Annotated in this window: 51 protein-coding genes and 1 tRNA gene (1 of these 52 cut by a window edge); 18 read left to right on the top strand and 34 right to left on the bottom strand. The window is 59.4% G+C overall.

Annotated features, from left to right (window positions below; translation table 11 throughout):
- Positions 1-357: 357 nt before the first annotated feature.
- Positions 358-663: a hypothetical protein gene (locus tag DUT91_RS08320; RefSeq protein WP_114439911.1), complete on the top strand. Its 306-nt coding sequence runs from the start codon at positions 358-360 to the stop codon at positions 661-663.
- A 153-nt stretch (positions 664-816) separates the two neighbouring features.
- Positions 817-1,059, top strand: coding sequence for a hypothetical protein (locus DUT91_RS08315; protein WP_147272167.1), 243 nt, complete (start codon positions 817-819; stop codon positions 1,057-1,059).
- Here DUT91_RS08315 and ugpC read toward each other — a convergent pair.
- From ugpC to ugpB, 4 genes are all read right to left on the bottom strand, one after another.
- On the bottom strand, positions 1,056-2,126 hold the full coding sequence (gene ugpC, locus DUT91_RS08310) for a sn-glycerol-3-phosphate ABC transporter ATP-binding protein UgpC (RefSeq protein WP_114439909.1): 1,071 nt from the start codon (positions 2,124-2,126) through the stop codon (positions 1,056-1,058). The two genes, DUT91_RS08315 and ugpC, sit on opposite strands and share 4 nt — an antisense overlap.
- Positions 2,126-2,974 carry a sn-glycerol-3-phosphate ABC transporter permease UgpE gene (gene ugpE / locus DUT91_RS08305; protein WP_114439908.1) on the bottom strand — a complete coding sequence of 283 codons (849 nt, stop codon included), beginning with the start codon at positions 2,972-2,974 and terminating at the stop codon, positions 2,126-2,128. The genes ugpC and ugpE overlap by 1 nt, the downstream gene beginning before the upstream one ends.
- 10 nt (positions 2,975-2,984) lie before the next feature.
- Positions 2,985-3,869: a sn-glycerol-3-phosphate ABC transporter permease UgpA gene (ugpA, locus tag DUT91_RS08300; protein WP_114439907.1), complete on the bottom strand. Its 885-nt coding sequence runs from the start codon at positions 3,867-3,869 to the stop codon at positions 2,985-2,987.
- Between the two features lie 71 nt (positions 3,870-3,940).
- Positions 3,941-5,251 carry a sn-glycerol-3-phosphate ABC transporter substrate-binding protein UgpB gene (ugpB, locus tag DUT91_RS08295; protein WP_114439906.1) on the bottom strand — a complete coding sequence of 437 codons (1,311 nt, stop codon included), beginning with the start codon at positions 5,249-5,251 and terminating at the stop codon, positions 3,941-3,943.
- A 277-nt stretch (positions 5,252-5,528) separates the two neighbouring features.
- Between ugpB and rirA the strand changes: the two genes are divergently transcribed.
- Positions 5,529-5,990, top strand: coding sequence for an iron-responsive transcriptional regulator RirA (rirA, locus tag DUT91_RS08290; protein ID WP_114439905.1), 462 nt, complete (start codon positions 5,529-5,531; stop codon positions 5,988-5,990).
- A gap of 45 nt (positions 5,991-6,035) precedes the next feature.
- Here the strand turns inward: rirA and DUT91_RS08285 are convergent, their stop codons facing one another.
- From DUT91_RS08285 to DUT91_RS08260, 6 genes are all read right to left on the bottom strand, one after another.
- Entirely contained in the window at positions 6,036-6,827 is a 792-nt protein-coding gene (locus tag DUT91_RS08285) for a heme ABC transporter ATP-binding protein (protein ID WP_114439904.1), read from the bottom strand.
- Positions 6,828-6,838: 11 nt separating this feature from the next.
- Positions 6,839-7,942 carry a FecCD family ABC transporter permease gene (locus DUT91_RS08280; RefSeq protein ID WP_245419636.1) on the bottom strand — a complete coding sequence of 368 codons (1,104 nt, stop codon included), beginning with the start codon at positions 7,940-7,942 and terminating at the stop codon, positions 6,839-6,841.
- 11 nt (positions 7,943-7,953) lie between these two features.
- Positions 7,954-8,880, bottom strand: a complete 927-nt coding sequence (locus DUT91_RS08275) for a heme/hemin ABC transporter substrate-binding protein (protein WP_245419635.1) — start codon at positions 8,878-8,880, stop codon at positions 7,954-7,956.
- Positions 8,881-8,904: 24 nt separating this feature from the next.
- Positions 8,905-9,963: a hemin-degrading factor gene (locus tag DUT91_RS08270; protein ID WP_114439903.1), complete on the bottom strand. Its 1,059-nt coding sequence runs from the start codon at positions 9,961-9,963 to the stop codon at positions 8,905-8,907.
- A gap of 22 nt (positions 9,964-9,985) precedes the next feature.
- Positions 9,986-10,225 carry a hemin uptake protein HemP gene (gene hemP, locus DUT91_RS08265; protein ID WP_114439902.1) on the bottom strand — a complete coding sequence of 80 codons (240 nt, stop codon included), beginning with the start codon at positions 10,223-10,225 and terminating at the stop codon, positions 9,986-9,988.
- A gap of 145 nt (positions 10,226-10,370) precedes the next feature.
- Entirely contained in the window at positions 10,371-12,590 is a 2,220-nt protein-coding gene (locus tag DUT91_RS08260) for a TonB-dependent hemoglobin/transferrin/lactoferrin family receptor (RefSeq protein ID WP_114439901.1), read from the bottom strand.
- Positions 12,591-12,824: 234 nt separating this feature from the next.
- On the opposite strand from DUT91_RS08260, the gene DUT91_RS08255 reads away from it, so the two are divergent.
- The 6 genes from DUT91_RS08255 (at position 12,825) to DUT91_RS08230 (ending at position 16,889) form a co-directional block, all read left to right on the top strand.
- Complete coding sequence (locus DUT91_RS08255; protein WP_114439900.1) at positions 12,825-13,283, top strand: hypothetical protein; 459 nt, start codon at positions 12,825-12,827, stop codon at positions 13,281-13,283.
- 29 nt (positions 13,284-13,312) lie between these two features.
- Complete coding sequence (gene hmuQ, locus DUT91_RS08250; RefSeq protein WP_114439899.1) at positions 13,313-13,627, top strand: heme-degrading protein HmuQ; 315 nt, start codon at positions 13,313-13,315, stop codon at positions 13,625-13,627.
- Positions 13,628-14,117: 490 nt separating this feature from the next.
- Entirely contained in the window at positions 14,118-14,429 is a 312-nt protein-coding gene (locus tag DUT91_RS08245; RefSeq protein ID WP_114439898.1) for a (2Fe-2S)-binding protein, read from the top strand.
- The gene (bfr, locus tag DUT91_RS08240; protein ID WP_114439897.1) at positions 14,395-14,880 is read left to right on the top strand and encodes a bacterioferritin; all 486 of its coding nucleotides are present in this window, start codon (positions 14,395-14,397) and stop codon (positions 14,878-14,880) included. Before DUT91_RS08245 ends, bfr begins: the two co-directional genes overlap by 35 nt.
- A 225-nt stretch (positions 14,881-15,105) precedes the next feature.
- Entirely contained in the window at positions 15,106-16,419 is a 1,314-nt protein-coding gene (rimO, locus tag DUT91_RS08235) for a 30S ribosomal protein S12 methylthiotransferase RimO (protein WP_114439896.1), read from the top strand.
- Positions 16,419-16,889, top strand: coding sequence for a GNAT family N-acetyltransferase (locus DUT91_RS08230; protein ID WP_114439895.1), 471 nt, complete (start codon positions 16,419-16,421; stop codon positions 16,887-16,889). The genes rimO and DUT91_RS08230 overlap by 1 nt, the downstream gene beginning before the upstream one ends.
- A gap of 58 nt (positions 16,890-16,947) precedes the next feature.
- Here DUT91_RS08230 and DUT91_RS08225 read toward each other — a convergent pair whose 3' ends face one another.
- From DUT91_RS08225 to pcsA, 6 genes are all read right to left on the bottom strand, one after another.
- A complete protein-coding gene (locus DUT91_RS08225) occupies positions 16,948-18,015 on the bottom strand; it encodes a BMP family ABC transporter substrate-binding protein (protein WP_114439894.1) in 1,068 nt (355 codons plus the stop codon).
- A gap of 63 nt (positions 18,016-18,078) precedes the next feature.
- Entirely contained in the window at positions 18,079-18,999 is a 921-nt protein-coding gene (locus DUT91_RS08220) for an ABC transporter permease (RefSeq protein ID WP_114440171.1), read from the bottom strand.
- Between the two features lie 2 nt (positions 19,000-19,001).
- Positions 19,002-20,117 carry an ABC transporter permease gene (locus DUT91_RS08215; protein ID WP_114439893.1) on the bottom strand — a complete coding sequence of 372 codons (1,116 nt, stop codon included), beginning with the start codon at positions 20,115-20,117 and terminating at the stop codon, positions 19,002-19,004.
- Positions 20,117-21,697 (bottom strand): ABC transporter ATP-binding protein, encoded by a 1,581-nt coding sequence (locus DUT91_RS08210; protein ID WP_114439892.1) that lies wholly within the window; start codon positions 21,695-21,697, stop codon positions 20,117-20,119. The genes DUT91_RS08215 and DUT91_RS08210 overlap by 1 nt, the downstream gene beginning before the upstream one ends.
- Before the next feature lie 115 nt (positions 21,698-21,812).
- On the bottom strand, positions 21,813-22,787 hold the full coding sequence (locus DUT91_RS08205) for a quinone oxidoreductase family protein (protein WP_114439891.1): 975 nt from the start codon (positions 22,785-22,787) through the stop codon (positions 21,813-21,815).
- Positions 22,784-23,542, bottom strand: coding sequence for a phosphatidylcholine synthase (gene pcsA, locus DUT91_RS08200; RefSeq protein WP_114439890.1), 759 nt, complete (start codon positions 23,540-23,542; stop codon positions 22,784-22,786). The genes DUT91_RS08205 and pcsA overlap by 4 nt, the downstream gene beginning before the upstream one ends.
- Positions 23,543-23,798: 256 nt before the next feature.
- On the opposite strand from pcsA, the gene DUT91_RS08195 reads away from it, so the two are divergent.
- Both DUT91_RS08195 and hspQ read left to right on the top strand, forming a co-directional pair.
- Positions 23,799-25,007 (top strand): UbiH/UbiF family hydroxylase, encoded by a 1,209-nt coding sequence (locus tag DUT91_RS08195; RefSeq protein ID WP_245419633.1) that lies wholly within the window; start codon positions 23,799-23,801, stop codon positions 25,005-25,007.
- Between the two features lie 199 nt (positions 25,008-25,206).
- Positions 25,207-25,545, top strand: coding sequence for a heat shock protein HspQ (gene hspQ / locus DUT91_RS08190; protein WP_114439889.1), 339 nt, complete (start codon positions 25,207-25,209; stop codon positions 25,543-25,545).
- An 82-nt stretch (positions 25,546-25,627) separates the two neighbouring features.
- Here the strand turns inward: hspQ and DUT91_RS08185 are convergent, their stop codons facing one another.
- A complete protein-coding gene (locus tag DUT91_RS08185) occupies positions 25,628-26,242 on the bottom strand; it encodes an invasion associated locus B family protein (RefSeq protein WP_114440169.1) in 615 nt (204 codons plus the stop codon).
- 332 nt (positions 26,243-26,574) lie between these two features.
- Here DUT91_RS08185 and DUT91_RS08180 point away from each other — a divergent pair, with 332 nt between their 5' ends.
- On the top strand, positions 26,575-28,398 hold the full coding sequence (locus DUT91_RS08180) for an extracellular solute-binding protein (RefSeq protein WP_114439888.1): 1,824 nt from the start codon (positions 26,575-26,577) through the stop codon (positions 28,396-28,398).
- A 48-nt stretch (positions 28,399-28,446) separates the two neighbouring features.
- Positions 28,447-29,118, top strand: coding sequence for a DsbA family oxidoreductase (locus DUT91_RS08175; RefSeq protein WP_114439887.1), 672 nt, complete (start codon positions 28,447-28,449; stop codon positions 29,116-29,118).
- A gap of 4 nt (positions 29,119-29,122) precedes the next feature.
- Here the strand turns inward: DUT91_RS08175 and mfd are convergent, their stop codons facing one another.
- Positions 29,123-32,623, bottom strand: a complete 3,501-nt coding sequence (gene mfd / locus DUT91_RS08170; protein ID WP_114439886.1) for a transcription-repair coupling factor — start codon at positions 32,621-32,623, stop codon at positions 29,123-29,125.
- A 64-nt stretch (positions 32,624-32,687) separates the two neighbouring features.
- Positions 32,688-32,975: an FAD assembly factor SdhE gene (locus tag DUT91_RS08165; protein ID WP_114439885.1), complete on the bottom strand. Its 288-nt coding sequence runs from the start codon at positions 32,973-32,975 to the stop codon at positions 32,688-32,690.
- A 123-nt stretch (positions 32,976-33,098) separates the two neighbouring features.
- Between DUT91_RS08165 and recG the strand changes: the two genes are divergently transcribed.
- Positions 33,099-35,207, top strand: a complete 2,109-nt coding sequence (gene recG, locus DUT91_RS08160; protein ID WP_114440168.1) for an ATP-dependent DNA helicase RecG — start codon at positions 33,099-33,101, stop codon at positions 35,205-35,207.
- Positions 35,208-35,249: 42 nt separating this feature from the next.
- Here recG and DUT91_RS08155 read toward each other — a convergent pair whose 3' ends face one another.
- The 4 genes from DUT91_RS08155 to DUT91_RS08140 all read right to left on the bottom strand — a co-directional run bounded on the left by DUT91_RS08155 (position 35,250) and on the right by DUT91_RS08140 (position 40,208).
- Complete coding sequence (locus DUT91_RS08155) at positions 35,250-35,921, bottom strand: DUF502 domain-containing protein (RefSeq protein WP_114439884.1); 672 nt, start codon at positions 35,919-35,921, stop codon at positions 35,250-35,252.
- Between the two features lie 94 nt (positions 35,922-36,015).
- Entirely contained in the window at positions 36,016-37,839 is a 1,824-nt protein-coding gene (gene glmS / locus DUT91_RS08150) for a glutamine--fructose-6-phosphate transaminase (isomerizing) (RefSeq protein ID WP_114439883.1), read from the bottom strand.
- Positions 37,840-37,994: 155 nt separating this feature from the next.
- A complete protein-coding gene (gene glmU, locus DUT91_RS08145) occupies positions 37,995-39,359 on the bottom strand; it encodes a bifunctional UDP-N-acetylglucosamine diphosphorylase/glucosamine-1-phosphate N-acetyltransferase GlmU (RefSeq protein ID WP_114439882.1) in 1,365 nt (454 codons plus the stop codon).
- A 96-nt stretch (positions 39,360-39,455) separates the two neighbouring features.
- On the bottom strand, positions 39,456-40,208 hold the full coding sequence (locus tag DUT91_RS08140) for a cytochrome c biogenesis CcdA family protein (RefSeq protein ID WP_114439881.1): 753 nt from the start codon (positions 40,206-40,208) through the stop codon (positions 39,456-39,458).
- A gap of 234 nt (positions 40,209-40,442) precedes the next feature.
- Between DUT91_RS08140 and mprF the strand changes: the two genes are divergently transcribed.
- Complete coding sequence (gene mprF / locus DUT91_RS08135) at positions 40,443-43,091, top strand: bifunctional lysylphosphatidylglycerol flippase/synthetase MprF (RefSeq protein ID WP_114439880.1); 2,649 nt, start codon at positions 40,443-40,445, stop codon at positions 43,089-43,091.
- A 10-nt stretch (positions 43,092-43,101) separates the two neighbouring features.
- Entirely contained in the window at positions 43,102-44,526 is a 1,425-nt protein-coding gene (locus tag DUT91_RS08130) for a virulence factor family protein (protein ID WP_114439879.1), read from the top strand.
- Between the two features lie 80 nt (positions 44,527-44,606).
- On the opposite strand, the gene DUT91_RS08125 is transcribed toward DUT91_RS08130, so the two are convergent.
- From DUT91_RS08125 to DUT91_RS08110, 4 genes are all read right to left on the bottom strand, one after another.
- A tRNA-Lys gene (locus DUT91_RS08125) sits at positions 44,607-44,682 on the bottom strand.
- Positions 44,683-44,829: 147 nt separating this feature from the next.
- On the bottom strand, positions 44,830-45,816 hold the full coding sequence (locus DUT91_RS08120) for an LLM class flavin-dependent oxidoreductase (RefSeq protein ID WP_114440167.1): 987 nt from the start codon (positions 45,814-45,816) through the stop codon (positions 44,830-44,832).
- A gap of 149 nt (positions 45,817-45,965) precedes the next feature.
- Positions 45,966-49,058: an efflux RND transporter permease subunit gene (locus DUT91_RS08115; protein WP_114439878.1), complete on the bottom strand. Its 3,093-nt coding sequence runs from the start codon at positions 49,056-49,058 to the stop codon at positions 45,966-45,968.
- A 9-nt stretch (positions 49,059-49,067) separates the two neighbouring features.
- Positions 49,068-50,270: an efflux RND transporter periplasmic adaptor subunit gene (locus tag DUT91_RS08110; protein WP_114439877.1), complete on the bottom strand. Its 1,203-nt coding sequence runs from the start codon at positions 50,268-50,270 to the stop codon at positions 49,068-49,070.
- A 156-nt stretch (positions 50,271-50,426) separates the two neighbouring features.
- On the opposite strand from DUT91_RS08110, the gene DUT91_RS08105 reads away from it, so the two are divergent.
- Entirely contained in the window at positions 50,427-50,999 is a 573-nt protein-coding gene (locus DUT91_RS08105) for a TetR/AcrR family transcriptional regulator (protein WP_114439876.1), read from the top strand.
- Between the two features lie 14 nt (positions 51,000-51,013).
- Here the strand turns inward: DUT91_RS08105 and DUT91_RS08100 are convergent, their stop codons facing one another.
- The 6 genes from DUT91_RS08100 to coaD all read right to left on the bottom strand — a co-directional run bounded on the left by DUT91_RS08100 (position 51,014) and on the right by coaD (position 56,133).
- Positions 51,014-52,033: a LacI family DNA-binding transcriptional regulator gene (locus tag DUT91_RS08100; protein WP_114439875.1), complete on the bottom strand. Its 1,020-nt coding sequence runs from the start codon at positions 52,031-52,033 to the stop codon at positions 51,014-51,016.
- A 133-nt stretch (positions 52,034-52,166) separates the two neighbouring features.
- On the bottom strand, positions 52,167-53,300 hold the full coding sequence (gene tgt / locus DUT91_RS08095; protein ID WP_114440166.1) for a tRNA guanosine(34) transglycosylase Tgt: 1,134 nt from the start codon (positions 53,298-53,300) through the stop codon (positions 52,167-52,169).
- Positions 53,301-53,357: 57 nt separating this feature from the next.
- Positions 53,358-54,455 carry a tRNA preQ1(34) S-adenosylmethionine ribosyltransferase-isomerase QueA gene (queA, locus tag DUT91_RS08090; RefSeq protein ID WP_114439874.1) on the bottom strand — a complete coding sequence of 366 codons (1,098 nt, stop codon included), beginning with the start codon at positions 54,453-54,455 and terminating at the stop codon, positions 53,358-53,360.
- Positions 54,456-54,472: 17 nt separating this feature from the next.
- Positions 54,473-54,979, bottom strand: a complete 507-nt coding sequence (locus tag DUT91_RS08085) for a peptidylprolyl isomerase (protein WP_114439873.1) — start codon at positions 54,977-54,979, stop codon at positions 54,473-54,475.
- A gap of 50 nt (positions 54,980-55,029) precedes the next feature.
- Complete coding sequence (locus DUT91_RS08080) at positions 55,030-55,620, bottom strand: peptidylprolyl isomerase (protein ID WP_114439872.1); 591 nt, start codon at positions 55,618-55,620, stop codon at positions 55,030-55,032.
- Between the two features lie 18 nt (positions 55,621-55,638).
- Positions 55,639-56,133, bottom strand: a complete 495-nt coding sequence (gene coaD, locus DUT91_RS08075) for a pantetheine-phosphate adenylyltransferase (protein WP_114439871.1) — start codon at positions 56,131-56,133, stop codon at positions 55,639-55,641.
- A gap of 197 nt (positions 56,134-56,330) precedes the next feature.
- Here coaD and DUT91_RS26145 point away from each other — a divergent pair, with 197 nt between their 5' ends.
- Positions 56,331-56,477, top strand: a complete 147-nt coding sequence (locus tag DUT91_RS26145) for a hypothetical protein (protein WP_200834924.1) — start codon at positions 56,331-56,333, stop codon at positions 56,475-56,477.
- Positions 56,478-56,541: 64 nt separating this feature from the next.
- Here the strand turns inward: DUT91_RS26145 and gyrA are convergent, their stop codons facing one another.
- Positions 56,542-56,646: the final stretch of a DNA gyrase subunit A gene (gene gyrA / locus DUT91_RS08070; protein ID WP_114439870.1), read on the bottom strand. 2,694 nt of this gene lie beyond the right edge of the window; only the last 105 of its 2,799 coding nucleotides appear in the window; its start codon lies off the right edge, out of view — the gene reads right to left on this strand; its stop codon occupies positions 56,542-56,544.

Genomic DNA, 56,646 nt, shown 5'->3' with positions numbered 1-56,646 from the left:
GGCAGAAAACATTACTGGATGTCTTAAACAGTGATCCGCAAGGCCGTGCCTCGGCCAATATTATATGGAACAAAGATGAAGGGCAGGCGTTAAAAACCGCATTCAACAGTCCGGAGGTTCATATGACCAGTCAGACGATTCCCGCTGATGTCTATCAACGCCATGAGAGAGAGTGGCAGATACTACGGAAATCACTCGCCGGTTCGCAGCCGCCATCCCCGCAACCGCAAGACACCCAAAAGAAATAATCCTCCTGGTAGCCGGAAGGGCATATGCACTTCCGGTCTTTCGTCTTTGGGCGGAGAGCGCTCATTTGTGGTAGGTTGACCAGACGATTTACCAAGAGAGGAATTCGTCATGAATACAGCCAATCTCCAGTTGGAGGGGCTTTGCCTTGCCGTAGCCGCCGTCAACCGTTTGCTGGTCGCCAAGGGCATACTCTCGCAAGACGAAATTGACATCGCATTGCGCAAGTCGGAGGCCGCGATTGTGGGAGACGAACGCATTACCGAACAATTGTCGCCGGCCAATCGGGATGCAGTGTGCTTTCCCATCCGCCTGTTGCAAATCGCAAACAGCGCAGGAGCCGAGGATCCCTGGTCGTTCTCACATCTGGCAAAACTGGTTGGCGAGACGAAGCGTCCTTACAATGATCAGCGCTAGACCATTGATATCACAGCAGCTTTAGCCGCTTTTCATCCGATTCATAAATTGGATTTTTCTGTTCTCATTTTCGGAACCTTCTGGATCTCAGCGCGTTGATATTCATTCGGTCATCCGAGTCAGGAAGAGATTATGCAGCCGCGTGGAAATCATGTGCGGGATGCCGTTTCAGCACTTGCCCGCGCCGAACGCGAGGCAAGTGAAGAAATCCGGGAGGCATTCTGCTATAAATGCCTTCCTGATAACGTTTTAGGCGGGCTGACGGGCTACAAGATGCCTGATCCCACGCTCGATGATTTTTCGGCTTCCGAAGAATTCATTCAGCCGATCCCGCCGAAGCGCAAAAGCTTCAGCCTGTTCCGGCGAAGAATCCATAAATTCCCCACGTCCCTCTAAATCCGAATTCCTGCGTCGTCGAAGACGTGCAGATCGGCGACTTTTGCGCCGACATGTATTTTCGCCCCTGGCTCCATCGCTGTCTTTCCCGCGACACGCACAACGAGGCGAGTCTTTCCGACGTCGCCGTAGATGAAGCTTTCCGCGCCGACTGGCTCGATGGCTCGTATGACGATCTCGAAGATGGCATTCCCGCCAATTTCGTCATTGTTTGTCACGAGAAACAGGTTTTCCGGGCGGATGCCGAGTGTAGTCGCCTCGCCTGATAGCGACAGTCCGCTGCCGCCGATTTCGGTGCCATCGGCGAGTGCCGCCCGCCCTTCCCCATGCCTCAATGGCAGGAGGTTCATCGGCGGGGCGCCGATGAAGCTTGCCACGAATAATGTGGCCGGCTTTTCGTAAATATCGAGCGGCGCGCCGATCTGTTCGACGTTGCCGGCATTCATGACGACGAGAACATCGGCCAGCGTCATGGCTTCGAGCTGGTCATGCGTGACATAGACGCTGGTGACTCCGAGCGAGCGCTGCAGATTCTTGATCTCGACGCGCATTTGCCCGCGCAATTTGGCGTCCAGGTTGGAGAGCGGTTCGTCGAACAGGAACAGCTTCGGATTGCGAACGATGGCGCGGCCCATGGCGACACGCTGGCGCTGACCGCCTGAAAGCTCGCGCGGACGGCGCGTCAGGAGATGGTCGAGTTCCAGCGTCGCGGCGACTTCACGGACGCGTTTGTCGATCTCCGGCTTGGGCATACGACGATTGCGCAAGCCGTATGCCATGTTGTCATAGACACTCATATGCGGATAGAGCGCATAATTCTGGAATACCATGGCGATGTCGCGCTCGGCCGGTCCCAGTTCGTTGACCATTCGCCCGTCTATCGCGATCTCACCTTCGGTGATCGATTCGAGCCCGGCGATCATGCGCAGAAGCGTCGATTTTCCGCAGCCCGAAGGCCCCACCAGTACACAGAGTGCGCCGTCCCTGATCGCCAGATTGACCTTTTTCACGGCTTCGAAGCCGCCGGGATAGATTTTGCGGATGTTCTTGAGATCGACGGTTGCCATTATTTCTCCGTTTCTACGAGGCCGCGGACGAACCAGCGCTGCATGAAGACCACAACCAGAATGGGCGGCAGGATGGCAAGGATGCATGTCACCATTACCAGATGCCATTGGGTGTCGGCATCGGCGAAGGAGATCATCTTGCGCAGCGCGATGACGATCGTGCCCATGTCGTTGCGGTTGGTGACGAGCAGCGGCCAGAGATATTGCGTCCAGCCATAAATGAACTGGATGACGAAAAGTGCTGCGATATTGGTTTTCGAGAGCGGCAGGAGGATATCCCAGAAGAAGCGCCAGGGCCCTGCCCCGTCGACGCGCGCAGCTTCCAGGAGTTCGCCGGGGATGGTCATGAAGAACTGACGAAAAAGGAGCGTCGCGGTCGCAGACGCCATCAGCGGCAGGGTCAGCCCGGCATAGGTGTCGATCAACCCGAAATCGACCATCACCTTGTAGGTCGGCAGGATGCGAACCTCGACGGGCAGCATCAGGGTGATGAAAATCAGCCAGAAGAAGGTCATGCGCAGGGGGAAGCGGAAGAAAACCACCGCATAGGCCGAAATGATGGAAATGAGGATCTTGCCGACAGCTATCAGGACGGCAACCACAGTGCTGTTCCAGAGCAACCGTCCGACGCTGACGCCGCCGATCTGCCCGATCCCGCCGAAGAGCGCCGTGGCATAGTTTTCGAGAAAGCGGTCTCCGGGGATGAGCGGCAGCGGCGGCCTGAGAATCGTCTGCAGTGAGTGCGTCGAGGCGACGAAGGTGTAGTAGATCGGAAAGGCGACGATGAAAACGCCGACCAGGAGAGTGGCGTGGGCGATGATGCGGCGCGAGGGTCTGTTGTCGATCATGCTGTCCCCATCACCCGTAATGCACACGGCGTTCGACATAGCGGAACTGAACCGCCGTCAGCGCGACCACGATCACCATGAGGATTACCGATTGCGCGGCCGATTCCCCCAGCAGCAGATTGACGAATCCGTCATTATAGACCTTGTAGACGAGCGTCTCCGTCGCCTTGCCAGGCCCGCCGCCGGTCACGGCATGGATGATGCCGAACGTGTCGAAGAAGGCGTAGACGGTGTTGATCACCAGAAGGAAAAAGGTCGTGGGCGCCAACAGCGGAAAGATGATGGTCCAGAAGCGCTTCGTCTCGCCTGCCCCGTCGATCGCGGCCGCCTCCACCAATGATTTCGGTATCGCCTGCAAGCCCGCGACAAAGAACAGGAAATTGTAGCTAATCTGCTTCCAGGCTGCCGCCGCGACGACGAGGATGACGGCTTGCGGACCATTGAGCAGCGGATCCCAATAAACCCCCAGCGACCTGAGCATGACGGCGATTGAACCGATCGATGGGTTGAACAGGAACAGCCACAGCATGCCCGCAATGGCGGGAGCAATCGCATAGGGCCAGATCAGCAACGTGCGGTAGATGCCGCGTCCGCGCACCACCTTGTCGGCCATGACTGCCAGAAAAAGAGCCGGCACCATGGCGAGCAGTGCAGTGGCGACGGAAAAGACGATCGTGACCTGGAAGGAATGGAGGTAGTTGGGATCGTTCAGTACGTGCCTGAAATTCGCCAATCCCACGAATTGCGTCGAAAGACCGAACGGATCTTCACGCAGCATGGATTGGTAGAGCGCCTGCGACGCGGGCCAATAGAAGAATATTGCCGTGATCGCGAGTTGCGGCGCCAGAAGCAGATAAGGCAGGAACTTGTTGGGAAAGATTGCGCGGGGTGTCACTATACGTCCCTTCGACGGGCTGCCCCGTCCGCAATGCAATGCGGGCGGGGCAGCGTCTGGACTGTCAAGGATTACTGGCCGATGGCCTGCTTGATAGCGGCATTGCCACGGGTGACCGCATTGTCGAGCGCCTGCTGCGCCGTCTGTTGGCCGTCCATCATCTTTTCAAGCTCTTCATTCTCGATGTCGCGAACCTGCGGCAGGTTCACAAGACGCACGCCTCGGGAGTTTTCCGTAGGCGCCTTGCCCATCATCTGCGTAATTGGCGTTTCGCGGCCTGGATTCTTCTCATAGAAGCCGGATGCCTTCGTTTCCTCATAGGCCTTAAGCGTGACCGGCAGATAACCCGATACCTGATGGAGCCGCGCCTGGATTTCGGGGCTGGAGAGGAAATTGAAGAAGGCTGCGATGCCTTTGTACTTCTCATCCGACTTTCCGCCGAATACCCACAGGCTCGCACCGCCTGGAATGGTGTTCTGCGGCGCGCCTTCTGCTTCGGGCTCGTAGGGCAATTGGCCGATGCCATAGTTCATGCCCGATTTGACGATATCGCCGAGGCCGCCGGAGGATTCGGTGAGAATGCCGCATTCGCCGGCGAGGAATATCTGTTTGGCTTCAGACGTACGTCCGCCATAGCGGAACACGCCATCCTTGGTGAGATCGGCGATTTCCTGGAAATGCTTGACGAAGAGCGGTGCGTTGATCTCAAGCTCGACATCCAGTCCCGCAAGGCCGTTTTCCTTGGTGCCGTAGGAAAGATTGTTCCAGGCGGCGAAATTCTCCAAATGAATCCATGTCAGCCAGGTCGAGGTATAGCCACAGGGTGCGGCGCCGCTGGTCTTGATCTTCTTGGCGGCTTCCCATACCTCGGGCCAGGTCTTCGGCGGGTTGTCGACGTCGAGCCCGGCCTTTTCGAAGATATCCTTGTTATAATAGAGAATGGGCGACGAGCTGTTATACGGGAACGACAGCATGGTGCCATCAGGCTTCGAATAATAAGCGACGATTCCGGGCAGATACTGGCTCTTGTCGAAAGTCACGCCGCCTTCGGACAATATCTCCGCGACCGGCTTGATCGCACCTTCAGCCGCCATCATCACGCCGGTTCCGACATCGAAAACCTGGATTATATCGGGCGCCTGCTTGGCGCGGAAAGCGGCGATGCCGGCGTTCAGCGTTTCCGGATAGGTCCCCTTGAAAACCGGAACGACCTTGTACTCGCTCTGGCTCTCGTTGAATTCCTTTGAAAGTGTATTGACGACTTCGTTGTTGGCGCCGGACATGGCGTGCCACCAGCTGATTTCCGTGACGGCGAAAGAGGATGTCGACGACATCAACGTCAAGGCGGCAGCGAGGCCAATGGAAATACCGCTCGTCTTCATAATGCTCTCCCTTATTGCTGGCGTCATGAGCGCGCCGCTTGAGGGCAGTATCGGTTCTATGTGACAGATGAACAACAGTTTATTTGCAGTTTTGTGACGTTAAGCCAGATCCCATGATGCGCGGCCATTCATCGAGCCCCTCTGGCTAGCGATCTGCAAAAAGACGCCATTAATCGACTTTAAAGATGAGAAAAGACTTCATATATTTTCAGAAGAGTTCTAAACTGAGCTCAGTTTGGCGCCCCTTCGGGAGGCTCCGAGAGAAAAGGATCATCCCATGCGGCTTACCCGCCAGACCAATTATGCAATCCGGATGTTGATGTATTGCGCCGCCAATGAAGGCCGTCTCAGCCGCGTGCCCGACATCGCAAAGGCATATGCCGTTTCTGAGCTGTTTCTCTTCAAGATCCTTCAGCCGCTCGTGGAACATGGGTTGGTCCAGACGGTGCGCGGCCGCAATGGCGGGGTGCGGCTCGGCAAGGCCGCCACGGCCATTACGATTTTCGACGTGGTCCGCGTGACGGAGGAAAGCTTCGCCATGGCGGAATGTTTCGACAACGATGCGGCGGAATGCCCGCTGATCGACAGCTGCGCCCTCAACTCGGCGCTGCGTGAAGCGCTCGGCGCTTTCTTCGAGGTTCTGGCGAAATACAGCATCGCCGATCTGGTCAAGGCGCGCCCGAACGTCCGAATGCTCCTCGGCCTCGACGAACTCCAGCCGCAACTGGCCGCAGGCTAAGGGGTTGCATCCAGAGGGGTAGCGTTAGCCTTCCCGTTGGCTACGCTAAACCGCTGCAGATTGCGGCAGGATAAAAGGCGTGCCGCCGTGAGGCAGAACGCCGACCTTCAAGGCGCATTCATAAACGCGCAGGATGCGATCATCCGATAGCATATCCCGCGGATTTCCCGCCGCATCGACCCGGCCGCGGTGCATCATGACGACATTGTCCGCAAACATTGCCGTGAGATTGAGATCGTGGAGGATGGCGATCACGCCCCCGCCGCTTTCAGCAAAGCTCCTGGCGATGCGCATGATGATCAACTGGTGCTTGATGTCGAGACTCGATACCGGCTCGTCGAGAAAGAGATAGCGCGGCTCGCCATCCAGAACCGGATGCCAGACCTGGCAGAGCACCCGGGCCAGTTGGACGCGCTGCTGCTCGCCGCCTGACAACTCCTGGTAAAACCGTCCACCAAAGCCTGCGAGATCGACCATCGACAGCGCGCGGTCCGGCAGAGATTCGATCTCCCCGGAACCGGCACCGGAATAACCGCTGGTAAGGCCGAGCCGGACGATTTCGCGCACGGTGTAGGGAAACGCGAGCGATGTCGATTGGGGAAGCACCGCGCGTAGCGCCGCCATCTGCCACGGTTTCAGTGCTTCAAACTGCTTTCCATTGATCGAGATACGGCCAGCAGAGGGTAGCTCGCCCGAAAGAGCACGTAGCAGCGTCGTCTTGCCGGACCCGTTCGGACCGACAATTGCCGTCAGTTCGCCCGGCCTGGCCGTGAAATCGACATTCTCGATAATCGGCTTTTTACCAATGGCGACGGACAGATTTTCGGCTTTGATCATGTCGATTGGCCTCAGAGATCGAGGATTCCGCGCCGACGCAGCAAAACCCACAGGAAGAACGGAGCGCCGACTGCGGCGGTAACGATGCCGATGGGCAGTTCGGCGGGCGCGACGATGGTCCGGCTGACCACATCGGCCAGCAGCAACAGCGTGGCGCCGAGAAGTGCCGACGCCGGGAGGAGATAGCGATGGTCCGGACCGATCATCAGGCGCAGGAGATGTGGCACGACGATGCCGACAAAGCCGATGCCGCCGCTCACCGCCACGGACGCGCCAACCGCCGCAGCAACCGTGACAATCGCGACGTTCTTCAACCGCTGAACGGGAATGCCCAGATGATTGGCCGATGCCTCGCCAAGCGATAGGCCGTTGAGACCGCGCGCCAGAAATGGCGCCGCTGCGAGTGCCAGCAGGATGATCGATCCCGAGGCCCCGATCTTGGCCCAAGTGGCGCCCGCAAGCGAGCCCAGCGACCAGAATGTCAGGTCGCGCAATTGCTGGTCATCTGCCATGTAGATCAGAGCGCCCGTCAGCGCTGCCGCCAATGCAGCAATTGCTATCCCCGCCAAAAGCATGGTTGCAACGGATGTCTGGCCGCGTCTCGTGGCAATGCCATAAAGCAGGAACGTGGTCAGCAGACTGCCAAGAAATGCCATGATCGGCAGAGTATAGATGTTTAAAAGCGCGGCTACAGGCGCGAGGATGGTTCCACCCAGAACGATGGTGCCGACCGCACCAAGGCTTGCCCCGGCCGATACGCCGACAAGACCTGGATCAGCCAGCGGGTTGCGGAAAAGCCCCTGCAGGACGGCACCCGAGACTGCAAGCGCCGAACCGATCAGCGCGCCGAGAATGATGCGCGGGAGGCGAATTTCCAGAACGATGATGCGGTCGCGCTGTGACAGTTCCTCCGGCGAAACCGCTGAGAAAAGCCAATGCTTGACCACCATCCACGCCGACGCATCGGATGCGCCGGCGGTGAGGCTGAAGAGCATAACCGTGAGGAGCAGTACCGCGAGGAGGCCGATCGCTGCGCGGGCGACACCTGAGCGGTCGCCGCGCACCTGCCCCCCTCCATCGGCGAACGAACCGGCGAACTCCATTCTCTTGAGCATGGCGAAGCGGCTCAATGCTCTGCGGCGTCGCCGTAGAGCGCCACCGAGAGATCATGCGCCGCCTTGGCCGTGCGCGGACCGAAGCCCAGGAGATAGAGCGCATCCATCCGCACCAGCTTCTTCGTCCTGGCCACAGGCGTGCCGGCGAAGGCCGGATTGCCGAATATCTGCTCGGGGCTGACCGCATGATTGCCGCCGCGGTCCATCATCAGGATCACATCGGGCGCAGCCTTGCCGATCGCTTCGTCGGTCAATTGCTTGTAGCCCTCGTAGCCATCGATGGCATTCACGCCGCCGGCAAGCTCGATAATGCCGTTCGCGGCGGTGTTCTTGCCCGAGGCCATGATGCGATCGCCCTGCATGGACAAGATGAACAGGATGCGTTTGCGCTCCTTGACCGAGGACGCAGCCTTCTCGGCGGCGGCCAGATCAGCGCCCACGGACGCGGCGAGCTTGTCCGCCTTGTCCTGGATGCCGAGCGCCTTGCCGACGCCGTGGATCTTGTCGAGCACGCCCTGGCCGGTAAAGCGCTCCGGCACGACGACCATGGGAACGCTGGCCTTCTTCAGGACATCGAGCGCTTCGCGCGGCCCGCTGCCCTCCAGAAGGAGAATTCCCGATGGATTGACGGAAAGGACGCCCTCCGGCGACAGGGCTCGCATATAGCCGACATCGGGAAGTTTGCCTGCTTCGGGTGGATAGAGGCTCGTGGAATCACGCGCCACGAGACGCTTCTCTTCGCCGAGCGCGTAGACGATTTCCGTCAGCGATCCGCCGATGGAAATCAATCTCGAACTATCCTCGATACGGGTGGTCTCCTCCGCCAGCGCTGACGTGGTAGTGGCAGAGGAAACGGCCATGGCAAGCATCGAGAACAGCAGCGCGGCCCGCCCTGCCCTCATGGATATGCCAGCCAGGCGGTGCAATCCCTTGTCCATCAGTCTGTTCCTTCCAGGTGCCATTCAGGCGGCCGTCGATTGGCGCACGCGCGGCAGGTTCTCGATCAGGAAACGCCAGTCTTCCCGCTCACCCTGCCCTTCATGCCTCTTGCCGAAGAACTGGATGATCATCTCGTGGTTTGCATCATAGGCTTCCAGCGACGTCACATGGCCGTCCTTGGTCGGCTTGCGGACAGCCCAGACCTCGTGGATATGATCGGCGCGCAGGTGAAGATGGAATGTCGGGTCGAGCACGTTGAGCCACGGTCCCATCGTCTTCAGTTCGCTGATCGGTCCGGAATGGATCTGGATACAGCCGCGATTTCCGACAAAGCACATGATCGGAAGCGCGGTTTGCGCTGCATGACTCATCATAGCGCCGACCGCCTGCGTATCGAGGTGCCAGGCATATTCCTCGCCGATCACATTGAGCGCCTGTTGTCTGTCCAGCTTGAAATCGCGCAGGAGGCCGGCGAACTGGTGCACATCGGTCATCTGGCTCCAGCGATGGCGGAAATCGTCGCGATCGAGTTGCTCGATGCCGTCCAGCACCTCCCTGGCGCCCGGCGCAACCGTCTCGATCGTTCGCGACTGGTCGTCGGAGCGCATCGTCTCGACCAAAGTTCGATATGCATCGAGATCGGATTGCGTGCGCAAGTGGATCTTGTGGACGGCCTCACCCGCTTCATCAAAGAACTGCAGGCTGCGGCGCACATCGTCGCCGTCGCGTTTTTCAACCGCAAAACCATGCTTCCATGCATTCGGGAAAATGCGCAGGTCGATCTGTGCGCCAAGCACCATCGCCGCGCGGTTGCCCTGCACGATCTTGTCATAGACGCCGATTTTCTCGTGCACGGCACTTTCATTGCGGGTCAGCGCCATCACTTCACCGACCGCGCCAATGCCGCCCAGCAGCGCATCGACGTCAGGCCGGATGCGCATAACGGCGTCACCGCATTGGGCGGCGACATAGTCGGCTTCGGATATGTTCAGGAGCTGGGCGAACTCGCGTTCACGCAGTTTCGGATTTTCGGCGCGCGCGCGCAGAATTTCCTGGGGGGAAGGCTTGGAAATACCAGTCATGTCATGTCGCCTGTCTATTCAGCTATTTATTCAGAATGAGTTTGCCCTGACGGGTGATCTTGAGACGGTAAAGCGCCCCGGCATGCTCGATGCCCACTTCGGTGGAACCGTCGAAGAGCTCGCCGCTGCCATAGGTTTTCATCGGGTGCTGCACCCGGTTGTGCGGTTCTGCATATGGCGCTGACGCGGCGATCGAGCCGGAGGATGATCCGGCCCCGCGCGGCAACTGAACCTTCATATCGATGAAACTGCGTCTGTTCATTGCGCACCCCTTTCCGTCTGAGACGGGCGCACCGGCTGCACCGGGCGCCCGACCCTATTGTTGAGTAAAATTATCACCTTTTCACGCCTGCGCAATAGAAGAGTTTTTTCAACTTTTATGGATGCGCGTGCGGCCGGTTACGGGTCTAGAACCGCTGCGTCATGGAGATTTTGAATGTGCGGCCCGGCTCGGTGAAATAGTCCTTGGGTACCGAGCCGCTGTCTGGGATATCGAGTGCGTTCCAATATTTCCTGTCGAAGATATTGTAGACGCCCGCCTGGATGCGCATGCCCTTCAACTGTTCCGGTTCCCACCAGCCCGTGACATCGAAAAGCGTGTAGCCGGGTGTCTTGTTATAATCGGAGCTCGGGTTCTCGACCTTGTTGCGTGCCGCCGCCGCGGTCATCGAGAAATCCGTTCCCCAGGTCTCGGTCGCATAGCCGACGCCTACAATGCCCTTCAGCGCCGGGATGGAGTTCAGATATACGTCCGCGTCCGTATCCTTGCCCTGTGCGAAGGCAATCCCACCCCAGGTCTTCCAACCGTTCGAGAAGGCGTAATGCGCCTTGGCTTCCGCGCCATAGATCTGCACATGGGCGCGGTTGACATATCGGGTGATGCCCATCGGGAACATGCCGGGCGGCACACCGGCTTCGGCGGCGGTCACGCTGACATTGTCGATGAAGTTCTTATAATAATTGTTGTAAATGCTGACCGATCCGCCGAACCGGTCGTCGCCGAATTTCGCGCCGATATCGAATCCATTGCTGGTTTCTGGCTTCAGATCCGGATTGCCGATATTGAGATAGGTTCCAGGGCCGCCATAGGTCATGTAGAGTTCCGTCGAACTCGGCGCGCGGAAGGCTTGTGCCCATTGCGCATAGAGCACGACATTTTCGGTGGCGTCCCATTCGGCTCGCAGCTTGGGCGAGAAGCGTGAATCGCTGGAATCAGCGGGATAGCCCCGGAAGTTGGGGTTCTCTTCAAAAAGCGGTGTTTTCTGAGGATTGCGCTCATACCAATCGAAACGCAGTCCCGGCGTGATGCGCAGGCGGTCGTCATAAAGGGCGATCTGGTCCTCCACGAACAGGCCCAGAGTCCCACCCTCAACCTCAGGCATTTCAGCCTGGTTGGTATGCAGGAAGGCGCAACGGGGATCGTTTGGACCAATGCAGTTGTCCTCGCCCAGCGCCTTCTGCTTCACCGTGCTGAGATATCCGTCGATTCCAAATTTGAAGGTATGGCTATAGGCACCTAGCTCGACCGCCTTCAGGCCCGTAGCGTTGATGCCGACATCTGTCTCCTCCATCGTATTGTCGCGGCGATAGTTGCCCACGGGATATGTGCGGCGTATCGCGCTTATATCGTCGCCCTGCGTCAGACGCTGCCAATAGAGAATCGCGGAAGCCTGATCGAGCCAGGCGTCGCCTGTGCCGTCGTAATCATAGGTCGCCGAGATCCGCTCACGCTTGCGCGTTTTCGTTTCCCAGTACGTTCCAGGCCAGTATGTCGCTCTTGGACCATCCATAGGAAAAGAAGAGGCATCGAGCTTGTGGATGTCCCGATCGAGGTCGAACCGCTCCGCCGTAAATCCGAAGCGGTGTCCGCCGTCGACATGCTGATGCAGTTTGAACAACAGATTGTTCTGGTCGTATTCGGCCAGGTTCTTTTCGGTGCGGGTGACGCCGAAGCCGCCGATGTCGCCCATGTTCTCGCGTTCCTTGCCGGCGCGATAGCCACCCTGGAAAAGGACATAGGTGTTGTTCGCCCGAGCGGCGAGTGCCTGATTGATGTTCCAACTTCTGTCGGCGCTGTCATAGGAGCCCTTGGTCAAGCTGCCCCAGTTTTTGCCCTCCGTCAGCAAATCCTCAGGGTTGAGCGTGCGCAATGAGATTACGCCGCCGAGCGCGCCCGAGCCGAACAGGCTGGAATCTGCTCCCTGGATGATGTCGAGCGTCGACAGCGTATCGAAATCGATGCTGGAGATGCCGCCTTTCACACCGCGCGCGCCATCGTCGAGCCATGGCACCCTGATTCCGTCGATGGTCGTCAGGACACGGTTGTCACCAAGGCCGCGGATATTGATGCTGTCGCTGGTACGGTTGTAGTTGATGCCGGGATCGAGACGCCCGATATCCTCGATGCGATCGACCTGCCGCTCCTGCAAATCCGCACGGGTTACCCTCTCCGTCAGCACGGTGGGCGTGTCGATACCGGTTTTCTTCGCCCCTTCGACGACAATCGGCTTGAGCTCGATCGGCGCCTGCTGGTCCGCCTCCTGTGCTGCAGCGCTTGTCATCATGGATGCGTTCAACGCGCCGACTGCCGCGCAGCCTAACCAGAATCTTTTTGAAATGTTGCTCATGGCCCCACCTAACCCGCTTCAAATTTTAGAAAACGACGTTGGCTGGCGAAGGGCTGGAGCCCGGCTGGCTATGCTTGTTTCGGACCGGTTGAGATTTTGAACCGTCATCCCCGACGAGCAGACCGGAATTACGAAATATGATATTTTTAGTCAAGATAATAGTTGCGAGCCATTTCGCTTTGAAATAACCTTTTTGGAACAATGACTGGGCCGTATCGAAACAGGGGAGAAGAGATGCTGCACCCGATGAAGACATGCCGAGTTCTGACCGCGGCTTTGGCTTTTTCGCTGGGTGCGGCCGGGCGGGCGCCTGGCCAGGAATCCCCTCAGGGAACCAGCCAGGCGCCTGCCTTAAGTCTTGAGCTGAACGCGCTCGACACGTCTGAAAAGGGATGTCGCCTGACCTTCGTCGCCGCAAACGAAATGAACGTCCAGCTAGACAAGGTGACGTTCGAGATGGTTCTCTTCAATGCCGAACAACGGGTGGAGCGTCTGGCACTGCTCGATTTCAAGACGTTGCCCGCGGGAAAGACCAAGGTGCGCCGCTTCGATCTTGCCAATATCGCATGCGACAGCATCAGCCGCATATTGATCAATGACGCGACGGAATGCTCGGGGGAAGGTCTTGCTGAAGGCGCCTGCATTCGCCAGTTGAAGACGAGCTCCAAGTCGTCCGTCCGCTTCGGCATCTGACTGTTGCCGCCTCTGAAAGGAATGCATGAATGTATATCGCCATGAACAGGTTCAAGGTTCAGGATGGCTCCGAGGACGCATTCGAAGCCGTGTGGAAGAACCGCGATTCGACCCTGAAGGAGTTGCCTGGTTTCGTGGAGTTCCATCTCCTGCGCGGCTCGCGCAATGCCGATGAGAACTACACGCTCTATGCCTCGCATACCATCTGGCGCAGCCAGGAGGATTTCGTCGCCTGGACCAAATCCGAGCATTTTCGCAATGCGCACAAGAATGCAGGCGCCAACAAGGTCCTCTATCTCGGATCGCCGAAGTTTGAAGGTTTCAACGTCGTCGAAGGTGCCTGATTCCGCGCCTTCGTCTTTATCCAATGCCCAAACGGGTCCTTCGGGATGAAAAATCCCGGGGGGAAGCGCCCCATGAGGCGATTTGACACACTGCCCGAATTCAACCGCGCAGACCGCATTTTTCGGCGCCCGAGAGCAAATTTCCTACTTAAAGCTGGCACTTCCACTCAAGTTTAGAATTATTCTAAGCTCTTGATATCTAGAACTATTCCAGAAGATAGAATTTGACATACCTGCTCGCTCTCCCCCATATAAGCGGGTACTCATTGAGTGTAACCCTTTGATGTTAGGGCCTTTAACCCTTGCGATTGGAGGAACCTGTGGTCGGTTCAGCATGGCCGTTAAATAAAACGGCCGCACCTCTCTGGAATAAACAAAGACATCCCTCGCTAGAAGCACGCCTATATTCTGGCGCTTGCGCGACGAATACTTATTCTCCGGGCATCGTATCTTTGCGCGTCTCCCATTCTGACTGGAGCAGTGCATCCTGATGCTTGTATGTCACTGCAACATTATTACCCAAAAAGAGATCGAGGACACGATAATTGCCCTCCTCGATGAAGATTGCTGGCAACTGATTGTTCCGGCAAAGGTCTACCATGCCATGCAGAAGCGCGGGCGCTGCTGTGGATGCTTCCCAAACGTTGTCGAAACGATCATAAAAGTGACCGAAGAATATCATCTTCGGCACGACCAGAACGATAGCGATGTCATATCGTTCATCGATCGTGTTCGTTCGCTACGCCAGCAATACGGGAGCATTCAGCATGAAGGGCGACATAAAGGTCATCGAGCGGCTTAACGAGGCTCTGTTCCTCGAACTGGGCGCGGTCAACCAATATTGGCTGCACTACAGGCTTCTCGACGATTGGGGCTACACGCGCCTTGCCAACAAGGAGCGGGCGGAATCCATCGAAGAGATGCATCACGCCGACCGCATCATCACACGTATCATCTTCCTCGAAGGCCATCCGAATTTGCAGACCGTCGCGCCGCTGCGCATCGGCCAGAACGTCAGGGAAGTGCTGGAGTCGGATCTCAAGGGCGAATATGACGCCCGCACCTCCTACAAGAAGTCCCGCGAAATCTGCGACGAACTCGGCGATTACGTCACCAAGCAGCTTTTCGACGAACTCCTGAAGGACGAGGAAGGCCATATCGATTTCCTCGAGACGCAGCTCGACCTGCTCTCCAAGATCGGTGAAGAGCGTTATGGATTGCTGAACGCCGCACCTGCGGATTCCGCCGAATAATACCCTTCGCATCATCGCGAAATAGCAATATGAACGACCGGGCTGAGAAGCTCGGTCGTTCGGCTTTATGGCTGCGTCTGCGAATGTTATGCCGAGCGGCATAGGCGCAGGCATTTACGAAATGGCCGGCTTCGTGCTATTGCGCGCCGGATTTCACTTATCTAGCTGCATTGTGCGACGCCGAGCTTCACTTGGCTGCAAATGCTCCAAGCAGGACCGGTATTCATGAACGCTCCGCGCGTCAGCTTCGTCTCTCTCGGCTGCCCCAAGGCACTTGTCGATTCAGAACGCATCATCACCAGCCTCCGGTCGGAAGGCTATGAGATATCGCGCAAGCATGACGGCGCGGATCTGGTGATCGTCAACACATGCGGCTTCCTGGATTCCGCGCGCGATGAATCGCTGGAGGCCATCGGCCTGGCGCTCAATGAGAACGGCAAGGTCATCGTCACCGGCTGCCTCGGCGCTGAGCCCGATGTCATCAGGGAACGGCATCCCAACGTTCTGGCGATCACGGGTCCGCAGGCCTATGAGAGCGTCATGACGGCAGTCCACGAGGCCGTTCCGCCCGCGCACGATCCCTATCTCGATCTTGTACCGCCACAGGGCGTCAAGCTGACGCCGCGCCATTACGCCTATCTCAAGATTTCGGAAGGCTGCTCCAACCGCTGTTCCTTCTGCATCATCCCTGCGCTGCGCGGCGATCTGGTTTCCAGGCCCGCGGGCGATGTCCTGCGTGAAGCTGAAAAGCTGGTGAAGGCCGGGGTGAAGGAAATCCTGGTCATCTCGCAGGATACCAGCGCCTATGGCGTCGATATCAAATACCAGGAAAGCGTCTGGCAGGACCGGCAGGTTCGCGCCAAGTTCATCGACCTGGCGCGCGAATTGGGCGAAATGGGCGCCTGGGTGCGTATGCATTACGTCTACCCCTACCCGCATGTCGACGAAGTCATTCCGCTAATGGCGGAAGGCAAGATCCTGCCCTATCTCGACATCCCCTTCCAGCACGCCTCGCCCGCGGTGCTGAAATCCATGCGTCGCCCTGCCCATCAGGAAAAGACCTCGCGCCGCATTCAAGCTTGGCGCGAGACTTGCCCCGACCTCGCCGTGCGCTCCACCTTCATCGTCGGCTTCCCCGGCGAGACGGAGGAAGATTTCCAGATGTTGCTAGATTGGCTCGACGAAGCGAAGATCGATCGCGCAGGCTGCTTCAAATATGAAGCGGTGAAAGGCGCGAAAGCCAATGATCTGGGCCTCGAAATGGTGCCGGAGGAGGTCAAGGAAAGCCGCTGGCACCGTTTCATGGCCAAGCAGCAGCAGATTTCGGCCAATCTATTGAAGAAAAAAGTGGGCAAGCGCCTGCCCGTCATCATCGATGAGGCGAACGGCACAGTTGCCAAGGGCCGCACGCGCTATGACGCGCCCGAGATCGACGGTTCGGTTCATATCCAGTCCCGGCGTCCGCTACGCGCCGGCGATATCGTCACGGTCAAGATCGAGCAAAGCGACGCTTACGACCTGCACGGAATCGCGGTGTGATGCAGGAGAAGGAAGGCGCGCTGGTATTCAGGAAGGCCGTCTTTGACGATCTGCCCATGATCGTCGCGATGCTGGCGGATGACGAACTCGGAGCCCGGCGGGAGGATACGACCCTCCCCCTGCGCAACGAATATCTTTGTGCTTTCGAGGCGATCGACAGCGATCCCAACCAGTTGCTCGCCGTCGCAGAGGCTGAAGACAAGATCGTCGGCTGCCTGCAGATATCCTTCATTCCGGGCCTATCGCGTATCGGCCTCTGGCGCGGCCAGATCGAAAGCGTGAGGATCGCGCGCGATTTCCGCGGCGACGGTTTCGGCCGCAAGATGATCGGTTGGGCGATCGAGCAATGCCGGGCGCGCGCTTGCGGCGTCGTGCAGCTTGCGACGGACAAATCACGTTCCGATGCCCACCGCTTTTATAAATCTCTCGGCTTTGTCGACAGCCACGAGGGAATGAAGCTGACGTTGTAGTAGGGCGCATAAAAAAAGGCGCCGGTTTCCCGGCGCCCCGCTTCGAGATCGAAATCCCTTATTTTGGCAGCTTGTCGTCGACGCCGGCGACATAGAAGTTCATGCTGAGGATGGCTTTGTCATCGGCGGTCTCGCCCTTCTTCAGCCATTCCGATCCATTCTGTTTCTTGATCGGGCCGGTGAAGGGCTTCAGTTCTCCGGACGTGATCTTCGCCTGGGTCTCCTCAGCCATCTTCTTCACATCGTCAGGCATGTTGGTGTAAGGCGCCATGACGACGAAACCTTCACGCATGCCGTGGAAGATGTTCTGCGACTTCCACGTACCGTCAAGAACGGCTTTGGCGCGCTCGATGTAATAAGGGGCCCAATCGTCGACGATGGAGGTCAACTGCGTCTTTGGGCCGAACTTGATCATGTCCGACGCCTGTCCGAAAGCCTTGATGCCGCGCTCCGCCGCCACCTGCATGGGTGCGGTGGAATCGGTGTGCTGGGTGATGATATCGACGCCCTGATCGATCAGCGCCTTGGCGGCGTCGGCTTCCTTGCCGGGATCGAACCAGGAATTCACCCAGACTACCTTCACCTTGAAATCCGGATTGACCGATTGCGCGCCGAGCATGAAGGCATTGATGCCCTGTACGACTTCGGGGATCGGCATTGAACCGATATAGCCGGCGACACCGACCCTCGACATCTTGGCGGCAATCTGGCCCTGGATATAGCGGCCTTCATAGAAGCGCGAATTATAAACCGAAACGTTCTTGGCCGTCTTATAGCCGGTCGCGTGCTCGAACTTTACGTCAGGGAATTTCTTGGCGACCTTGATCGTAGGATCCATATAGCCGAACGATGTCGTGAAGATCAGCTTGTTGCCCGCACGCGCCAGTCGCTCGATGGAGCGCTCGGCATCCGCGCCTTCCGGCACACTCTCCAGGAAAGTCGTTTCGACCTTGTCGCCGAGTGTATCCTGCAGCGCTCTTCGGCCCTGATCGTGCTGATAGGTCCAGCCGTAATCGCCGGGCGGGCCGATATAGATGAAGCCCACCTTGAGCTTCTCCTGAGCATGGGCGGCGCCCCCCACAGCCAAGCTCGCTACCGCGGCCAGCGCCAGAAGCATCTTTTTCATATTACCTGTTCTCCTGTTGATAACGCATCCTGTTTGACAGGAATGTTCCCTTGATTGTCCAATTCAGCGGTCCGGAACGAACGGTTTCCCGAGCGAGGCCGGGGTGTTCATCATCGTCAAGCGCCTGTTCCTCGAGATTAGAACAAGAACCAGTATCGTTGCCAGATAGGGCAGCGAAGAAAGAAACTGGGACGGCAGGCCTATTCCAAGCGCCTGTGCATGCAGTTGCCCGATCGTCACGGCGCCGAAAATATATGCTCCAACCAGGGCCCGCCATGGCCGCCACGAGGCAAAGACGACGAGCGCAAGCGCGATCCAGCCCCGCCCGGCCGTCATGTTCTCGACCCATTGCGGCACATAGACGAGCGATAGCTGCGCTCCGGCAAGACCGGCACAGGCACCGCCGAAAAGCACGGCGAGATAGCGGGTGCGGACCACATGAACGCCGAGCGCGTGCGCCGAATTATGATTGTCGCCGATGGCGCGCAGTGTCAGTCCCGCCCTCGTTCTGAAGAGGAACCAGCTGACGCCGACGACCAGCAGGATCGAGAGATAGAAGATCGGATCCTGCCCGAAGACGAACCGTCCGATGAGGGGAAGCTCCGTGAGATAAGGAATATGGATGGGCTCCAGGCGGACGCCCGGCAGGCCGACGAAAGGCTCTCCGATCATGGCCGAGACACCGAGACCAAGAAGGGTCAGCGCCAAACCGCTTGCGACCTGGTTGGTCACCAGGGTCAACGTCAGAAAACCGAACAGCAGCGAGAAGGCGGCGCCCGCGAGGATAGCGGCAAACATGCCCAACCAGGCCGAACCTGTTATCTGCGCAACGGCAAATCCCGTCACAGCGCCCATGATCATCATGCCCTCGACGCCGAGATTGAGAACGCCGGAGCGCTCCACCACGAGTTCTCCCATCGCCGCGATGAGCAGCGGCGTGGCAGCCGTGGCAATCGTCAGGAGAATGGCCTGCGTCATTTCCATCGTCATTCCTTCTCCGCAGATTTGGCGGCCGTCTTCCCCGCAAGCTTGCCGACCGGTGTGGGAACAAGCCGGATTCGGTAATGGATCAAGGTGTCGCTGGCCAGGACGAAGAACAGGATCATCCCCTGGAAGACGCGGGCCGATTTTTCTGAAATGCCGATAGCCACCTGGGCCGCCTCTCCACCGAGATAGGACAACGCCAGGACAAATCCGGCGGCCACGATCCCCAGCGGATTGAGCCTTCCCAGAAAGGCGACGATGATAGCCGTGAAGCCATATCCCGGCGAAATGCTCGTTCGCAGCTGGCCGATTGCACCCGATACCTCCGATATTCCGGCAAGCCCGGCCAGAGCGCCGGAGACCAGAAATACGAAAAACGTCATTTTACCGGCACTGAAACCCGCGAATCGCCCTGCTCGCGGGCTGCTCCCCAAGACCCGGATCTCAAAGCCCTTCATCGTCCGCGACAGGAGGAACCAGAGCCCGAGCGCTGCGATAAGAGCCAGGACGATGCCCCAATGGGCGCGGCCGGATGCCGTCCATATCTCCGGCAGTATGGCCGAATCGTTGAACTGCCGCGTCTCCGGAAAATTATAGCCCTCGGGATTTCGCCAGGGGCCGCGCACGAGCCAATCCAGGAAAAACTGCGCTACATAGACCAGCATCAGGCTCGTCAGGATTTCATTGGTGTTGAAGCGTACTTTCAGAAAGGCCGGAATGGAGCCATAGGCTGCGCCACCGGCCATGCCCATCAGCAAAATCAGCGGCAGAACGATCCAGGACTGGAAGTCCGGAAACATCACGGGAAGGATCGACCCTGCGATGGCGCCGGCGATGAACTGGCCTTCGGCGCCAATGTTCCAGTTGTTGGAACGATAGCAAAGGGAAAGGCCGACCGCGATGAGGATCAGCGGGGCCGCCTTGACCATCAGCTCATGCAGCGACCAGACATCGAGAAGCGGCTCGACGAAATAGACATAGAGCGATGTCAGCGGAGCCTTGCCCATGAGGGCAAAAAGCACGGCGCCAGCAACCAGCGTCAGCAGCAGCGCGATAAGCGGGGAAAGCGCGCTGAACAGGACTGAATGCTGTGGCCGCTTGACCAGTTCGATACGCATTATGCCATTCCGCCCACACTCGCCTGCCCTGCAACTGAATGCCCCGCATCGACACCGCCCATCATCAGCCCGATCTTCTCCAGCGTAACCTCGCCTATGGGAAGGGCATCGGAAAGCGTGCCGTGATTCATCACCGCTACCCTGTCGCAGATTTCCAGCAATTCATCCAGATCCTGGCTGATGATGAGAACCGCGGATCCGCTGCGCGCCAGATCGATCAGAGCCTGCCTGATATGCGCCGCCGCTCCCGCATCGACGCCCCATGTCGGCTGGTTGACGACGAGAACTGCCGGCTTGCGGTCCAATTCACGACCGATGATGAATTTTTGCAAATTTCCGCCGGAAAGTGCTGATGCATCGGGGTTTTCTCCGCTTTTGCGGACATCCATCATCTTGACGATGCGCTTGACGGCCGATTGCAACGCGTCCTGCGCAAGTATCTTCAGCGATCGACCCCGCAGGTATGTTCTGCTGTCCGTGCTGTAGCGCGAGAGGAATAGATTGTCCGTCAGCGGCAGTTCCGGCACGGCGCCATGTCCCAGGCGCTCCTCGGGCACGAATGCCGCGCCAAGCTGCCTGCGCCGCGAAATGCCTGCCTGCCCGGCGGCAACGCCGCCGATGCGGATGGTATCGGGGCCAGCCTGCGTCACCTCGCCCGATATCGCCTCGAAGAACTCGCCCTGCCCATTGCCGGCGACACCGGCGATCCCGACGATCTCGCCTGCATGCACGGAAAGCCGCATGTCGCGCAGGGCTGTGGAAAATGGCCCGCGCGACGGCTGGCTCAGCCCGGCTATTTCAAGCAGTGCGCTGCCCTCTCCGATCGCCGGTGCGTCGCGACGGACGATCCCGATGTCGTTACCGACCATCATCCGCGCCAGCGACGCCGCCGTTTCCCGGCGGGGATCGCATTGCGCCACCACCTTGCCGTGGCGCAACACCGTCGCCCGGTCGCAGAGCCGCTTCACCTCCTCGAGCCTGTGGCTGATATAGAGGATCGATCTTCCCTCGGACCGCAATCGCTCCAGCGTGACGAACAGGCGATCGGCCTCCTGCGGGGTCAAAACCGATGTCGGCTCGTCCAATATGATCAGATCCGGCTCCTGAAGAAGACAACGGATGATCTCGATGCGCTGGCGCTCGCCCACCGAGAGATCGCCAACCAGCGCATTGGGATCAAGCGGCAGCCCATATGCGTTGCCGATATCGCGGGCGCGGCTGGCGATATCCGATAGCGGAATCGCTTTATCGAGCGAAAGTGCGATGTTTTCCGCGGCAGTGAGGGAATCGAACAGCGAAAAATGCTGAAAGACCATGCCGATGCCCAGCGAACGCGCCACCGCGGGACTGGAAATGCTGACGGGCCGGCCTTTCCAGATTATCTGACCCGAGACCGGCTGCAGCGAACCGAACAGCATTTTTACGAAAGTCGATTTCCCGGCGCCGTTTTCGCCCAGCAGCGCATGGATCTCGCCTGCCCTGATGACGAGATCGATCGCGTTGCAGGCTACGAGATTACCGAAATTCTTGGTGATCCGGCGAACATCCAGAAGTGGCTGGTCCGTGGAAATGGCTGACATGGTTCCCCAGAGGCATTATTGCAGGTGATCTTATGACAGCACCCTCAATATTGGGAAGTGGAAAAGCTCACACGCCGTGAGATTCGCACATCAAAGATGCAGCAACGATGCCCGCCTATGGAATAAGCACCGTCGTCCCTGTCGTCTTGCGGCCTTCCAGGTCGGCGTGGGCCTGGGCGGCATCCTTCAGCGCATAGGTCTGGTTTAACCTCACCGAGACCGCTCCGCTCTCGATAACTGAAAACAGATCCTTCGCCGTGGCTTCAAGGTCCTGCCGCTTGGCGATATAATTATTGAGCGTTGGGCGAGTGGCGAAGAGCGATCCCTTCTGTTGCAGAACGGCAATGTCGAAGGGCGGGATCGAGCCGGAGGACTGGCCGAAGCTGACGAACATGCCGAACGGCTTCAGCACATCGAGCGAGCCGGGAAAAGTATCCTTGCCAACCGAATCGTAGACCACATCGACACCCTGCCCGCCGGTCAGTTCCTTGACGCGCTCGACGAAATCTTCAGTGCGGTAATTGATGACGTGATCGTAGCCATGGGACTTGGCGAGTTCCAATTTCTCCGGCGATCCGGCGGTTCCGATCACGGTTGCGCCCAGATGCTTCGCCCATTGTCCGGCAATCAGGCCGACGCCGCCGGCCGCGGCATGGAACAGAATCGTGTCGCCTTTCTTGACCTTGAAGGTGCGGCGCAAAAGATATTGCGCCGTCATGCCTTTGAGCATGACCGAGGCGGCGGTCTTGAGATCGATCGCCTCCGGCACGATCACCAGACGATCGGCCGCGACAATGCGCTCATCGGCATAGGATCCTGGCGTCGTGACATAGGCGACGCGGTCGCCGGGCTTCACATGGGTGACGTCGGGTCCGACAGACATGACGACGCCGGCACCTTCGCTGCCGGGAATAAAGGGCAGCGAGGCTGCCTTGTAGAGGCCGGTGCGAAAATAGACGTCGATGAAATTGAGGCCGATGGCTTCGTGGCGGACCTTGGCCTCCCCTGGCCCCGGCTCTCCGATTTCCATCGGCTCATAGACAAGAACCTCGGGACCACCTACTCGATGGACGCGAACGGCTTGGATCATGGTTGCGCTCCATTATTGCCAGGGCCAATCTCATCGGGGCCGAAATGCCCCAATCGCGGGAAGAACTGCATCAAGCCACCGATGCAATAGAGATAGATGCCGGTGACGGATATGCTGATGCGCAGCCAGAGCGGCGCGTCGAGCTGATAGAAAAGCGCCAGAACGCCAAGGGCGCACCACACTAGAAAAACCGCGAGGTTGAGCGGCCGCAGTCGAACGACCCGCACCGGGTGTAGGAAATAGATCGGCACGAATGACAGGATTGCCGAGAATACCACCGTCGCGAAGGCGATCCATTCGCCCGGCTTGACGATGAACAGCGTGAAAACCACCATGTTCCAGACGACGGGGAAGCCTTTGAAGAAGTTCTCGTTCGTCTTCATGCTCGTGTCGGCATAATAGATCGCGCTCGATATCACGATGATTGCGCCCGACAGGAAGGAAAGTCCCTCGCCCATGAAGCCGCTCTGATAGAGCGCAAAGGCCGGGATCAACACATAGGTGACATAGTCGATGATATTGTCGAGGAGTTCGCCGGACCAGGTCGGCAGGACGTACTTCACATCGAGCTTGCGGGCGATAGGGCCGTCTATGCCATCGACGAAAAGAGCCAGGCCGAGCCACCAGAACATGGCGGTCCAGCGCTCCTCGCTCGCAGCGACGATGGACAGGAACGCCAGGAACGAACCGGACGCCGTCAGCAGATGAACCGAGAAAGCTTTGGCCTGCGGGGCCGTCACTCTCTTGGTTTTCATTTTTTCAGACAACTTCGCTTTCACGTGTTTTGCCGATTCTTTCTGCCGATCCGAATACAGGGCGTTTCCATGGGATCAGCTTTTCTCAAATAATCTCGAAAGAGCAAGGGAGTTATCCCATAAAACGCATTTCGTCCCACGGAAGATCGCCCACACCCCAAATTTTCCGTGCCTTTTCACCTGTCCGGGCATAAATGTGCTGTGGTGGGATCATGCAGTTGCCGGTTTCGATGATACCGGACACGAGGATATGAAGATGGCCGGCAGGATTGAGAAGGAAATCGTCGTCGCGGGCAGCGGCCCGGCGGGAATGATCGCGGCTCTGGCGCTGACCGCCGACGGGCATGACGTGACGCTCGTCGGGCCTGCCGTTGATGAAAACGACCAACGGACCACGGCGCTCATGATCCCCGCGATCGGGTTTCTGGAAAGCCTGGGTATATGGAACGCCATTTCCCCAAAGGCCGCGCCACTCGCAACCATGCGGATCGTCGATGCCACGCGCCGTCTGATCAGGAGCCCTGCCGTCACTTTCCATGCCGGCGAGATCGGCGAGGCCGCGTTCGGGTACAACATGCCGAATTCCGTCCTGAACAAGGCTCTTTCCGATGCCGCCGATGCTGACGGGCGCATCGATCGCGTCTTCTCACCGGCGACCGCCTATAGCCACACGCCGGATGGGGTTGTCATCGAAACTGAAGGCGGTCAGGAAATGGTCGCGCGGCTTCTCGTCGCCTGCGACGGGCGCGGCTCGCTGGCCCGGGAATCGGCAGGTATCCAAACGCGCCGCTGGAACTATCCGCAGACCGCTGTCGTCCTGTCCTTCGCGCATGCGCGCGAGCATGAGAACATTTCGACCGAGTTTCACACCGAGGACGGACCTTTTACCCAGGTCCCCCTGCCCGGCCGCAGATCAAGCCTCGTCTGGGTCGCCAATCCAGCGCTCGCCGACAGGCTGATGGCGCTCGATACGGCCGCGCTGGGGAGCCATGTCGAGGAACGGATGCACTCGATGCTCGGTAAGGTCACGGTCGAGACGAAACCGCAGGCCTGGCCGCTGTCCGGGCTCGTGCCGACCGCCTTTGCCGCCCATCGGACGGTACTTGTCGGCGAGGCTGCGCATGTTTTCCCTCCCATCGGCGCACAAGGCCTCAATCTCGGCATCCGCGATGTCGAAACGCTTTTGAAGGCATTGCAGGATGATTCAGACGATGCCGGCAGCGAAAACGTCACCTGCGCCTATGACAGGCTGCGGCGTCCCGATGTACTCGCGCGCACCGGATCCGTCGACGCCTTAAACCGTTCGCTCCTGACAGGCTTCCTGCCAGCGCAGGTCGCACGCAGCCTGGGGCTGGAACTCCTGCGCTCGTTCGCGCCGCTGCGCGGCTTCTTCATGCGCGAGGGACTGCGCCCCGGCAGCGGCTTCAGCGGTATCTTCTCATCGTCGCGCCAGCACCATCGCTGAACATCCGCCACCCCGCACCTTGAAGAAGGGTGGAAAAACCGGGCGAGCAACGCCACATAAGCCATGGAAAGGCATTCATTCAGCCCCGGCGCCGCGACGACATACGGCCAAACCGTTGATTTTCATGGATACAATGGCGCCAAGGACTGATAGGTCAAGGACAACCCGCGTTCAGCATATGGTTGTGATATCAAAGACAATGGGCATAACACAGATCAAGCATGCTAAGTTCCAGATCGGGCAGGTCGTCAAGCATCGGCTATTCCCCTTTCGCGGCGTCATCTTCGACGTCGATCCGGAATTCGCCAATACCGAAGAATGGTATCAATCGATCCCCGAAGAGGTGCGGCCGCACCGTGACCAGCCGTTTTACCATCTGCTCGCAGAGAATGCGGAAAGCGAATACGTCGCCTATGTCTCGGAACAGAATTTGCTGCCGGATACCAGCGGCGAACCGCTGCGCCATCCTCAGATAAGGGATCTGTTCGAAAAAGTGGAGAATGGTCTTTACAGGGTCAAGGCGCAACACGCGCATTGAGATCACCTCGAACCTGCCGCCTCACAAATTAAAAAAGGGACGCCTGGCGTCCCTTTTCTTATTCTGCAAGGCTTCAATCAGATCAGTTGCCGGCCTTGGCCTTTTCCTGCTCCGCCTTCATCTTGGCCTCAAATTCCTTTTGACGCTTCTGGACCGCGTCCTGCAGTTCCTTCTGACGGGCTTCCAATTCCGGCTGCTGCAGGCCGGGACCGGTTAGCGCGCCCGAGAAACCCGTGAGGGAGACGTTTATCGGGTTCGGCTTGTTCTGGAAATTGACGGAGGTGAGCGTCAGCTTTCCGCCCTTCTTCAGCGCATTGATCAAATCGTCCGACAGAACGACCTCGGCAATGCAGCGATCGGGGAAGCAGATGCCGTAGTCGATCTTCTGGGTCTTGTTCGCGTCGATCTGCAGACCAACTCCAGCCTGGATCAGGCGGCCTGTGGGAACGGAAACCTGGAAGATCTTACGGTTGATCTTGCCCTTGATCTCGATCAGGTTGACGGCAGTCAGAAGCTGGCCTGAATCCGCGGTGACGATGTTCTGTGTGTTGCAGATATCGTTGTCTTCCTGCTTCGAGCAGACCTTGAACCATCCTTGCGGAGGCTGCTGCGCAGATGCCGGGAAGGTCGCGGTTGCAAGCAAAGCGAACGCGCCAGCGACTGCGGAGGCGGCAGCGATTGTCTTCGTCTTGGACATGATCAACAGGTTCCTTTCAACGGTCTGATCCCATTTTTGGTCACGATTGGCCTGTCAGTGGTGTGAAAATGCGGCAACAGCGTGACCCCTTTTGCTCGCAGGCGGTGTTACACTGCTTGCTCGGGCAAATCCAGCGTCCTTTTGTCCGATGCATCCCAGTTCGGGCCAGTTCCGGGCCAGTTCGGGAGGAATCGTCGCTTGGCACCAGCACCGTGTCATATTCGTACCTACCAATAACCTACCATATTGGTGCTTATAAGACCCGTGTTAATTTGACCGCGAATCAAAAGGCCGGTTCTACCGACTGGACTGCATCGACTGGAAGTACCGCAATGCTCGGCAGATTTATTCGAACCATATCCATCGCCATGGCCACAGGCATTGCAGGGATGCTGTCGGCACACGCCGAACCGACCTATGGCATCGCCATGCATGGAGAGCCGGCGCTCCCGGCCGACTACACCCATTTTCCATACGTCAATCCCGATGCACCGAAAGGCGGCAGCATCACCTATGGCGTCGTGGGCACCTTCGACAGCCTCAATCCTTTCGTGCTGAAAAGCATGCGCACCACGGCACGCGGCCTCTTCCTCGACGCAGAATACGGCAACCTCCTCTTCGAGCCGCTGATGGAGCGTTCCTCCAACGAGCCTTTCACGCTTTACGGGCTGATCGCGCAAAAGGTCGAAATGGATCCGGATCGCAATTGGATCGAATTCACTCTCAATCCCGACGCTAAATGGTCCGATGGCCAGCCGGTCACCGTGGACGACGTTATTTTCTCCTTCAAGCTTCTGGCGGAAAAGGGACGCCCTCCCTTCAACAACCGCATGGATAGGATCGCCAGCATCGAGAAAGTCGGAGAACACGGCCTGCGGTTTGCGTTCAACGACAAATCGGATCGCGAGTTTCCATTGCTCGTCGCCACGACGATGCCGGTTCTGCCGCAACATGCCATCGATCCTGCCACGTTCGGCAATGCTTCTTTGAAGCCGCCCGTGGGCAGCGGCCCCTATTTGGTCTCCAAGGTTCAGCCAGGTCAGCGCATCATCTACAAGCGCAATCCCGATTACTGGGCCAAGGACCTGCCTTCCAAGCGCGGCATCGATAATTTCGATACGATCACTGTCGAATATTTTCGCAACGAGACCTCGCTTTTTGAAGCGTTCAAGAAGGGTATCGTCGATGTCCTGATCGAGGGCGATCCGATACGATGGGAAAAGTCCTATGATTTTCCGGCTGTCCGTCAGGGGCTGGTCATCAAGGACCAATTCTCCAAGGGGACGCCTGCAAATACGCTGGGCTTCGTTTTCAATACGCGACGGGAAAAATTTGCCGATCGCAGGGTCAGGCAAGCGCTCTCCGAGCTCTTCGATTTCGAATGGGTCAATCGCAACCTTTTCGATGGCCGTTACGAGCGTACCGGCGGGTTCTGGGACGGTTCGGTGCTTTCTTCCATCGGCCATCCCGCGGATGCGCGGGAAAAAGCCCTGCTGGCGAAATTCCCCAACGCCGTGCTGCCCGATGTCATGAACGGCACCTATCGCCCGCCGACGACCGACGGCACCGGACGCGACCGCGATGCCACCAGGAAAGCCTTCGACCTGCTAAAGCAAGCGGGATACACGTTCCACGACGAGCAGGCGTTCGCCCCATCAGGCGAGCCGCTTACCTTCGAGATCATGACGCGTACGCCGGAAGAAGAGAAGGTCAGCCTTGCCTATGCACGCACGCTGGGGAGGCTCGGCATCTCCATCAAGGTCCGCACGGTCGATGATGCGCAGTACCAGCAGCGGCTGCAGACCTTCGATTACGACATGATCCTCGGCGCCCTCACCTCCTCGCTATCGCCCGGCAACGAGCAATGGAGGCGCTGGGGCTCGGCCTCGCGCGATGTCCAGGGCAGTTTCAACTATCCCGGCGTGGCGGATCCCGCCGTCGATGCGATGATCGAAGCCCTGATTGCGGCCCGCAGCCAGGAGGATTTCGTCAGCGCAGTGCGTGCGCTGGACCGCATCCTCATTTCCGGCAACTACTATGTTCCGCTCTATCATCTGCCGAAACAATGGGTGGCGCGATGGTCGCGAATAAAGCATCCGGAACAGACGTCCCTCTATGGTTTCCGGTTGCCAACATGGTGGCATGATCCCAAATAGTTTGCAGAAGGATTCGGTTATCATCGGCTACCATGGGAGAACGGCACAATGAACAAGCAGATCACCATCGATGTCGTTTCCGATGTCGTATGCCCATGGTGCTTCGTCGGCCGCAAGCGGCTCGAGCAGGCGCTCGATCTCATGCCTGAGCTCGACGTTCTCGTTCGCTGGCGGCCGTTTCAGCTCGACCCCACCATTCCGCCCAGAGGCAAGGATCGCAAGGCCTATCTCAAGGATAAATTCGGCAGCACGTCGCGTTCCGACGAAATCCACGACCAGTTGATCAAGCTTGGCGAGGAAGAGGATATCGAGTTCGATTTCGACGCGATAGAAATTGCCCCCAACACGCTCGACGCACATCGCGTCATACAATGGGCCTCACAGGCAGGGCCCGAAACGCAGGACCGGCTGGTGGGCAAGCTCTTTTCGTTCTACTTCGAACAGGGCCTGAACATCGGCGATCACGAGGTGCTGGTCGATGCCGCCGTAGCATCGGGAATGGACGGCCAGATCGTGGCGAGCCTGCTTGCCTCCGATGCAGACCGCGAGAGCGTCTTGCAGGAAATCGAGACGGCGAACCGCATCGGCGTGCGCGGCGTGCCCTGCTTTATCATCGACCAGAAATACGCCGTGATGGGCGCGCAGCCCGCCGTTGTCTTGGCTGACGCGATACGCCAGGCCGCCGACGGTTTCGAGCCGGGGCTGGCGGAGGATCGGTAGCCCGTCAGGAGGCCGTTGCGATTTTGGCTAGCTGCGCCATGATCACCGCCGCACCGTTGAGGCGCTTCTCAGGCGTCGGCCAGTCCCGGATGAAGACGATGCCCTGATCAGGGCGGATCTTCGCCAACGATCCCTGCTCGCCAATCATTTTCACCAGCGCCGCCGGATTTGCGAAAGTCTTGTTGCGGAACTGGATGACCACGCCCTTCGGCCCGGCATCGAGCTTCTCGACATTGGCCTTGCGGCAAAGCGCCTTGATGAAGACGATCTTGAGCAGGTGCTGGACTTCGTCCGGCAGCGGGCCGAAGCGGTCGATGAGTTCCGCGCCGAAGCCGTCGATCTCCTGCGGCTCCTCCAGATCGGCAAGCCTGCGATAGAGGCCAAGACGCAGTTGCAGATCCGGCACGTAGGATTCGGGAATCATCACCGCCGTGCCGATGGAGATCTGCGGCGACCAGTGCGCGTCCTCTATCTCGCCCGTGCCCTTCAGCTCGGCCACGGCCTCTTCCAGCATCTGCTGGTAAAGCTCGAAGCCGACCTCGCGGATATGACCGGATTGCTCCTCGCCCAGAAGATTGCCGGCCCCACGAATATCCATGTCGTGGCTGGCGAGCTGGAAGCCCGCGCCAAGTGTGTCCAGCGATTGCAGCACCTTCAGGCGGCGCTCGGCCTGCGGGGTGAGCATCTTGTTGGGCGGCAGGGTGAAGAGCGCGAAGGCGCGCTGCTTGGAGCGCCCGACGCGCCCACGCAACTGGTAGAGCTGCGCCAGGCCGAACATATCGGCACGGTGAATGATCAGGGTGTTGGCAGCCGGAATGTCGAGGCCCGATTCGACGATCGTGGTGGAAAGCAGCACGTCGTACTGACCGTCATAGAAGGCATTCATGATGTCGTCGAGTTCGCCCGGCGGCATCTGGCCATGCGCGACAGCCACCTTCAACTCCGGCACGTGACCGTCGAGGAATTCCTTCACCTCGGTGAGATCGGCAATGCGCGGGACGACATAGAAGCTCTGTCCGCCGCGATAGCGCTCGCGCAACAGCGTCTCGCGGATGACGAGCGGGTCGAAGGGCGAGACGAAGGTGCGCACCGCCATGCGATCGACCGGCGGCGTGGTGATCAGCGAAAGCTCGCGCACACCCGTCAGCGCCAGTTGCAACGTGCGCGGGATTGGCGTTGCCGAAAGCGTCAGCACGTGAATATCGGATTTCAGCTCCTTCAGCCGTTCCTTGTGCTTAACGCCGAAATGCTGCTCCTCATCGATGATGAGAAGGCCGAGATTGTTGAACTTGATCCCTTGTCCCAGAAGCGCGTGGGTGCCGACGACGATATCGATCTTGCCTTCGGCTGCCCCCTTCTTGACCTCGGCCAATTCCTTTGAACCAACGAGACGCGAGGCCTGCGCGACATTGATGGGCAGTCCGTGGAACCGCGCCGAGAATGTCTTGAAATGTTGGCGCGACAAAAGCGTGGTCGGAACCACCACGGCCACCTGATAGCCATTGAGCGCGGCGACAAAGGCGGCGCGGAGCGCGACTTCCGTCTTGCCGAAGCCGACATCGCCGCAGATGAGGCGATCCATCGGCTTGCCCTGCGACAGGTCGTCGAAAACGGCATCAATCGCGCTCTGCTGGTCCTCGGTTTCGTCATAAGGGAAACGCGCAGCGAATTCGCCGTAGATGCCGTCCGGCGGAGCAAGCACCGGCGCACCGCGCATCTGCCGCTCGGCGGCGATGCGGATCAGATGTCCGGCGATCTGGAGAAGCTGTTTCTTGAGCTTGGCCTTGCGCGCCTGCCATGCGCCGCCGCCCAGCTTGTCAAGCGCCACATCCGAGCCTTCGGAGCCGAAGCGCGAAAGCAGCTCGATATTCTCGACCGGCAGGAACAGGCGATCATCGCCCGCATAATGCAGTTCCAGGCAATCATGCGGCGCGCCTGCCGCCATGATGGTGCGCAGGCCGATGAAGCGCCCAATGCCGTGATCGACATGGACCACAATATCGCCCGCCGCCAGCGCGCCAACTTCGCTGATGAAATCGCGATCGCGCTTGCGGCGCTTCGAATGCCGGATCAGCCGGTCGCCCAGAATATCCTGCTCGGCGACGACTACAAGATCGCCGGCATCGAAGCCGCTTTCGATAAAGAGAACCGTCGCCGTGATCTTGTCGCGCGACAACGCCTTGACGGTTGCGAGATTCTGCACCGTCTCGATCTTTTCCAGCCCGTGTTCGGCCAGAACCTGGATCAGCCGGTCAAGCGATCCCTCGCTCCAGGCCGCCAGCAGCACCTTCTTGCCTTCAGCGCGCAAAGTCCCGAGATAGCTGACCACGCTTTCGAAGAGATTGACCTCCTGCTGCGCGCGCTCCTCCGCGAAGTTGCGGCCCTTGTGCACATCTGCATGGATGACATGGCGCCCCGGCGTATCCGGTTGGCCAAAGGGCGTCAGGTCAATGCGGATACCGGTGCCGAAAGCCGCACGTTCAACCGCTTCGGGCGAAAGATAGAGCGTATTGGGCACCACCGGCTTGTAAGGCACGGCGTCGCCCGGCTCCTTGCCGTCCGCCTGACGCCTGCGCGCCCCATAGTGATCCAGCACCATCTTGTGGCGTTCGGCCAGCGCCTCATGCGCCAAATGGTCGAAGACAACCGGCATATCGCCGGCATGGTCAAACACCGTTTCCAGCTTGTCGTAGAAGAGCGGCAGCCAGTGTTCCATGCCTGCGAAGCGTCTGCCCTCGGTGATCGCCTGATAGAGCGCATCATCGCGCGAAGGCGCGCCGAAGGCCTGGATATAATTGGTCCGAAAGCGGCTGATTGCTTCGGGTGAAAGCGTCACTTCGCTCATCGGCTGAAGCGAGAATTCCTTATGGGTGCCGGTGGTGCGCTGTGAAGCCGGATCGAAGGCGCGGATGGTCTCCAGTGTATCGCCGAAGAAATCAAGGCGCAGCGGCTCCTCGGTGCCCGGTACATAGAGATCGAGAATGCCGCCGCGCACGGCGAATTCACCGACATCGCGCACCGTCGATACGCGCTCAAAGCCATTTCGTTCAAGCCTTTGCGCCAGTTCGTTCATGTCGACGCGGTTGCCCGGACGCGCCACGAAAACCTGCTCGGCTATGGCCTCGCGCGGCGGCAGCTTTTGAAGCACCGCATTGGCGGTGGCGATGATGACGCCGGGATGTTTCTTCTGCCTTAACGCCGCCATGCCCGCCATTGCCGTCAGGCGGCGGGCAGCGGCATCGGCGCCAGGCGAAACACGATCATAAGGCAGGCAGTCCCAGGCCGGGAAATTCAGAACCGGAAGATCGGGACGCACGAAGGCAAGAACCTGCTCGATATCGGCGGCGCGATGGCTATCGCGAACGATGAAGAGGACCGGACCGCCCTCGCCCTTCTCTTCGACAATACGCGCAAGGCAGAACGCCTCATAGCCATCCGCCACGCCATCAATGACGATATGGCGCGCGACACTGAGCTTCAGTCCGATTTTGGAAAAAACAGGCATGGTTGTTACTTTATTTTACGCGTTTCCGGACGCAAAACCGCTACACACTTTTGCTGGAAATGCTTCAGAATTTCATTCTTTGACGAAAAGCGACGATGTCGCGGAAAAGCGGCGTATCGTATTCTTCAGGCGTGGTGACTTCGCCCGTCACCCATTGCAGGAGATCGCGGTCGAGCGCTTCCATCAGCATTTCATATTCGTCGAGATCGGTGTCTGACATTTGCGCGATATGCGCATCGGCATATTGGCCCAGGATCAGATCCGTCTCGCGCATACCGCGATGCCAGGAGCGAAACAGAAGTTTGCGCCGCCGTGGGTCGAGATCAGCGCTATTACACGTGCTGCCCGTCATGCCGTGATGTCTCCGGATTATCGCTTTGGTATTGAAGCGAAAAGGATGTTCCGCTGCATATAGCGCGGGATGATGCTTCTGTCAGCCTTGCAAGGCAAAACGAACGCGGTAAAGGTTTGCATCATGCGTCCCTCCCTGCTCGATCCCTTCTTCGCCTCCGCCCGTTCGCTTTCCGGCATTGGCCCGAAAGTGGCGGCCCTTCTGGCAAAGCTGCTCGGAACCGATGCACCAGGGGCGGAGCCTCGCGTCGGCCAGCTTCTCTTCCTGCCGCCGCACAGCGTCATCGACCGGCGCAACCGTCCGGGCATCGCCTTTGCGCAGGAAGGCGCCATCGTCACGCTGGAAGTGCGCGTCGACCGGCACCAGCCCGCGCCGCGCGGACGCGGCAATGTTCCGCATCGCGTTTTCGCTCATGACGATACGGGGGAAATCGCGCTGGTGTTCTTCCATGCGCAACAGCCCTGGCTCGAGAAAATGATGCCGGAGGGCGAGACGATCATCGTCTCCGGCCGGATGGAATGGTTTAACGGCCGCGCCTCGATGGTGCATCCCGATCATATCACCAGCGTCGCCGACGCGGCTTCGCTACCACTGGTCGAGCCCGTCTATCCGCTGACCGCGGGCCTGTCGCCCAAGACGCTGATCCGCGCGATCCGCGAAGCGCTGACACGCATCCCGCCGCTGCCCGAATGGGTGGAGCCGGCGCTCCTGGCGCGTGAACAATTTCCCAGTCACGAGCAGGCGCTGACAACGCTTCATCAGCCTGAAGACCCCGTTGATATCGCGCTGGAAAGCCCGGCGCGGCGCAGGCTCGCCTATGACGAGCTTCTGGCGGGACAGCTTGCGCTCGGCCTCGTGCGGCTGAAAACGCGGAGACTTTCCGGGAGGCCGCTCGATGGCGACGGGCAATTGGTTGGCAAAGTGCTGGAGGCCCTGCCCTATACGCTGACCGGCAGCCAGCAAAAGGCCGTCGAGGATATCATTGCCGATCTGAGGGAACCGGAACGGATGCTGCGGCTCCTGCAGGGCGATGTGGGGTCTGGCAAGACGGTGGTCGGGCTGCTAGCCATGGCGCATGCTGCGGAGGCCGGCGGCCAGTCCGCGCTGATGGCGCCGACTGAGGTGCTGGCACGCCAGCACTATGCGACCATCGCGCCATTGGCGCAGAAGGCGGGGCTCAGGGCAGCACTCCTCACGGGCCGTGAAAAAGGCCGCGAACGCCAGCAGATCCTTGACGATCTGAAAAACGGCGCGATCCATATCATCATTGGCACTCACGCGCTTTTCCAGGAAAAGGTCGAGTATCACGATCTGGTGCTGGTCATCATCGACGAGCAGCACCGTTTCGGCGTGCACCAGCGCCTGCAACTGACCGCCAAGGGCACTGCGCCCGACATGCTCGTGATGACCGCGACGCCCATTCCCCGTACGCTGGTGCTGACAGCCTTCGGCGACATGGATGTTTCCAAGCTCACGGAGAAACCGGCGGGACGCCGCCCCATCACCACCGCCACGATTCCGATGGAGCGGATGGACGAACTGGTGGAACGGATGCGGATGGCCATCGCAGAAGGACAGAAAATCTACTGGATATGCCCCCTGGTGGAGGAATCCGAACTGGTCGAACTCACGTCAGCCGAAGAGCGTTTCCAGTCGCTGCAACCGATTTTTGGCGAACGGATCGGCCTTATCCACGGGCGCATGGGCGGCCCGGAGAAGGACGAGGCGATGCGCGCCTTCAAGAACAGTGAAACGCGGATTCTCATCGCTACGACAGTCATCGAGGTGGGGGTGGACGTGCCCGACGCAACGGTCATCGTCATCGAACATGCGGAGCGCTTCGGGCTGGCGCAATTGCATCAGTTGCGCGGCCGGGTCGGGCGCGGCGACAAGCCATCGACCTGCCTGCTTCTCTACAAGGGGCCGCTCGGCGAAATCGCCCGGGCGCGACTGCAGGTCATGCGCGAGACCGAGGATGGCTTCCGCATCGCCGAGGAAGATTTGAAGCTTCGCGGCGAAGGGGAATTGCTCGGCACACGGCAATCGGGAACACCAGGATTCCGGCTGGCCGCAATCGAAGCGCACAGCGATCTTCTGGAGATCGCCCGCAAGGACGCGCGCCTGCTGCTCGAGCGCGATCCGGATCTTGCCAGCGAGCGCGGTGCAGCATTGCGGCTCCTGCTCTACATTTTCGGGCGCGACGAGGCCGTGCGGCTGTTGCGGGCCGGATAGAATCGATCAGGGCCAGGCGATTCCATCAAAACAGGAAACGCTTTATTCCTGCTCCGGTTTGACAATTGGGTCCGTCGTGTGGTCCAGGGCTTTCGTTCGGGCCTGAAACTCAGGCGAAACAAGTCCGGCTGAAATGACCAGTTTGGCGCCCTCCTCCACCGTCATCGAAAGATTGATAATATCGGACTTCGGGACGTAAAGCAGGAATCCGGAAGTGGGGTTTGGTGTCGTCGGCAGGAAAACGGCAGTCATTTTCCCGGCTTTATCCATCAGCGTATCGGAAATCTCGCCTTCAACATCGGTGGAGAGAAACACGATCGACCACACGCCTTTGCGCGGATATTCGATAAGGCCGACATGCTTAAAGGTATTGGATTTTCCCGAAAGCACCGTTTCGAAAATCTGTTTCAGCCCGCGATAGACGCTGCGAACAAGCGGCATCTGGCCGAGCACATACTCGCCGAGCCTGATGACGGCCCTGCCGATAAAATTCGCCGTCAGGAAACCCACCAGGGTCAGCAGGACGATGGCGACGACCAATCCGAAGCCGGGGATCGTAAATGGCAGATAATTGTCGGGATTATAAGCGTGGGGGATAAGAGGCTTCACCCAACCATCGACCCAGCCGATGAAACCCCACACGAGATAGGCGGTAATCGCTACCGGCGCCGTCACGACAATTCCCGTCAGGAAATAGTTCCTGAGCCGCATCATGTCGCTGTCTCCGGTAAATGCATCGGCCCTGCCCTGACCATTTCGTTCTGAATGGTCTAGCGCAGGGCTTTGACAAAATGAACCGGAATCTTGGCTATTCCACCGTGACCGACTTCGCCAGATTGCGCGGCTGATCGACATCGGTCCCCATGAAGACGGCGGTATAATAAGCGAGCATCTGCACCGGCAGCGCGTAGATCAGCGGCGCGATGATCTCAGGCATGTGAGGCAGGATGATCGTATCCAGCGTCTTGATATTTGCATTCGCCGCTCCCTTGGCGTCCGTAATCAGGATGATGCGCCCGCCGCGCGCCGCGACTTCCTGCATGTTGGAAACGGTCTTTTCGTAGAGCCGGTCGTATGGCGCAATGACGATGACGGGCATCGTCTCGTCGATCAGCGCGATCGGACCATGCTTCAGCTCGCCGGCCGCATAGCCTTCGGCGTGGATGTATGAGATTTCCTTCAGCTTCAGCGCGCCTTCCATGGCGAGCGGGAAGCTGGTTCCGCGACCGAGATAAAGCGCGTGCTTGACCAGCATCAATTCGCGGCAGACGGCCTCGATCTGCGGTGAGAGACGCAGCACCTCATTGGCGAAACGCGGCACTTCCGACAAATGGCGGATGAGGCGCTGCTCTTCCGCAGCGTCGATCGTCCCACGGGCTTTGCCGGCAGCGATGGCAAGCGATGCGAGGACGGAGAGCTGGCATGTGAAAGCCTTGGTCGAGGCAACGCCGATTTCCGGTCCGGCCAGCGTCGGGAAGACGACATCCGACTCTCGGGCGATAGTCGATTCCTTCACATTGACAACTGAAGCGATCTTCAGGCCCTGGCTCTTGCAATAGCGAAGGGAAGCCAGCGTGTCGGCGGTCTCGCCCGATTGCGAGACGAACAGCGCGAGCGTGTCCTTCGACAAAGGCATCTCCCGATAGCGGAACTCGGAAGCGATATCGATATCGACCGGCAGGCGCGCGATCTGCTCGAACCAGTATTTACCGATGGACGCGGCATAAAAGGCAGTGCCGCAGGCGGAAATCGCCAGCCGGTTGATCGCGGAGAAATCGACCGGCACGCTCTCGGCCCTGGTCATGCCGCTGGTGAAATCGAGATAATGCGCCAGCGTATGGGAGATGACTTCCGGCTGCTCGTGGATTTCCTTTTCCATGAAATGGCGGTGATTGCCCTTGCTGACCAGAAAGGCAGTGCCGGTGGATTTCTGGATTGCGCGGGAAACCAGGGCACCGTTTTCATCGTAGATGGTGGAGCTGTTGCGCGTCAGGACCGCCCAATCGCCATCGTCAAGATAGGTAATGGTGTCGGTGAACGGGGCAAGCGCGATAGCGTCGGAGCCCAGGAACATTTCACCCTCGCCATACCCGATGGCGAGCGGCGAGCCGCGGCGGGCGGCGATCAGGAGATCGTCCTCGCCCGTGAACAGGATTGCCAGTGCGAAGGCGCCCTTGAGCTGTGGGAGGCTTTCACGCACGGCCTCTACCGGCGACTTGCCCCGATCGAGTTCGCGCGTCACCAGTTGCGCTACGGCTTCGGTATCGGTGTCGGTCTGGAAAAAATAGCCGTCTGCTTCGAGGGTGGAGCGCAATTCGGCAAAATTCTCGATAATTCCATTATGAACAATGGCAAGCTTTTCCGTGGCGTGCGGATGGGCGTTCCGCTCCGTCGGCGCGCCATGGGTGGCCCAGCGTGTATGGCCGATGCCGATCGTTCCCTCCAGCGGCTGCGCAATCAGCCGCTTTTCCAGGTTCACCAGCTTGCCTTCCGCGCGGCGGCGATCCAGCGCACCGTCCTCCAGAGTGGCAACGCCAGCCGAATCATAGCCGCGATATTCAAGACGCTTCAGCGCATCGACCAGACGCGGTGCAACAGGCCTGACGCCGACAATCCCGATAATGCCACACATGAAAGCGTTCCCTTCTCCAAACCTAAAAATCAGCCCGCACAACCGGCAGACCCGATTTTCCGAATTGCTCTAAACTCTGATTGCCGCGACGGATATTCACAATAGATTTCAGTTTCTTTCGCGATTGAATTCACCCAAAAGCGACAGAAAACAAATCATTTCCCAGTCTTTTTCGCAGCCTTTATCGCCGCATATTGCTCACGCAGAACAGTGGCGCGACCTTCCTTGGTCACTTGCCTCGCGCGCCCAAACGCCAAGGCGCTATCGGGCACATCTTCGGTAATCACGCTTCCGGACGCGATATACGCATCAGCGCCGACCGAAACCGGAGCGACAAGAGACGTGTTCGAGCCGATGAAAGCGCCCTCGCCGATTACCGTCCTGCTCTTGTTGTAGCCATCATAGTTGCAGGTGATGGTCCCCGCACCGACATTGGCGCCGGGCCCCACAGAGGCATCGCCGATATAGGAGAGATGATTTATCTTCGCCCCCTTGGCGACGGTCGCGTTCTTGACCTCGCAGAAATTGCCGACCTTCGACTTCTCTCCGAGATCAGCGCCCGGCCGCAGCCGCGCGAACGGACCGATTTCGGCTCTGGGACCTACATGCGCGCCCTCCAGATGGGAAAACGCATGGATCACCGCACCGGATGCTATATGCACACCGGGACCGAAGAAGACGTTGGGCTCGATGAGCGCGTCGGCCTCGACCAGCGTGTCATGCGAAAAGAACACCGTTTCGGGCGCAATCATGGTCACGCCGGCAAGCATGATCGCCCGACGCTTGCGGTCCTGCCAGATGGCTTCCGCCTCGGCCAGCTCAACCCGCGTGTTGATGCCGATGACATTATCCACCGGCACTTCGATGGCCGTCACACGCCGGCCCTCGCGATGCGCGATCTCAACAATATCGGTCAGATAGAACTCGCCCTTGGCATTGTCGTTGCGGACGGCTTCTAGAAGCGCCAGGGCGTGTTCGCCGCGAATGGCCATCAGACCACCATTGCAGAAATTTATCCTTTTTTCTTCGGTGCTTGCGTCTTTTTCTTCGCGTATAGCAACAAGATCTCCGCCGGTCTCGATCAGTCGTCCGTAGCCGAAGGGATCGGACGGGCGAAAGCCCATCACTACGATGTCGAAGCCTTCCGCGAGCCTGGAGCGGGCCAGGATCAGAGCGCTCTCCTCGATCAGCGGCGTGTCGCCGAAGACGATCAGCAGGTCGTCATAACCGCGCGCGATCGCCTCACGCGCCGCCAGGACGGCATGGGCGGTGCCGAGCCGTTCCTTCTGCTCATAGGCGGAAACACCAGGCGATACCTTCTCGACAGCCGCCTTCACCTCGTCCGCCCCCCTGCCGACGACGAGAGCGATATCGCCATCGCCGGTCCCGCGAACGGCCTTGGCGACATGGCATATCAGGGGCATGCCCGCGATCTGGTGCAGCACCTTGGGGAGAGCGGATTTCATCCGCGTCCCTTCTCCGGCGGCAAGAATGATCGAGAGGCAGGTTCGGCTGGTCATGAGGCGGATATCCGGTCGTTGTCAAACGGGAGTCAGGGCGAGGTTATACAGGTCCGAAGCCTAACCACGAAAGCGTATAAATTGGCTTACGTCGGGTTAGCCCAGTTGCCCGAGCGCGGGAAATGTCTCGAGCAGCCAGAAAGAGAAGGATTGCATTCCGCCAGTGAGGAAAAGCAACCCGGCCGCGACGAGAAGACCGCCCATGACTTTTTCAACCTTGCCGAGATGCACCCGGAATCGTGCGAGAAAACGCATGAATGCGCCGGAAAACAGGGCTGCAATCATGAAGGGGATGCCGAGGCCGAGCGAATAGGTCGCAAGCAGGCTTGCTCCCTCGCCCACCGTGCTTTTCGCTCCGGCCAAGGTAAGTATCGGCCCCAGCACAGGTCCGATGCAGGGCGTCCATCCGAAGGCAAAGGCAAGGCCCATGACATAGGCTCCCACGGGACTGGCCGGCGCGCCCTTCGCCTGGAAGCGGGCTTCCCGGGAAAGGATCGACAATCTGAACAGGCCAAGGAAGTTCAATCCCATCACGATAATGACGAGACCGGCAACAATGGCGATCTCCTGCTGCCATGCCCGCAGGAATGCCCCTATGGAAGATGCGCCTGCCCCGAGTGCGACGAAGACCGTGGTAAAGCCGAGGACAAACGCAAAGGAAGACGCAAACAACGCCCCCCGGCGCGACGCGACGGCAGCACCGGAACCTTCGGCCCGGAAATCCTCGACGCTGACGCCGGCCATATAGCAGAGATATGGTGGGACGAGTGGCAGCACGCAGGGCGAGAGGAAGGAAAGCGCGCCCGCGCCAACTGCCGTTATATAAGAGACGTCAAGCGCCACGCGCATTCCTCCGTGCCGGTCTGGATCATCGCCTGTCCAGGCGCATCACCCCATACCGCTTCTAGTCCGGTCATACAGTAAAACCCAGTCAAATTCATGCTATCATCGGCCTGTTATCAGAAAGGCGCTGAACGGTTGAATAAGATCGGGTCATCACAAGTTTGCCTCAAATGAGGAATCAACCGAGCTTGAATTCGAGCGTTCACAGCCTTACGGGCAAGATTTTCAGGGAAGTGCCCAATGGGTCTTATTGATGACAACCCAGCGTCTCCGCCTTCGCAGGCCAGCGATCGCCCCAACGAAGATTCCAGTCGATCTCGGGGCCTTCTACATCGCCTGAAAAAATACCAGCATATCGCCTTCCCCATCGCGGGTATCGTCATCGCCTTGCTGGCGCTATTCGTGCTGGAAGATCTCCTGCGGCACACGTCCTGGGCCAAGACGGTCGCCGCGATCGAGAACATTCCGCTTCGCACATTGGGGCTGGCGCTGTTTTTCACCGCTCTCAGCTATGCGGCGGTTGCGCTTTACGATGTGGTCGCAGTCGACACCATCGCGCCGGGCCGCATACCACACCGGATTTCGGCAATCGCGGGGGCGGCCGGCTACGCCATTTCCAATGCCTTGGGCTTTTCGCTCCTGACCGGCGGCGCGCTGCGCTACCGCATCTATGCCGCCGAGGGCATAAGCCTGGTCGATATCGGGCGCATTGTCGGCACCTCCTGGTTCGCCATCTGGTTCGCGTTCATCATCATGATCGGCGCGGCGATGCTGATCGACCCGGCCGACGTTCCATGGCTTTCGGCGCTCGATCCACGCATCGATCTCTTCGCTGGCGTGATCATCCTCGGCGGGATCGGGTGGCTTATATATTGGTTGTCCAAGGGCGACCGCTCGCTGCAGGTCGGCCAATTCACGGTTAAGCTCCCGACCTCGCGCGGCGCGCTCATCCAGATCGCCGCCGGCCTCGTCGACGTAACGGCAGCGGCGGCGACGCTCTACATGCTGATGCCGGAGGGCGTCGTGCAGAGCTTCGCCGTCTTCGCGCTTGTCTATGTCATCGCCGTCATTCTCGGCGTGGTCAGCCATGCACCCGGCGGCCTTGGCGCTTTCGAGGCAACCATGATTGCCGGTCTCGGTCTTGGAGGCAAGCCCGAAGCTATCGCCGCCCTCATCGTCTACCGGCTGATCTACACGGTGCTGCCGCTTCTGGTCGCCGTCAGCGGCGTGCTGGCATGGGAAGCCTTCAGGCGCAGGGAAAAACTCACCGCGCAGGCACGCCTTGCCACGCGTGTGGTCGAGCCGCTGATCCCGGGGCTTGCGGCGAGCGTGACGTTCCTCGGCGGTATCGTCCTCCTGATATCAGGCGTCACACCCGGTGTGCGCTACCGCCTCGACATCCTGTCGGATATCCTGCCGCTGATCTTCGTCGAGATGTCGCATCTCGCGGCAAGCTTTGTCGGCGTGGCGCTGCTTGTCGTCGCGCGCGGCCTCGCCAAGCGCCTGGCACGCGCCTGGGTCGCGGCCATGATCCTGCTGCTGGCCGGCGCCGTCTTCTCCCTTGCCAAGGGTCTCGACTGGGAAGAAGCAAGCATTCTCTGCGTTTTCGCAGGCGTTCTCTGGGCCTTCCGCCGCTCATTCTACCGGCGCCCGATCGTCGGGCCGTTCGTGCTGACCTGGAACTGGCTCGCCAGCGTCGGCACCACCGTCCTCGTCTCAACATGGCTTGGCTTCTTCATCTACCGCCATGTCGAATATTCCGACAATCTCTGGTGGGATTTCGCCTGGAACGCCAATGCCCCCCGCTTCCTGCGCGCCACGGTCCTTGTTCTGGCCGTGATTTTGGTGGTCAGCCTCAATACCGCCATCAACGGCAGAGGGATGAAACGGTCGAAAAAGGACCTTGCGATACCGGATGCCGTGCCGGCACTCGTCGCGGCTTCGCCGCATGCCGAGACTGCTTTGGCGCTTCTAGGCGACAAGCAGTTCCTGATGGATCCGGACAATCGCGGTTTCATCATGTATGCCCAATCAGGCGGCAGCCTCATCGCGCTGGGCGAACCGGTCGGTGACAGGAAAGTCATGGAGGAACTTGCCTGGTCGTTCCACGCGCTCGCCGACAAGCTTGCCGCCCGCACCGTTTTTTATGGCGTCGGGCCACACAGTTTGCCGCTCTTTCTCGATATGGGCCTCATCGCGCTGAAGCTCGGCGAAGTCGCGCGTGTCGATCTGCGCGAGTTCTCCCTCGATGGCCCCCAGCGCCAGCCCTTCCGCTATGCCGACCGGCGCGCGGACAAGGATGGCCTTATCTTCGAGATCATACCGGCAGCGGATGTCCCGCCGGTCCTGCCGCAGCTGAAAAAGATTTCCGATGCCTGGCTTGCCCATAAATCGGGCAGTGAGAAGCGATTTTCCCTCGGCTTCTTCAATCCGGAATTTCTGTCGCGCTATGACGTTGCGGTCATGAAGAAGGACGGGGATATCGTTGCCTTCGCCAATGTATGGCGAAGCGCCGACAAGAACGAAATCACCGTCGATCTGATGCGCTATATGCCCAACGTTTCGAAGATCATGATGGACGCGCTTTTCGCCAAGCTGCTCATGTATTCCAAGGCGGAAGGCTACCGCTGGTTCAATCTTGGCGCTGCTCCCCTTTCCGGCCTTTCCGGCAGCCCGCTTGCTTCACGGTGGAACCGCTTCGGTTCGTTCCTCTACAAGCGCGGCGCTGATTTCTACCATTTCGACGGGCTGAAGGCGTTCAAGGAGAAGTTCGATCCCGTCTGGTCGCCTCATTATCTCATTTGTCCTGGAGGGCTGGACACCCCCCGAACGCTGGTCGATGTGACGACGCTCATCAATGGCAGTCCACTGGAGTTCATTCGCAAATGAGGACGCGCAAATGAGAATCAAACGTTATCTGCTCGCCACGGCAGCAGGGCTGATACTTGCCGCTTCGGCCGTCGGTTATGTCGTTTATACCGGGCAAACAGGCAAAGTATTGCGCACTTGGGCGCGCCTCACCGGTACGCAGGAAGTCGTCACGCATGTCAGCGCGGAGCGGCTGCACGACGTCCCCGTGCTGATGCCGCCGAACGACCCTGTCGGTCTCGCCATCCAGATTTCCGATGCGGGCGGCATGACGGCCCGGGACCATGCGTTGTCGCAAGCTCTTCTTGCTCGCGGCATCATCGTTCTTCCCGTCAATTTCGACACATGGCGCGCAGAGCTCGACAAGGAAGACGGCGAGTGCATCTATATCGATTCCGATTTCGAAGGGATCGCCAAGGAAGCACTGCGAGCGCTGGATCTCAACGTCTATTTTCATCCTGTCATAGCGGGTATCGGCCAGGGTGCGACGCTGGCCTACGCGGCAGCGGCCGACGCCCCCGATGCGACGCTTGCCGGCGCGGTCGGTCTGGATCCGGCAGATGCGCTGAAGACGAAACTGCCTTCCTGTGAGGGCGCCAAGGCGACGATTGCGCCCACTGGCGGCTACAATTATGCCCTCGATGCCAAGCTGCCGACACCTGTGACATTGATCAGCAAGGCTGGACCCGTAAACGATCCGGCGGAGGCAAAAAAACAGCGTATCGCCGTACTGCAGAAAGCCACCGAACCGGACGTGCGCCTGAGCATGGCCGCGGATGCAGTTGCTGCCATGGCCGCAAAGGACGCCGCCAATCAGGCGCTGCCCATTGTCGATCTGCCAGCGAAGGGAAACGCCGATTATGTTGCAGTTTTCTTCTCGGGCGACGGGGGCTGGCGGGATATCGACAAATCCATCGGCGAATGGCTGAGCCAGCATGGCGTTCATGTGGTGGGAGTCGATTCGCTTCGCTATTTCTGGTCGGAGCGTACGCCCGAGGAAATCGCCGACGATACGGATGCCATATTGAAGAAGGCCGATCCCAGCGGAAAGCTGCCTGTCGCGATTTTCGGTTATTCCTTCGGCGCCGATACCTTTCCCTTCGCCTGGCAATATCTCGACCCGGCGATAAAGGACCGCACCCGCATGATCGCGCTCCTCGGCGCCTCGACGACCACCACATTTCAGGTGACGATCGACGGCTGGCTTGGAATGGACGGTGACAAGAAAACCGCCCCGGCAATCGCCACCCTGCCCCTCGACCGGGTTGTTTGCGTTTATGGCGAAGACGAAGATGACACCGTCTGCACGGAGCCGACGCTTGCCCCCATGGAAACAATGAAAGAGCCGGGCGGCCATCATTTCGACGACAACTACGAACCCATCGCGGAAAAGCTGCTGCAGAAGCTGAAAAACAGCGCCAGCGCTTCTCAGGAGGACGCGTCGAAAGTCGATTGAACGATGTGATTGCCGGCCGCAGCGTTGCCCCACGATTCGCTGCGGGCAAACTTGAGTGCACTTGATCGATTTCTGGAGATTGGTGAGCGCGCAGGGATTCGAACCCTGGACCTACTGATTAAAAGTCAGTTGCTCTACCGGCTGAGCTACGCGCTCCCGAAGGGGACGGTTCGTCCCTGGAAGTGCGGCGGAACATAAGTGCGCCGGCAGCGTGGGTCAACAGCATTCTGCCGTGTTTCACCTGTCGAATGCGCTTTTCCCATCCAATCGGCAATTGGGTGGGTCTTTGTCGAACTGGGCGGTCTAAAGGCCCGCGACGTCAGCTAAGATCTCGAATGAGCGGATCCGGGCGGCATGGTCGAATATCTGCGCCGTCACCATCAACTCATCGGCGCCCGTGCGGGCGATGAACGCATCGAGGCCCTGCTTCACGGTCTGCGGCGAACCGACGAACGAGCAGGAAAGCGCGTGCTGGAGAAGCGCCCGCCCCGTGGAGTCCAGCCCCTCCGCGTAGTTCTCGACGGGCGGCGGAAGCAGCCCCGGTTTGCCCATGCGCAAATTGACGAAGGCCTGTTGCAGCGAACTGAACAGCAGATTCGCCTCCTGATCGGTCTCGGCGGCAAAGACGTTCACGCCCAGCATGACATAAGGCTTGTCGAGATGTTCCGACGGCTCGAACCGGGTGCGGTAGACTTCCACGGCATATTCCAGTTCTGCGGGCGCAAAATGCGAGGCGAAGGCATAGGGCAGGCCCAGCGCTGCGGCGAGCTGTGCGCCGAAAAGGCTCGATCCGAGGATCCATACCGGCACGTCAAGCCCTGCTCCCGGCACGGCGCGCACACGCTGGTCGGGCTCGGCCGGACGGAAATAGTTCATCAGTTCGACGACATCCTGCGGGAACGCGTTGGCATCGCTGTTCATGTTGCGGTGCAAGGCACGCGCCGTCAGTTGATCGGTGCCGGGCGCGCGCCCGAGGCCAAGATCGATGCGCCCCGGAAATAGCGCCGCAAGCGTGCCGAACTGCTCGGCAATTATCAGGGGCGAATGGTTGGGCAGCATGATGCCGCCTGCCCCGACACGGATGCTCGACGTGCCCGCCGCGACGTGGCCGATCACCACCGCGGTAGCGGCACTGGCTATGCCCGGCATGTTGTGATGCTCGGCAAACCAGATACGGTGGTAGCCGAGACGCTCGGCATGACGGGCGAGATCAAGCGAGTTGCGCAGGGACTGGCCGACATGGCTGCCCTGGGGAACGGGAGAAAGGTCAAGAACGGAAAGCGGTATCATGATGCTCACAAAGATGCGGGATGTGCGACGGGAGGCTCCCGCCGACATCCGGAGAAATTGATTCCGTTTTTCGTCTTAAAACGAAAACGCCAGCTACCGGGATAGCTGGCGTTCCCCCTTGCAGTAAATGCAAGTTTCGGTGATGAGCCTCAATGGTGAGCGGGAGCAACCGGTCGTCCGTCCGGCGGCGTGTCCTGGGCGGAGGCTTCCGCCAGACCTTCCTTCTTGGAGATGTAGGTATAGAACATCGGCACCACGAACAGTGTGAAGAAGGTTCCGACGACGATACCTGTGAAGATCACCAGGCCGATCGAATAGCGCGCCGCCGCGCCTGCTCCGGTGGCGATGATCAGCGGCACGACGCCAAGCGCCATTGCGGCCGTCGTCATCAGGATCGGACGCAGGCGGGTCTGCGCCGCCAGGATGATGGCGTCACGGCGCGAGAGGCCATGCAACTCGCGCTGCTGGTTGGCGAACTCCACCATGAGAATGCCGTGCTTGGTGATCAGCCCGACAAGCGTGATCAATCCGACCTGGGTATAGATGTTGAGCGTACCGAGGCCGAGATTGAGCGGCACGAGGGCGCCGAAGATCGAAAGCGGCACCGACATCATGATGATGAACGGATCGCGGAAGCTTTCGAACTGAGCGGCCAGCACCAGATAGATGACGACCACGGCCAGGCTGAAGGCGATCAGGATCGTATGGCCCTGCTCGACCTCAAGCCGCGACTGGCCGGAATAGTCGAGGAAATAGCCGGCAGGCATGTTCGCGCGCGCCATGTCGACGATGGTCTGCAGGCCCTGTCCGGTCGTAACGCCGGGCAGCGGCAGGGCCGAGATCGTGGCGGAGTTCAACTGGTTGAACTGCTCGATTGCAGCCGGCGACGCATTTTCGGTAACCGTGATGACGGAGGACAGGGGCAGCATCTTGCCCGAGGCGCTGCGCACATAGAACTCGCCCAACCGCTCCGGGTTGGCGCGAAATTCGTCAGGCACCTGCGTGATGATATCGTAGCTGTTGGAATCCCGGTCGAACTTGGCGACCGAGGCGCCGCCGGTGAGAAGACCGAGCGTGGTGCCGATATCGCTGACGTTGACGCCCAGCGTGGCGGCACGGTCGCGGTCGATCGTGACCGTGGTCTGCGGCGCGTTGAACGAGAGCGAATTCTGCACGATGATGAACTGACCGGACGCCTGCGCCTCGTTCTTGATCTTCTCGGCGACCTCGAAAACCTGATCCGAGGGTCCCGTGGACCGGACGATGACCGAGATCGGCAATCCACCGCCGGCTCCGGGCAGAGAAGGCGGCGAGAAGACGAATGCCTGAACACCGGCCAGTTTGCTGAGACGCTGGGTCAAATCCGCCTGCAGTTCCTTCTGGGAACGTTCGCGTTGCGACCAGTCCTTGAAAGCCCAGAGCGCGATGCCGGTATTCGTTGCGCCCCCGAAGCCGACGATGTTGAACCGCGCCTTGAGCTCCGGAATATCCTTTGTCAGCGTATCCATCTGGTCGGCATAGAGCTTCATATAGGCCGAAGTGGCATATTGCGGACCAACGAACTGGGAAAACAGCGCGCCCGAATCCTCCTCTGGCGCCAGTTCGCTCGATGTATTGAAAAACATGAACGCGGTGACGCCGAGAAGCGACGCCACCATGAGGAGCGTGATCGGACGATAGTTCAACGAGCCGGAAACGAGCCGTCCATACCACCCCTCGAAACGCGCGAAATTACGATCGATGAACCGCTGGAAACGCGTGCTTCCGCCATGCGAGAGCATGCGCGCGCACATCATCGGCGAGATGGTCAGAGCCGCAACACCCGAGATGATGACGGCGCCGGCGAGCGTGAAGGCGAATTCGCGGAAGAGGGATCCGGTCAGGCCTCCGGTGAAGCCCAGAGGGGCGAAGACCGCCGCAAGCGTGATCGTCATGGCAATGATCGGGCCGGTGATTTCGCGCATGCCCTTGAATGCCGCATCCATCGGCTTGAGCCCCTCCTCTATGTGCCGGTGGATGTTCTCCAGGACCACGATGGCGTCGTCGACGACGAGACCAATGGCCAGCACCATCGCCAGCAGCGATAGCAGATTGATGGAGTAACCCAGCGCATAAAGGAAGAAGCAGACGCCGATCAGCGAGATCGGGATCGTTACGATTGGAATGATGACCGAGCGAAACGAACCGAGAAACAGGATGATGACGATGACGACGATCGCAACAGCCTCGGCGATGGTCGTGAAAACCTCGCGGATCGAAGAGCTGATCTGCTCGGTCGAATCATAGACCACGACGAGCGACATGCCTTCAGGCAGCGAAGCCTGGATCGAAGGCATCTCCTTGTTGACCTCGGCCGCCATGTCGATGGGATTTGCGGCGGGTGTAGGCATGATGCCAAGGAACGTTCCGGCCTTGCCGTTGAACCTGACGATGGTGTCGGTGCTTTCCGCCGCGAGTTCGACGCGGGCTACGTCGCGCAGACGCACGATGTTATCGCCGTCGGACTTGACCACCATCGCTCCGAAGGCTTCGGGCGTCTGCAGCGTCGATTTGAGCATGATCGACGTGGTGACATACTCATTCTTCGTCTTGCCAGGGGCCGAGAGGAAGTTCGACGCATTGATGGCCGAGAGAACCTGCGATGCGGTAATGCCGCGCGCGGCAAGCTGCAAAGGCTCGAGCCAGACGCGCATGGAATAAATCTGCCCGCCAAGGATCTGTGCTTCGGCCACGCCCTGGATCGTCGACATGCGCGGCTGGATCACCCGCTCCAGATATTCGGTGATCTGCTCGTTCGTCATGTTGGGATTTTGCGCGGCCAGATACATGGTCGCGAAGCTCTCACCCGTTCCCTTGAGAATAACGGGGTCTTCGGCCTCCTGCGGCAGTTGACCGCGCACCTGATTGACCTTGGCGATGACTTCGGTCAGCGCGGCATCCGGATCGGCGCCGAGCTTCATCTGCACAGTCACTTTACTGGAGGACGGGCTGCTGGAGGACGTCACATAGTCGATGTTCTCGGTCGTCGCCACAGCCTGGGCGATCGGCGCGCTGATGAACCCCTGGATAAGGTCGGCATTCGCGCCCGCATAGGTGGTGGTAATCGTAATGACCGTCTCTTCGACTTCCGGATATTCACGAACCGCAAGGTTGAAGATACCCTGCGCGCCCAGAAGCAGGATCATCAGGGCGACGACGATGGAAAGAACCGGACGGCGAATGAATATGTCGGAAAAACTCATGATACCGGCCTATTGTTGGTTCGGAGCGTCGGCTGGATTGATGGTGTTGTCGACGACGACATGCGCACCTTGAGTGAGCCGGTTCTGGCCGGCAGTGACGACGACATCGCCATCCGAAAGCCCGCTGGTGACTTCAACCAGATCGCGCGTGCGACGGCCGAGCTTGACGAAAACCTGTTGCACGGCCAGCCTATCGGCCTGCTTCGCATCAGCCTGCTTGTCTTCATCTGGCTTTGCGTCAGCTTCGGCAGGCGTTGACGCGGCAGCCTCCTGCTTCGGCTTTTCCGGGCGCACGACGAAGACATAGTCGCCGTAAAGGCTCGTCACCACAGTCGTCTGCGGCAGGGCAATGATGTTGTTCTCCACCGGCAGATCGACGCGGATCTGTACGAACTGTCCGGGGTTGAGCTTGCGGTCCGGGTTCTGCACCTGCGCGCGCACGGAAACCAGCCGGGTCGTGGGATCTATCCTCGGGTCGATGCCGATAATCTTCCCGGAAAACTCAAACTTGTCGCTTGTAAAGCCGACCTGCACGGGCTGTCCGATCTTCAGCCGGGAAAGCGACTGTTCGGGAACTGTGAAATCCACGCGCATCGTATCGAGGTTCTGCAGCGTCGCAACGACATCGCCCGGCGTCAGATATTGTCCGATGTCGATCTGGGGGATACCGATCGTGCCGGAAAACGGCGCAACCAGGCGCTTCTGGTCGAGTGTCGCCTGCAGCTTCGCCACTTGGGCCTGGGCCGATTCCATGGCAGCCCTCGTGGTGTCGACATTGGATATCGCGCCGACGCCTTGCGTGCGCAGGGTCTGGGCGCGCTTGTAATTGACCTCCTGCAGGGTGGCGTCCGCCTTGGCGGCGGCGAGATCCGCCTGTTCGATGCTGTCATCGAGCTGGACGAGGAGATCGCCCTGCTTGATGCGCTGGTTGGCCTTGAAGGCGATTTTCTGGACAATACCGGCTACCTGCACGGTCAGATTGACGCCTTCAGAGGCGTTTGCGGAGCCAATCGCCTCGATATTCGGCGTCCATTTCGCCGGGTCCACCGTAATGGTTGAAACCGCCAGCGCCGGCTGCTGCATGGTGGCAAAATAGTTCTTGATCATCTTGTCGCGGAACATATTGAACCAGATAATGCCACCGCAAATAGCCACGATGAGCAGGAGAAGCAGATAGGGAAGAAGGCGGCGAAGGAAGCGGAGGATGGCCATCGGTGAGAGGCTCCAGCAGAGGCTTAGAGGTTAGACGAAATGCCTGCCGCGCGATCAGCGTCATAGCGAAATCATCGATTTGACTTGAATACCACGCGGAAATTACTGTACCGTCCGGACGGTATTGTCAACTCACTCTTGCCATGAAAGCCTTAGATGCACGGGAAAAAACTGTCGTCGCGTGAAAGAATCCTGCTGGCCGCCACCGAACTCGCAAAGGAAATAGGGCCCGCTCATCTCTCGCTCGATGCCGTTGCCGCCCGAGCCGGTCTTTCGAAAGGCGGGCTGCTCTATAGCTTTCCCACAAAGGCTAAGCTTCTCGAAGCGGTTGTCGAGGAACATCTCAAGGATCATGACAAAGCCTTGCGCGCGGAAGAAGAAGGCCGGAAAGACGCGCCCAACGGTATCGCCGAGGCCTTCCTCCAGGTTTTCCGAAACGAGAGCATTCACAAAGACCCGCCGCCATCAGGTGTCCTCGCTGCCATTGCCGAAAATCCTGAATTCATCCGCCCGATCCGCCGTTACAACAGGCAGTTGCTCGACAGAATGCAGGCGAGATCCGAGGACAACGCTTCCGCACTCGTTACTTTCCTGGCGATCGAGGGCATGCGCAGCATGCAGCTTCTCGACTGCGATATCCTGACCGACGCAGAACGCGATCTCATCATGACCCGTCTGTCGACACTGCTGCGGGGGAACGATCCCGATGGCAAGAGCACGCGTCGCTGATCCATTTTTCGTTATCATCTGCCGGGTACCGGTCCGGTAGAGGCCCGGACCTTCAGACATGTCGGCAGTTCAACCGATGACGGCGCGGCATCATTGCCGCCCAAAAGGGCGAGCAGCATCTCCATCGCCCTGCGGCCGATTTCCTCGCGCGGCTGGCTGACGGTCGTCAGTGGCGGATAAAAAGCTTCGCTCAGGAAAATATCGTCGAAGCCGACGACCGATACATCGTCGGGAACCGTGAACCCCAGCTGACGCAGTTCGTTGATCGCACCGAAGGCCATTTCGTCATTGGCCAGGAAGAGCGCGGTTGGTCTATCCCTGTATGAAAAGAGCTGACGGCAGAGTTCCCGCCCCGTCCGCAAGCTATAGTCACCGGTCAGGTCATAGGCGGCGGGAACAGGCAGGCCTGCATCCGCCATCGCCGCGAGATAGCCTTCGCGCCGCCGCGAACTCATAAATTCCGGCATGGGGCCGGAAATATGCGCGATGCGCTGATGCCCGAGATCGATCAGGTGCTTGACGGCCCTGTAAGCCGCAGCGCGATTGTCGATATGGACATTCGGCAAGTCGCTGCTCTCGATGAGTTCGAGCGCCACGACGATCGGCCTAGCCTTCGACCCGCCCAAAATCTGCTCGTAATCCTGCGGCAGCATTCCCGTCATGAGGATCATACCGTCCGCATGCCCGTCGCGCAGCATATCGAAATATTCGCGCGCCCGGTCGGGGTCGTTCTCCGTATTGCCCATCAACACGGAATAACCGGCTGCCCTCGCCGCCGCTTCCACGCCCTTGAAAATATCGAGGTAGAAAGGATTGCAAACATCACGGACAACGAGCAGCACCGACATCGACCGTTGCATCCGCAAATTGCGGGCTGCCACATTGGGCCGGTAATCCAGTGTCCTCGCCGCATCGCGGATGCGCTCGCGCGTCGCCTCGGCCACCAAGCTCGAATCGCTCAGCGCGCGGGAAACCGTTGCGGTCGAAACGCCCGCCCGCCGGGCGATATCCTTGATCTTGGCCCTGTCCGTCATGTTCCTCATATACCACCTTATGAAATCGATTGTAGCGTAAATGTAATCGATTGCATAGGCGCTTGCGACACGTTCGGGAGCGGTCGTCAGCGCAGTGGCAGACTGTCCAAATCCAATGGAAAAACGAGGCTCATCAGAGGGCGGGGAGATCGCCCCTCACCCACCGCTCCTGGGTCGCGCCGGCAAAATTCTCGAATTCTCCCGCCTCGATGGCGTCACGGCATCCCTGCATCAGGCTTTGGTAATAGGCGAGATTATTCCAGGTAAGCAGCATGGCGCCCAGGAACTCCCCCGACTTCACCAGATGGTGCAGATAGGCGCGACTATAATCGCGCGCAGCGGGACAATTCGATTCCTCGTCCAGCGGTCGGGGATCTTCGGCGTGCCGCGCATTGCGCAAATTGATCTTGCCATGGCGGGTAAAGGCAAGGCCATGGCGGCCGGCGCGGGTCGGCATGACGCAATCGAACATGTCTACGCCACGCGCCACCGACTTCAAGATGTCGTCCGGCGTGCCGACGCCCATGAGATAGCGCGGCTTTTCAGCGGGAAGAACCGGGCAGACCACATCCAGCATCTCCAGCATGACATTCTGCGGTTCGCCCACCGCCAGGCCGCCGATCGAATAGCCCTTGAGGTCCATCGCCTTCAGCGCCTCGGCCGAATGCGTGCGCAGGCGTGCATTGTCGCCGCCCTGCACGATACCGAACATCGCCTTCCCCGGCTGCTCACCGAAGGCTGTCCTGCAGCGCTCCGCCCAGCGCAGCGAAAGCTCCATTGCCCTTTCCATCTCGCGTTCCTGCGCCGGCAGGGCCACGCATTCGTCGAGCTGCATCTGGATATCGGAATCGAGAAGTCCCTGGATTTCGATGGAGCGCTCAGGGGTCATCTCATAGGCGCGCCCGTCGATATGCGAGCGGAACGTCACGCCGTTTTCGTTGAGCTTGCGCAATTGCGCCAGAGACATGACCTGGAATCCGCCGGAATCGGTGAGGATCGGGCCGGGCCAGCGGGCGAAATCATGCAGCCCGCCAAGTCGCGCAACGCGCTCCGCCCCTGGCCGCAGCATCAGGTGATAGGTGTTGCCGAGGATGATGTCGGAGCCGAGGTCGCGCACCTGGTCCATATACATGGCCTTGACGGTGCCGCCGGTCCCGACGGGCATGAAGGCGGGGGTCCGGACTGTGCCGCGCGGCATGGTGATTTCGCCGCGCCGGGCTTTGCCGTCAGTTGCAAGAACTTTGAATTGGAAGGTTTTGCTGATCATGATGGCGCTCGCCATACAGCATTTTGCCGTCAGGTGAAATCACCTGATGTCGAACCGCTACGCACTTTCCCTGGAATTGCTCTCGATGCGCCGCTCCAGAAGACTTGCGTCGCCATAGGAATAGAAGCGGTAGCCTTCGCGGATCGCGTGCTCATAAGCTTGTCGCATGGTATCCATGCCGCTGAAGGCCGAGACGAGCATGAACAGCGTCGAGCGGGGGAGATGGAAATTGGTCATCAGCATGTCCACGGCGCGGAAGCGATAGCCGGGCGTGATGAAGATATCGGTTGCGCCGGACCAGGGCCGGATCGTGCCGTCCTCATCGGCAGCGCTTTCCAGAAGACGCAGCGATGTCGTGCCGACGCAGACGATGCGTCCGCCATTGGCCCGCACGCGATTGAGCGCGTCAGCCGTTGCTTGTGAGACATGACCGATTTCGGCGTGCATCTTATGCTCGCTCGTATCATCGGCCTTCACCGGCAGGAATGTCCCCGCACCTACGTGAAGCGTGACGAAATGCTCCTCGACTCCCTCTTGTTTCAGTCTTTCGAGCAATTGCGGTGTGAAATGCAGGCCGGCCGTGGGCGCCGCCACCGCCCCCTCCTCGCTGGCATAGACGGTCTGATAATCCGTCCTGTCGCGCTGATCCTCGGGGCGCTTGGAGGCGATATAGGGCGGTAGCGGAATATGCCCTACCGCAGCAATGGCCTCATCGAGTACGGTTCCGCTGAGATCGAAGACCAGCAGCGCTTCGCCGGCGTCTCCCTTCTCGATCACCGTGGCATCGAGCGTGCCCAGGAAGCAGCTTGAACCCTCATGGCCAAAGCGGATGCGCTCGCCCTCCTTGACGCGTTTTCCCGGTCGCAGAAATGCCTTCCAGCGGTCCGGCCCCACGCGCATATGCAAGGTGGCGCTGATATGTGCGGTGACGCCTTCGCGCTCGCGGATACCTTCGAGCTGCGCCGGAATAACCTTGGTGTTGTTGAAGACAAGCGCATCACCCGGCCTCAGCATAGTGGGCAGGGCATCGACGCGCCGGTCCTGGAATGGCGAACCTGGCTGGACGATCAGGAGCCGCGCTTGATCGCGCGGCTCCATCGGTCGAAGCGCGATGAGCTCTTCCGGTAGATCGAAATCGAAAAGATCAACGCGCATGGATCAGATATGAGATTTCAGATGTCAGCTGCGATGCGTGCTGATACGATCGAATCAGGGTCTGCCACCGGCTCGCCCTTCTTGATGCCATCGACATTATCCATGCCTTCGATCACCTGGCCCCAGACTGAATATTGCCGATCAAGCCACGGCGCATCGGCGAGGCAGATGAAGAACTGTGAATTCGCCGAATTCGGGCTCTGGCTGCGCGCCATCGAGCAGGTGCCGCGCTTGTGGTTCACATTGGAGAACTCAGCCTTGAGATCGGGCTTCTCGGAGCCGCCCATGCCGGCGCGGCCCGGGTTGAAATCCGTGCCACCGGTCTTGCCAAATTTCACGTCGCCGGTCTGCGCCATGAAGCCGTCGATAACGCGGTGGAAGACGACACCGTCATAGGCGTTCTCGCGGGCCAGTTCCTTGATGCGGGAGACGTGGCCGGGAGCGAGATCAGGATAAAGTTCGATGACGACCTTGCCCTTGGTGGTTTCCAGGACGAGCGTGTTTTCCGGGTCTTTGTAAGCCATCTCGGGCCTCCTTTCGTATCATTATTGGGGTCGTTTGCGGTATTGCAGGTTTATTTCTTGTCGGCCTGAATGACGGCCTTGATGATCTCGTCGGGATCCGTGACCGCGCCATTGTTGGCCTCGTCGCCCTTCTTGATCTTGTCGACGACATCCATGCCGCTGGTGACCTGGCCGACGACTGTATATTGGCCGTTCAGGAACGAGCCGTCGCCGAACATGATGAAGAACTGCGAATTGGCGGAATCGGGACTGGCGGAGCGGGCCATACCGACGGTGCCGCGGACGAAGGGCTCCTTCGAGAATTCGGCGGGCAGATTGGGCTTGTTCGAACCACCGGTTCCAACGCGCGCCGCATTGAAGCCCTTCTTGGAATTGCCGAATTGCACGTCGCCAGTCTGCGCCATGAACCCCGGGATGACGCGGTGGAAGGCAACGTGGTCATAGGCGCCCTCGCGCACCAGCGTCTTGATCTGCGCGACATGCTTGGGCGCCAGATCCGGACGCAGCGCGATCACCACATCGCCGTTCTTCAACGTTAGAACCAGCGTATTCTCCGGATCGGCCGCATGGGCGGATAGTGATGCCATCAGCGAAAACGCGAGAAAAACGGCAGCGGCAAAAGCTTTGGGGAAGATCGACATGGAAATTGTCTCCACAAGTCAGGATTTGAATTTGGATTTCAACGCTTCGGCGACGACAGCCGGAACAAAGGGGCTGATATCGCCGCCCATCGATGCGATCTGACGGACCAATGTGGCGGTAATGGTACGGACGGCGGGGGCGGCAGGCAGGAACACGGTCTGCAGTTCAGACGCCATGGTCCCGTTCATACCCGCCATCTGCATCTCGTAATCAAGATCCGTTCCGTCACGCAGCCCGCGCACCAGGAGCGATGCGCCATGCTCCCTTGCCGCCTCGATAAGGAGCCCGTCGAACGACACCACGCTGATGCGCCTGGCATCGGCGCCGAAAACCGCCTTGCCGACCTTGCCGATCAGTTCGACGCGCTCTTCCAGCGAGAAAAGCGGCTGCTTGCCGGGATGAACGCCGATAGCCACGACAATCTGATCCGCAAGACGCAACGCGCCCTTGAGGACATCAACATGGCCGTTGGTCACGGGATCGAAGGATCCGGCATAGATAGCGATGGTCATGTGTCTGCCGTAACGCGTTTGTCGGAGGGTTTCAATGCCGCAATCCGAGGCGGCAAGCGGCCGCATAGCTTTTATGAACTCAAGGTGAACGGAAGGTTCAGCAGGAATTCAGCGGATATCCGGCAGTATGCGAGAATATTGACGCAACCTTTTTTGTGCTCAGGCGTAATTACTGCGAAATGGAAAGGAACGATCCGATGATGATATTCCTTCTCGCGCTGTCCATGATGGTCGCAATGACCGTTTCGGCAATCATCCTGCTGGTAGAGGAAAACGCCACCCGGCAGAGGGTTGCGGAACCAGTCTTCGATCTTCACAGCGTGCGCAACCTGACGCACCGCTAACAAAGAGCTTCCTTGGCCCTCCAGCCAAAGTGTGGGGCGGCGCGTAGTGGCGCCGCCTCTCTTTTTATTCTTCGACGGGCCCATCGGGAGCGGGCGCGATTTCCCCCACCTGCCCGTTTCCATCCGTTCCGTTTTCTTCTTCGACCTCTTCAGTCTCGGATTCCGAGAT

The sequence above is a fragment of the Paramesorhizobium salinisoli genome (genome assembly GCF_003335045.1).
In the GTDB taxonomy this organism is placed as follows: Bacteria; Pseudomonadota; Alphaproteobacteria; order Rhizobiales; family Rhizobiaceae; genus Paramesorhizobium; species Paramesorhizobium salinisoli.
This window is presented reverse-complemented; position numbering and strand designations above follow the sequence as displayed.

What these genes read in the sequence shown, in the direction of transcription:
- DUT91_RS08320 (WP_114439911.1), top strand. Translation starts at nt 358, where the DNA reads ATGAATACAGCCAATCTCCAGTTGGAGGGGCTTTGCCTTGCCGTAGCC.
- ugpC (WP_114439909.1), bottom strand. Translation starts at nt 2,126, where the DNA reads ATGGCAACCGTCGATCTCAAGAACATCCGCAAAATCTATCCCGGCGGC.
- ugpE (WP_114439908.1), bottom strand. Translation starts at nt 2,974, where the DNA reads ATGATCGACAACAGACCCTCGCGCCGCATCATCGCCCACGCCACTCTC.
- ugpB (WP_114439906.1), bottom strand. Translation starts at nt 5,251, where the DNA reads ATGAAGACGAGCGGTATTTCCATTGGCCTCGCTGCCGCCTTGACGTTG.
- rirA (WP_114439905.1), top strand. Translation starts at nt 5,529, where the DNA reads ATGCGGCTTACCCGCCAGACCAATTATGCAATCCGGATGTTGATGTAT.
- DUT91_RS08285 (WP_114439904.1), bottom strand. Translation starts at nt 6,827, where the DNA reads ATGATCAAAGCCGAAAATCTGTCCGTCGCCATTGGTAAAAAGCCGATT.
- DUT91_RS08280 (WP_245419636.1), bottom strand. Translation starts at nt 7,942, where the DNA reads ATGCTCAAGAGAATGGAGTTCGCCGGTTCGTTCGCCGATGGAGGGGGG.
- DUT91_RS08275 (WP_245419635.1), bottom strand. Translation starts at nt 8,880, where the DNA reads ATGGACAAGGGATTGCACCGCCTGGCTGGCATATCCATGAGGGCAGGG.
- DUT91_RS08270 (WP_114439903.1), bottom strand. Translation starts at nt 9,963, where the DNA reads ATGACTGGTATTTCCAAGCCTTCCCCCCAGGAAATTCTGCGCGCGCGC.
- hemP (WP_114439902.1), bottom strand. Translation starts at nt 10,225, where the DNA reads ATGAACAGACGCAGTTTCATCGATATGAAGGTTCAGTTGCCGCGCGGG.
- DUT91_RS08260 (WP_114439901.1), bottom strand. Translation starts at nt 12,590, where the DNA reads ATGAGCAACATTTCAAAAAGATTCTGGTTAGGCTGCGCGGCAGTCGGC.
- DUT91_RS08255 (WP_114439900.1), top strand. Translation starts at nt 12,825, where the DNA reads ATGCTGCACCCGATGAAGACATGCCGAGTTCTGACCGCGGCTTTGGCT.
- hmuQ (WP_114439899.1), top strand. Translation starts at nt 13,313, where the DNA reads ATGTATATCGCCATGAACAGGTTCAAGGTTCAGGATGGCTCCGAGGAC.
- DUT91_RS08245 (WP_114439898.1), top strand. Translation starts at nt 14,118, where the DNA reads ATGCTTGTATGTCACTGCAACATTATTACCCAAAAAGAGATCGAGGAC.
- bfr (WP_114439897.1), top strand. Translation starts at nt 14,395, where the DNA reads ATGAAGGGCGACATAAAGGTCATCGAGCGGCTTAACGAGGCTCTGTTC.
- rimO (WP_114439896.1), top strand. Translation starts at nt 15,106, where the DNA reads ATGAACGCTCCGCGCGTCAGCTTCGTCTCTCTCGGCTGCCCCAAGGCA.
- DUT91_RS08230 (WP_114439895.1), top strand. Translation starts at nt 16,419, where the DNA reads ATGCAGGAGAAGGAAGGCGCGCTGGTATTCAGGAAGGCCGTCTTTGAC.
- DUT91_RS08225 (WP_114439894.1), bottom strand. Translation starts at nt 18,015, where the DNA reads ATGAAAAAGATGCTTCTGGCGCTGGCCGCGGTAGCGAGCTTGGCTGTG.
- DUT91_RS08220 (WP_114440171.1), bottom strand. Translation starts at nt 18,999, where the DNA reads ATGGAAATGACGCAGGCCATTCTCCTGACGATTGCCACGGCTGCCACG.
- DUT91_RS08215 (WP_114439893.1), bottom strand. Translation starts at nt 20,117, where the DNA reads ATGCGTATCGAACTGGTCAAGCGGCCACAGCATTCAGTCCTGTTCAGC.
- DUT91_RS08210 (WP_114439892.1), bottom strand. Translation starts at nt 21,697, where the DNA reads ATGTCAGCCATTTCCACGGACCAGCCACTTCTGGATGTTCGCCGGATC.
- DUT91_RS08205 (WP_114439891.1), bottom strand. Translation starts at nt 22,787, where the DNA reads ATGATCCAAGCCGTTCGCGTCCATCGAGTAGGTGGTCCCGAGGTTCTT.
- pcsA (WP_114439890.1), bottom strand. Translation starts at nt 23,542, where the DNA reads ATGAAAACCAAGAGAGTGACGGCCCCGCAGGCCAAAGCTTTCTCGGTT.
- DUT91_RS08195 (WP_245419633.1), top strand. Translation starts at nt 23,799, where the DNA reads ATGGCCGGCAGGATTGAGAAGGAAATCGTCGTCGCGGGCAGCGGCCCG.
- hspQ (WP_114439889.1), top strand. Translation starts at nt 25,207, where the DNA reads ATGGGCATAACACAGATCAAGCATGCTAAGTTCCAGATCGGGCAGGTC.
- DUT91_RS08185 (WP_114440169.1), bottom strand. Translation starts at nt 26,242, where the DNA reads ATGTCCAAGACGAAGACAATCGCTGCCGCCTCCGCAGTCGCTGGCGCG.
- DUT91_RS08180 (WP_114439888.1), top strand. Translation starts at nt 26,575, where the DNA reads ATGCTCGGCAGATTTATTCGAACCATATCCATCGCCATGGCCACAGGC.
- DUT91_RS08175 (WP_114439887.1), top strand. Translation starts at nt 28,447, where the DNA reads ATGAACAAGCAGATCACCATCGATGTCGTTTCCGATGTCGTATGCCCA.
- mfd (WP_114439886.1), bottom strand. Translation starts at nt 32,623, where the DNA reads ATGCCTGTTTTTTCCAAAATCGGACTGAAGCTCAGTGTCGCGCGCCAT.
- DUT91_RS08165 (WP_114439885.1), bottom strand. Translation starts at nt 32,975, where the DNA reads ATGACGGGCAGCACGTGTAATAGCGCTGATCTCGACCCACGGCGGCGC.
- recG (WP_114440168.1), top strand. Translation starts at nt 33,099, where the DNA reads ATGCGTCCCTCCCTGCTCGATCCCTTCTTCGCCTCCGCCCGTTCGCTT.
- DUT91_RS08155 (WP_114439884.1), bottom strand. Translation starts at nt 35,921, where the DNA reads ATGATGCGGCTCAGGAACTATTTCCTGACGGGAATTGTCGTGACGGCG.
- glmS (WP_114439883.1), bottom strand. Translation starts at nt 37,839, where the DNA reads ATGTGTGGCATTATCGGGATTGTCGGCGTCAGGCCTGTTGCACCGCGT.
- glmU (WP_114439882.1), bottom strand. Translation starts at nt 39,359, where the DNA reads ATGACCAGCCGAACCTGCCTCTCGATCATTCTTGCCGCCGGAGAAGGG.
- DUT91_RS08140 (WP_114439881.1), bottom strand. Translation starts at nt 40,208, where the DNA reads ATGCGCGTGGCGCTTGACGTCTCTTATATAACGGCAGTTGGCGCGGGC.
- mprF (WP_114439880.1), top strand. Translation starts at nt 40,443, where the DNA reads ATGGGTCTTATTGATGACAACCCAGCGTCTCCGCCTTCGCAGGCCAGC.
- DUT91_RS08130 (WP_114439879.1), top strand. Translation starts at nt 43,102, where the DNA reads ATGAGAATCAAACGTTATCTGCTCGCCACGGCAGCAGGGCTGATACTT.
- DUT91_RS08120 (WP_114440167.1), bottom strand. Translation starts at nt 45,816, where the DNA reads ATGATACCGCTTTCCGTTCTTGACCTTTCTCCCGTTCCCCAGGGCAGC.
- DUT91_RS08115 (WP_114439878.1), bottom strand. Translation starts at nt 49,058, where the DNA reads ATGAGTTTTTCCGACATATTCATTCGCCGTCCGGTTCTTTCCATCGTC.
- DUT91_RS08110 (WP_114439877.1), bottom strand. Translation starts at nt 50,270, where the DNA reads ATGGCCATCCTCCGCTTCCTTCGCCGCCTTCTTCCCTATCTGCTTCTC.
- DUT91_RS08105 (WP_114439876.1), top strand. Translation starts at nt 50,427, where the DNA reads ATGCACGGGAAAAAACTGTCGTCGCGTGAAAGAATCCTGCTGGCCGCC.
- DUT91_RS08100 (WP_114439875.1), bottom strand. Translation starts at nt 52,033, where the DNA reads ATGACGGACAGGGCCAAGATCAAGGATATCGCCCGGCGGGCGGGCGTT.
- tgt (WP_114440166.1), bottom strand. Translation starts at nt 53,300, where the DNA reads ATGATCAGCAAAACCTTCCAATTCAAAGTTCTTGCAACTGACGGCAAA.
- queA (WP_114439874.1), bottom strand. Translation starts at nt 54,455, where the DNA reads ATGCGCGTTGATCTTTTCGATTTCGATCTACCGGAAGAGCTCATCGCG.
- DUT91_RS08085 (WP_114439873.1), bottom strand. Translation starts at nt 54,979, where the DNA reads ATGGCTTACAAAGACCCGGAAAACACGCTCGTCCTGGAAACCACCAAG.
- DUT91_RS08080 (WP_114439872.1), bottom strand. Translation starts at nt 55,620, where the DNA reads ATGTCGATCTTCCCCAAAGCTTTTGCCGCTGCCGTTTTTCTCGCGTTT.
- coaD (WP_114439871.1), bottom strand. Translation starts at nt 56,133, where the DNA reads ATGACCATCGCTATCTATGCCGGATCCTTCGATCCCGTGACCAACGGC.
- DUT91_RS26145 (WP_200834924.1), top strand. Translation starts at nt 56,331, where the DNA reads ATGATGATATTCCTTCTCGCGCTGTCCATGATGGTCGCAATGACCGTT.